We start from the raw sequence: 56,204 nt of genomic DNA, 5'->3' as shown, positions 1-56,204 counted from the left end.
GGACAGGGCCGCGTCGACCTTGTCCGGCCGGTAGACGTTCCCGTGGGCCATACGGCGGCGCAGGGCCTCCGGGGACATGTCGACCAGCTCGATCTGGTCGGCGCGCCGCACCACCTCGTCGGGGACGGTCTCGCGCTGCCGCACCCCCGTGATCGACTCGACCACGTCGCCCAGCGACTCCAGGTGCTGGATGTTCACGGTGGAGACCACGTCGACGCCTGCGGCGAGCAGCTCCTCCACGTCCTGCCAGCGCTTGGTGTTGCGGGAGCCGGGCACGTTGGTGTGGGCGAGCTCGTCGACCAGGGCGACGGCGGGGGAGCGCCGCAGGACGGCGTCCACGTCCATCTCGGTGAAGGTGGCGCCCCGGTACTCGATCTCCTTGCGCGGGATCTGCTCCAGGCCGTGCAGCATCACCTCGGTGCGCGGCCGGTGGTGGTGCTCCACGAAGGCGGCCACGCAGTCGGTGCCCCGTTCGACCCGGCGGTGCGCCTCCGACAGCATCGCGTACGTCTTGCCGACGCCGGGTGCCGCACCGAGGAAGATCCTGAGCCTGCCGCGTGCCATGTCATCCCTCGAAGCGGTAGCCCATGCCGGGCTCGGTGATCAGATAGCGGGGGTGGGAGGGGTCCGTCTCCAGTTTGCGGCGCAACTGGGCCATGTAGACCCGCAGATAGTTGGTCTTCTTGCTCTGCGGGAAGCCCCAGACCTCCTTCAGGAGGTGCTGCTGCGTGATCAGCCGGCCCGGATTGGTCACCAGGATCTCCAGCAGATGCCACTCGGTCGGGGTCAGCCGCACGTCCCGGCCGTCCCGGACGACCTTCTTGGCCAGCAGGTCGACGCTGAAGCCCTCCGTCTCCACCAGCGCCGTCTCGGAGGTGACCGGTGTGTCCTCGCTCCGGCGGACGGCGGCGCGCAGCCGGGCCAGCAACTCGTCCATGCTGAAGGGCTTGGTGACGTAGTCGTCGGCGCCGGCGTCGAGCGCGGCCACCTTCTCGTTGGACGCCTGGCGGGCCGACAGGACCAGGATCGGCACGCGGCTCCAGCCCCGCAGGCCCCGGACGACGTCGACGCCGTCCATGTCGGGCAGGCCGAGGTCGAGCAGGACCACGTCGGGCTGACGCGCGGCGGCGAGCCGCAGGGCCGTGGCCCCGTCGGGGGCGGCGTCCACGTCGTAGTGACGTGCCTGCAAGTTGATGACGAGGGCCCGAACGAGCTGCGGGTCGTCCTCCACCACGAGCACCCGGGTCATAGGTGTGTGTCTCTCCTGTCTCACGTCGGGCCGTGCGGGCCGGATGCGGGGCGACCGGCTCCATGACGGCGGGAGCCGGCGGTGCCGGGATGACTCCCGAGCCGCCGGCTCCCGTGGGGTGTGAAGCCGTCACGGCTTCGCCGCTACGAGGTTCTTGAGCGCGATGTTGAGTTCCAGGACGTTCACCCGGGGCTCGCCCAAGAAGCCCAGGGTACGGCCCTCGGTGTGGTCCTCGACCAGCCGCTCCACCCGGGCGGCGGACAGGCCGTTCCTCGCGGCGACGCGGTGGACCTGGAGGTCGGCGTAGGCCGGGGAGATGTCCGGGTCCAGGCCGGAACCGGAGGACGTCACCGCGTCGGCGGGAACGTCGGACGGCTCGACCGTCCAGCCGGGGACGGAGTTGTCCCTGACGACGGCGGCCTGGGCGGCCTCGACCTGCCGGACCAGATCCTGGTTGCCGGCGGACAGGTTGGTGGCGCCGGACAGCAGCAGGTCGTACCGCGTGTTGACGCTGTTGGCGCCGAGGCCGTTCGCCGGGCGGCCCTGGAACCACCTCAGGTCCGCGTCCGGTGTCCGCTGCCCCTTCTCCAGCGGCAGGTTGTACGACTGCCCGATCAGGGAGGAGCCGACGACCCTGCCGTCCGCCACGATCTCGGAGCCGTTCGCCTTGTCGTGGAACAGCCCCTGGGCGATGCCGGTGACGGCCAGTGGGTAGAGGACACCGGTCACCAGGGTCAGCACGAGGAGGGCGCGCAGGCCCGCCCCGAGCAGCCGGGCGGTGTTCATGACCGAGTTGTTCATGGTGATCAGCCGATCCCGGGGACGAGGGAGACGAACAGGTCGATGATCTTGATGCCGGCGAAGGGCGCGATCAGCCCGCCCAGGCCGTAGACGGTCAGATTGCGCCGCAGCATCCGGTCGGCACTGACCGGCCGGTACCGCACGCCCCTCAGGGACAGCGGCACCAATGCGACGATGACCAGCGCGTTGAAGACGACGGCCGACAGGATGGCGGAGTCCGGCGAGGACAGCCCCATGATGTCGAGCCTGTCCAGGCCCGGGTGGACGGCCGCGAACAGCGCCGGGATGATCGCGAAGTACTTCGCGACGTCGTTGGCTATGGAGAACGTCGTCAGCGCACCGCGCGTGATCAGCAACTGCTTGCCGATCTCCACGATCTCGATCAGTTTCGTCGGATCGGAGTCGAGGTCGACCATGTTGCCGGCCTCCTTGGCGGCCGACGTCCCCGTGTTCATCGCCACACCGACGTCCGCCTGGGCCAGCGCGGGCGCGTCGTTCGTGCCGTCCCCGGTCATCGCGACCAGCTTGCCGCCCGCCTGCTCACGCTTGATCAGCGCCATCTTGTCCTCGGGGGTGGCCTCCGCGAGGAAGTCGTCGACGCCGGCCTCCTCGGCGATCGCCCTGGCCGTCAGCGGGTTGTCGCCCGTGATCATGACGGTCTTGATGCCCATGCGGCGCAGCTCCTCGAACCGCTCGCGCATGCCCTCCTTGACGACGTCCTTCAGGTGGACGACCCCCAGGACGCGCGCGCCCCGCTCGTCGTCCACCGCGACCAGCAGCGGAGTACCACCCGCCTCGGAGATCCGGCGGGCGGTCCGGTCCGCGTCCTCGGCGACGTCGCCGCCCCGCTCCTCCACCCAGGCGATGACGGAGGCGGTGGCGCCCTTGCGGACCTTGCGCCCGTCGACGTCCACGCCCGACATCCGGGTCTGGGCGGTGAACTCGATCCACTCGGCGTGCGCGAGCTCTCCCTGGTGGCGCTCGCGCAGCCCGTACCGCTCCTTCGCCAGGACGACGACGGAGCGGCCCTCGGGCGTCTCGTCGGCCAGCGAGGAGAGCTGGGCCGCGTCCGCGAGCTCCGCCTCCGTCGTGCCGCGCACCGGTACGAACTCTGCGGCCCGGCGGTTGCCGAGGGTGATCGTGCCGGTCTTGTCGAGCAGCAGGGTCGACACGTCGCCCGCCGCTTCTACGGCCCTGCCGGACATGGCCAGGACGTTGCGCTGCACCAGACGGTCCATGCCCGCGATGCCGATCGCGGACAGCAGCGCGCCGATGGTGGTCGGGATCAGGCACACCAGCAGGGCGACCAGCACCACCATCGACAGGTGGGCACCGGCGTGCTCCGCGAAGGGCGGCAGCGTGGCGCACGCGAGCAGGAAGACGATGGTCAGCGACGCCAGCAGGATGTTCAGCGCGATCTCGTTCGGTGTCTTCTGCCGGGCCGCCCCCTCGACGAGGCTGATCATCCGGTCGATGAACGTCTCGCCGGGCTTCGTCGTGATCGTGACGACGATGCGGTCGGACAGCACCTTCGTGCCGCCGGTGACCGCCGAGCGGTCGCCTCCGGACTCACGGATGACCGGCGCCGACTCACCGGTGATCGCCGACTCGTCGACGGACGCGACGCCCTCGACGACGTCGCCGTCCCCGGGGATGACGTCCCCGGCCTCGCAGACCACCCGGTCGCCGATCCTCAGCTCGGTGCCGGGGACCCGCTCCTGCGAGCCGTCGCTGAGCAGCCGGCGGGCGACCGTGTCCGTCTTGGCCCGGCGCAGGGTGTCGGCCTGCGCCTTGCCGCGGCCCTCGGCGACCGCCTCCGCCAGATTGGCGAAGACGACGGTCAGCCACAGCCAGGCGCTGATCGTCCAGCCGAACCAGTCACCGGGGTTCCCGAAGGAGAAAAGGGTCGTCAGGACCGAGCCGACCCACACCACGAACATCACGGGTGACGTGACCATCACCCGCGGGTCGAGTTTGCGCACCGCCTCCGGCAGGGACCTGATCAGCTGCGCGGGGTCGAAGAGGCCCGCTCCGACGCGGCCCTCGGCGGGTGGCTGTTCGACGGTGACGTCGCCGTGCGGCGCCCGGGCGGGAGTGACTGTGGACATGGAGTCCTCTGGATTCTCGGTACGGGTGGCCATCACGCCAGCCCCTCGGCGAGCGGGCCCAGGGCGAGCGCCGGGAAGTAGGTCAGACCGGTGACGATCAGCACCGTGCCCACCAACAGGCCGGTGAACAGCGGCTTCTCGGTGCGCAGCGTGCCCGCGGTGACCGGGACCGGCCGCTGCTCGGCGAGCGAGCCGGCCAGCGCCAGGACGAACACCATCGGCAGGAAGCGGCCGAACAGCATCGCCAGCCCGGTCGTGGTGTTGTACCAGTCGGTGTTCGCGTTCAGACCGGCGAAGGCCGAGCCGTTGTTGTTGGACGCGGAGGCGAACGCGTACAGCACCTCCGAGAAGCCGTGCGCCCCGGGATTGAGCATCGAGCGCGGCGGGGTCGGCAGCGCCATGGAGGCCGCCGTGAAGACCAGCACCAGGGCCGGCGTGACCAGGAGGTAGCAGGCCGCCAGCTTCATCTCCCGCGCGCCGATCTTCCTGCCCAGGTACTCGGGCGTGCGCCCGACCATCAGGCCGGCGATGAACACCGCGATGACCGCCATGATCAGCATGCCGTAGAGGCCGGATCCGGTGCCGCCGGGCGCGATCTCGCCCAGCATCATGCCGAGCATGGTGATACCGCCGCCCAGGCCGGTGAAGGACGAGTGGAAGGAGTTCACCGCGCCGGTCGAGGTGAGCGTGGTCGACACCGCGAAGATCGACGAGGAGCCGATCCCGAAGCGGACCTCCTTGCCCTCCATGGCCCCGCCCGCCAGCTGGAGCGCCGGGCCGTGGTGGGCGAACTCGGTCCACATCATCAGGGCGACGAAGCCGGCCCAGAGGGTGGCCATCGTGGCGAGGATCGCGTACCCCTGCCGGACGGAACCGACCATCACACCGAAGGTGCGGGTCAGCGAGAACGGGATCACCAGGATCAGGAAGATCTCGAAGAGGTTCGTGAAGGGCGTCGGGTTCTCGAACGGGTGAGCGCTGTTGGCGTTGAAGTAGCCGCCACCGTTGGTGCCCAGCTCCTTGATGGCCTCCTGCGAGGCGACCGCACCACCGTTCCACTGCTGCGAGCCGCCCATGAACTGCCCGACCTCGTGGATGCCGGAGAAGTTCTGCAGCGCACCACAGGCCACCAGCACGACGGCGGCGATCGCCGCGCCCGGCACCAGGATCCGCAGGGTGCCGCGCACCAGGTCGGACCAGAAATTGCCGAGTTCACCGGTGCGTGATCGTGCGAAGCCGCGTACCAGTGCCACGGCGACGGCCATGCCGACGGCCGCGGAGACGAAGTTCTGCACGGCCAGACCGGCGGTCTGCACGACGTGCCCCATGGTCTGCTCGCCGTAGTAGGACTGCCAGTTGGTGTTGGTCACGAAGGACACGGCCGTGTTGAACGACTGCGCCGGTCCGACCGAGGAGAAGCCGAGTGAGCCGGGCAGCACGCCCTGGAGCCGTTGCAGCAGGAAGAGGAAGAGGACACCGACGGCGGAGAAGGCGAGGACGCCGCGCAGATACGCGGGCCAGCGCATCTCGGCATCGGGGTCGGCACCGATGCCCTGGTAGATCCACCTCTCGACGCGCAGGTGCTTCTTCGAGGAGTAGACCCGGGCCATGTGGTTGCCGAGGGGAATGTGGACGAGCGCCAGCGCGCCCGTCAGGGCGAGCAACTGGAGCACGCCGGCGAGTACGGGACCCATGTCGGCTCTCAGAACCTCTCCGGGAAGATCAGAGCGAGGGCGAGATAGCCCAGCAGGGCGACGGCCACGACCAGGCCGACGGCGTTCTCGGCGGTCACAGCTTCGTCACCCCCTTGGCGGCAAGAGCCACCAGCGCGAAACCCGCGATGATGGTGACGACGAAAGCCAGATCGGCCATCGCGAACTCCTGGAGTGAGGTTCGGCGGAAACGGACGGTTAGAGGAGAACGCCTCCGCGGCCGGATCAGGACGCCCCTTGACGGATCTCTTACGGCGACGCCCGCGTCTTTGACGGGTCCCATACGGCACCTGATCCGGGCCGGCGCCGGCGAGTGGGCCCCGGGACGGCGGGGTGACCGGCCTCGCGGCAGTCCTCGGCACGGCGTTGCCGCCGCCCCCGGGCCAGACGGCGGAGAACGCGGACGGGGCGGCGTACGCCGACGCGGTGTCGGAGTACGCCGCCCTGGGCTGGGCTGGGCTGGGCTGGGCTGGGCTGGGACGGGCTGGGCTGGGACCGGCCGCAGGCCCCGAAGCCTCTGGCCGGCCCTTCTCCCGCTACCTCGGGTCGCGGTGGAACAGCGACTTGGACCAGAAGTAGCCGAGCGCGGCCAGCGCCAGGCACCAGAGGACGGCCAGCCATCCGTTGTGGCCGATCTCGGTGCCGAGGAGCAGCCCGCGCAGGGTCTCGATGGCGGGCGTGAAGGGCTGGTACTCGGCGATCGGCTGGAACCAGCCCGGCATCGCGTCGACCGGGACGAAGGTGCTGGAGATGAGCGGCAGGAAGATCAGCGGCATCGCGCTGTTGCCGGCGGCCTCGGCGTTCGGGCTGGACAGGCCCATGCCGACCGCGATCCAGGTGAGGGCCAGGGCGAACAGGGTGAGCAGTCCGAACGCCGCGACCCATTCCAGGGCGGTGGCGTCCGTGGACCGGAACCCGATGGCCACGGCGACGGCCCCGACGAGGACCACGCTCATCACGCACTGCAGCACGCTGCCGACGACATGCCCGATGAGCACCGACCCGCGGTGGATCGCCATCGTGCGGAAGCGGGCGATGATGCCCTCGGTCATGTCCGTGGCGACGGACACCGCGCTGCCGATCGTGGTGCTGCCGATCGTCATCAGTAACAGGCCCGGCACCAGGTAGGCGATGTAGTCGGAGCGGTCCGCGCCGCCGCCACCGATGCCGGCGCTCATCACGTCGCCGAAGACGTAGACGAAGAGCAGCAGCAGCATCACCGGGGTGAGCAGCAGGTTCAGGGTGAGGGACGGGTAGCGCCGCGCGTGCAGCAGGTTGCGGCGCAGCATCGTGTTCGAGTCGCGGACGGCGAGGGAGAGGGAGCTCATCGGACGTTCTCCTTGGGCTGGTCGGCGACGTCGGCCGGGCCGGTCAGGGCGAAGAACACGTCGTCGAGGTCGGGGGTGTGCACGGTCAGTTCGTCCGCCTCGACGCCGGCGGAGTCCAGCCGGTCGAGGAGGGAGCGCAGTTCGCGCTGGCTGCCGTCGCTGGGGATGTGCAGGGACAGCGCTTCGTCGTCCCGGGCGACCTCGCGCAGGGTGGAGGCGGCGCTCCGGTAGGCGGCCGGGTCGGTGAAGCGGAGCCGGACGTGGCCGCCGGGGATCAGCCGTTTCAGCTCGTCGGCGGTGCCCTCGGCGGCGATCCTGCCGTCGTTGAGCACCGCGATGCGGTCGGCGAGTTCGTCTGCCTCGTCCAGGTACTGGGTGGTGAGGAAGACGGTGACGCCGCCGGTGACCAGCTCGCGGATGATCTGCCACATGGTGTGGCGGCTGCGCGGGTCGAGGCCGGTGGTGGGCTCGTCGAGGAAGATGATCCGCGGGCGGCCGACCAGGGTCATGGCGATGTCGAGGCGGCGCTTCATGCCGCCGGAGTAGCCGGCGGCGGGCTTCTTCGCGGCCTCGACCAGGTCGAACCGTTCAAGGAGTTCGGCGGTGACCCGCCGTCCCTCGCCGCGGGAGAGGTGCTGCAGGTCCGCCATGAGGAGCATGTTCTCCTCGCCGGTGATCAGGCCGTCGACGGCGGAGAACTGCCCGGTGACGCCGATCGCGGCCCGCACGGCCTGCGGGTCGGCGGCGAGGTCGTGGCCACCGACGTGCACGGTGCCGGCGTCGGCGGTGACGAGGGTGGAGAGGATCTTGACGGCGGTGGTCTTGCCGGCGCCGTTCGGGCCGAGCAGCGCGAACACGGATCCGGCCGGGATGCGCAGATCGATGCCGTCGAGGACGGTCTTGTCACCGAACGACTTGCGCAGACCGACGGCGGAGACGGCGGCCGGCGACGGGTGACCGTCACCCGACCTGGATGTGGGCATGACAGATGAAGGCATGGGGCCCTCCCGGGTCCGAAGGTTGGAGCGGCTGGGGGAGTGAGTGGTCGAGGCCGGTTCTTCCGGGCTCAGGCCTTGGCGCGGCGGACGTGGATGTTGCCGTGCCGGGTGCGGGCGCGTACCTCGACGGTGTCCTCGGTCTGCTCCGGGGTCTCGGACGCGGTGAGCGTGTTGCGCACCTGTCCGGAGCCAGAGCGGACGTCGAGCCAGGCGGCGGTGCCCTCGCGGACGCCGACCTCGATGGCGCCGTAGGAGGTCTCCAGCAGGACGGAGCCGCGGGCCACTTCGTCCACGCGCAGGGTGCCGTGGGCGGTGACGGCGGTGACCGAGTCCTCGGCGCGCCGGATCTCGATGTCGCCGTTTGCGCCGCGCACCCGCAGTTCGCCGGTCGCGGCGCCGACGGTCGTGGTGCCGTGCGAGTTCTTCAGGACGGCGGGGCCGTCGACGAGGCCGACGCGCAGGCTGCCGGAGCTGGTGGTGATCTCGGCCATGCCCTCGACCCGGTCCACGGTGATCGAGCCGTGCGACGCGGTCAGCTTCAGCGGGCCGGTCGTGTCGAGGCGGACGTCGCCGGACGAGGTCTTCACGCGGACCTCGCCGAGCCGGCCCTCGCCGAGCACCTGGGCCCAGGCGCCGGTCATGTCGATGTGCGAGCCCGTGGGCAGTTCGACCGTCACATCGACGGTGCCGGTGCGGCCGAACAGATGGGACTTGGGCGTCCTGACGGTCAGTGAGCCGCTGGCGTACGTGACCTCGGTCTGGTCGGCCGCCCGGAGGTCCTGCTCCCGCTTCGGGTCGCGGGGCCGCACCTCGACGACGGTGTCGAGGCGGTCGCCCGCGGTGAACTGGATGGAACCGGCCTCCACGTGCGCCGTGGCCGAGATCGGTCCGGGAGTGTCGAAAGAAGGCATGGCTGTCCCGTCCTCTTGGGTCTTCAGGACGTCCCCGCTGGTGGGACGTGGTGTGGGCGTAGTGGTGCGGGCGGGGGCGCGGCTAGCGCACCCAGCCCGTGAAGCTCTGTCCGATGGTCCGGGTCCTCTCCGCCGCGCGCGGCCGGGTGCCGTCGCCGGCCGCGGCCGACACGGCACGCACCAGCCACGCGTTGACCGACAGGCCCTCGCGGGTCGCGGCCTCCTCGGCGCGGGTCTTGAGGTGGGCCGGCAGGCGCAGGTTGACGCGGGCGGTGCCGCCCTCGTCGCCGTCGGCCGGGGCCGGGGCCCTGAGCGGTTCGACCGGCGCGGCCTGCTCCCCGGGGGCGCCGCCGTCGGCGGGCGGCGGTGTCACCACGAAGTCGGGGTCGAGCCCGCGCAGCCGTATGTCCACCGAGCCGGGGGCGAGTTCGCGGGTGATCTCGTTCACCGCGGCGGAGAGCGCGTCGAGCAGGGTCAGCCGGGTCGCCGACTCCAGGGGAGCGGTGAGCCTCTCGGCCAGCTCGCGGGCGTCGTCCCCGCCTGCTTCGGCGGCCACCGCGAGCTCGCGGCGGAGGGCTTGGACATACGGAGTGAGGTCCATGACGCCATCATGGCGCCACAATGGCTCCATGCGCAAGCTGTCGGCGGGCATCTCTGGACGGTCGGCTGAAGTAGGCCATCTGACCTGCGCAGACGTGATGATTTCTGTCTGAAGGATGGCGGCACCATGCGTGCTCGTATGCCTTTGGGTGCGTGGGGTGATGCCGGGTGGCGCCATATGGCACCACGCCTGCGCCACTCGACGTCACGCAGCGACGCGCGATGTCGCACGAGGGGTCGGCCCTTTCCCTCACCTCACCGGGAGGAATCGACCGTGTCACGGCCCCCGGCCAGCCGCAGTGCCGCAAGGGACACCAGCCCCGCCACGAGGCCGAAGGTGAGCGCGGCCGGGACGTGGTCGCCGAGCTTCGAGAACAGGTGCACAGGTCCCCACACGGTGACGGTGTCGTCCACCGCCATGTGCAGCACCTGGCTCGCCAGCAGTCCCAGCACGGTCGCGCAGACCGCGCCCACCGCCATCGCCGGCACCGTGGTTCGGGTGAGCAGGCCGGGCAGCAGCCGCAGCGCCCACCACACCACGGCCAGCATGAGCACGTCGGCGGCTCGATACAGCAGCCAGTCGCCGAGCGGCGCGCTCGCCGGTCCCGTCCAACTGCCGAGCAGCAGCCACTCGCGGAGCAGGTCGCCGGGCTCGGACAGCAGCCCTGCGCCGGTGAACGACGTCTGGATCCAGGCCGCCACCGATGTGTACGAAAGGATCACCAGCGACACCGCGATCACCGCGGTTCCGGCGCTCGCGGCCAGACGGGCAGCGCGCGGCGGCACACCACGCAAGGGCACCGGATCCGCGCCCTCGGCGGTGACGCGTGCCACGAGCACCGTGAGCAGGGCGGTCAACAGCGCCGTCGCCACCATCACCGGGCCGCTCGACGCGATCAGTCCGGCCAGTCGCGGCAGGAACCGGTAGCTGCCGTGTCCCCCGGCTGCGATCAGCCACGGCGCGGAGACCGTCACGGCCAGCGTTCCGGCCACCGGGCCCCAGGCCCACAGCGCGAGCAGCGTGGGCGGCGTACGGCCCCGCGTCGGCGGAATCCTGCGTATCAGGAGCAGTGCGCCGGCCAGGAAGAACGCGAAGACCGCCACGAACCTGATCTGCATCGCGGTGCCGTACAGATCGGAGTATCGGGTGCCTCCGGTCAAGGCCGCGTCCCCGCCCGCAGGCCCGGCGTCGTACGACCAGGGCGCGAGCCATCGCCGGAGTTCGCTCGCGGACTCGACGTCGAACACGCTGGTGCTGCCGCGCAGTTGGAGTGCCTGCGCGCTCGCCCCCGCCCACCACAGCAACAGCGTCATCAACAGGCTTCCGGCCAGTGCCGGTATCACCGCGCGCCGATATGTCATGTGCTTTCCCCCGCCGTTGCCCTGAAGCCGTCGATGTTTTGATCAGCCGTAGAGTAGGGGGTCGTGATCGCGGGCGGCAGAAACATCGGATGCGAAGTCTTGTTTCGCGCCATTCCGGATGATGATTCCTACGCCGTCCAGGGCGCGGACATGTCCGTCGAGGGCGGACCCTTCCCCGGCCGCGCCCTGCGCGGCATCGGCCTCACCGCCGTACGGCACGCCCTGCGGGGCTGATTCCCACCCGCCGGCGGAAGTCGGATGCGCGGGCCCGCCGCGGGCGCCTGTCGTGCGGACACCACGCTCCTCCGCACAGGTGAACCTACGGGCAAGCCCGCCTGCGCGGTACCGGGTGACCAGTATGTGTGGTGCCGTGATCAAACACCTGATGTGTACCGGGGCCGTCGCCGCCCTGGCTCTCCTTCCCTTGGCCGTTCCGGCCTCCGCCTCCAGTGCGGCCGGCGCGGTGCGGGCCGCGATCGACTGCCCGTCCGGCTACGTGTGCATCTACCCGGAGATCCACTTCGGCGGGCAGCCGTGGGTGTGGCGGGCCGTGGACGGCAGTGTGAAAGACCTTCCGCCCGCGATCCGTGACCGGGGCAGCTCGATCCGCAACAACTCCGACCGCACCGCCCGCGTCTACGAGAAGCGCAACCACGACGGCCGTTGGGTGTGCATCACCCGTAGCGGCGGCTCCCTCCACGACCTGCGTGGCTACAACCTCAACGACCAGACCCGCTCCCTGAAGATCAACCGCAACGACTGCGGCTGACCACCCCCACCACACGTGCCGGGACGGCGAGCCGGCCAGCCGGTCCCGGCACGTCCGAGGGCGCGGGGCGCTGGTGGGCGGCCTGCGGGCGGTGGACGGACCGCCGCCCTGAGCATGGTCGTCGGCGGCGACCACGCCGACTCGAGCCGGAGGCCCAGCGACTGATCTCGGGGCGTGCTGGTCTGGGGGTTCGGCGAGCTGGTGGTTCAGCAATCGTTGGTCGGCCCGTTACTCGTACCGGTACTTCAGCGAATCCGCCTCCGCCTGCTCGATGTCAGCGATCGTCAGCTCCGGCATCCGCAGCTGGGCCAGCGTCACCTCGGCCGAGGTCGGCTGGGCGTCCGCCGGCAGCCACTGCTCCGGCTTCCAGGCCCCGCTGCGCAGCAGCGACTTGGGGCAGTGCGGGTACACCTCCTCGATCCCCACCACCAGCGCACTGGCCGGCGGCTTGCCCACGGCGGTCAGCTGCGACAGCAGCTCAGGGCGGGTGGAGACGCAGGCCCGGCCATTCACCCTGAGTGTCGTGGTGCGCCCCGGGATGACAAACAGCAGCCCGGCCCGTCCGGTGGCAACGACGTTCTGCAGGGTGTCCAGACGCTTGTTGCCGGTCGCGTCCGGTATCGCCACCGTCCGTGTGTCCAGGACGGCGACGAACCCGGCGGGACCGCCGCGCGGGGAAACGTCACAGTTGCCCTCGGCGTCCGCGCTGGCGACCAGGACCAGCGATGAGCATCCGATCAACCGCTGGGTCTGTTCGGTGAGTTCGGTCATCTGCTTGCGCACGGCCGCGTCGCCGGGGAGTTCGTAGGCCCGGCGCAGCGCCTCCTGGTCGGGCACGGCGTCGATGCGGAGCGAGTCGAAGGCGCTGCTGGCAAAGGGTGTCATGCCCCGACCTTAATGGGCCGACCCGCAATTTGATCTTGGTCGGTGAGTGCGGGGGCATGGAGACACCCGCGCGAGTTGTCCGGCGTGTGAAGCCTGCTGAACCACGACCCACGACCCAGTCGAACGCGCAGGCGAACACGCCCCAGGATCAATCGCGGGTCAGCCCGTTGGGGCGAAGTGCGATCCGGGTCACCTTGCCGCCTCTTGTGCGTGCTGAAGACGGTGGAGAGGTGGTTGTCGTCGAGGGGGAGGGCGAGAAGGCGTGGATGTGTACGAAGCTGTGGACCGTCGCTGCGCCGTGCGGGCGTTCAGCGACGAGCCGGTACCCGAAGAGGTGCTCGTACGCGTGCCGGCTGCGGCGACGCGGGCTCCGTCGAGTGGGAACCTCCAGCCGCGGCCCCGGACCGCGGCGGCCCCCGGCCGCATCGCGGGGCGCGGGCACGGTCAGGTGCCGACCGCGCCGCCGATCAGTGCGTGGAGCTGTGCGGCGGCGCGGTCGAGGGGCTCGGTGCTGCGTTTGGCGCGGCACATGGCCACGGTGCCCTCCACGGCGGCGACGGTGAGCGTGGCCAGTTGGGCGGCCTGCTCGGTCGGCACTCCGTGCTGGCGCAGCGAGGTGGCCAGGAGGCGTTCCCAGGACTCGAAGGCCCCGGCTGCGGCGGCCACGGCCGGAGGGAGCTCGTCGGTGGGAGGTTCCTCGACGGCGACGGCAAGGACGGGGCAGCCGGCCCGGAAGCCGGTCTTGACGACGATCGTGCGCCACAGGCCGAGGAACGCCGCGAGGCCCGCGACCGGTCCGGCCTCCAACTCCTCGCGGAGTGTGCGGGCGATCGTGTCGCCGGCGTACCGGACGGCCTCGGCGGCCAGCTGCTGCTTGCCCTCGGGGAAGTAGCGACGACGTGTTTTCGGCCTACCTCCCCCTTCGTTCAAGTCAGGCGGTTGATTCAAGTGGGCGGGCTGGGCTTCAGTGGGCGGGCGACCGATCGGAGGGGACGGCATGCGTCGGACACGCCCGGCACAGCCTCAGGACCACGTGGCCCGCACCGGACAGCAGGCGGTGCCCGGCATGCCGCCGAGCCGCCTTCCCGGCCTGGAGCCGGCCACCGATGCCACGGAACCGCGGCGCCGGAAGGGCATGCCGGCCACCCCGCGAGAGGTGCCGACGACATGGTGAACGACACCGCCGACCGAACGGAGCGCGGACCCGGACGCGGAGCCGGGACACGAGAGGCGATCATGGCGGCGGCCGAGCGGCTGTACGCCGAGCACGGCCTGTCCACCGTCTCCAACCGGCAGATCGGCGAGGCGGCCGGGCAGGGCAACACCACCGTCGTCAGCTACCACTTCGGCAGCAAGACGGCGCTGGTGCACACCATCATGACCAGGCACGGCACGGCGGTCGACGCCCTCCGCCGACGGCACGTGGAAGCCGTCGGCGAGAGCGACGACGTCAGGGACTGGGTGCGGTGCCTGGTACGTCCGGTGACCGAGCATCTGGACACGCTCGGTGTGCCGTCCTGGCAGGCGCGGTTCACCGTGCAGGCACTGACCGATCCCCTGATGCGGGCCGTGGTCACCGACGAGTCCCTCACCCGGGAGAGCCTGTGGCACACGCTGCGGGAGCTGGGGAGGTGTCTGGGGCCGGCCGTCCCCGCCGATGTGCGCCGTGAGCGCGCTGACATGGCCCGCCACCTGATCCTCCACACGTGCGCCGAGCACGAGCGGGCCCTGGCCGCGGGAACGGCCCAACCCGGTGCCTCATGGCAGCGCACCGCCCGCGCCCTGGAGGACGCGCTGGTGGGACTGCTGACCGCGCCCGTCACCCACCGCTGAGACCCCGGATCGCACCGCCCCGCCCGACCGGAAGAAACCACGGAGATCACCGTCGACGGACAGAAGCGCCGCACGCGCGGTCACCGCGCGGAAACCTCATGAGGCGCTGACCCGGCCGGCCCGGGACCGGCTCCCGGCCATGCCACACCCCGATGTCCCCCCACCACCGAAGGACGAGGAGAACCGTGAAGATCACCGTCGAGGAGGACAAGTGCTGCGGCGCCGGCCAGTGCGTGCTGATCGCCCCGGAGGTCTTCGACCAGCGCGATGACGACGGCGTCGTCGTCCTGCTCGACGCCACGCCCTCGCAGGACCGGCACGAGCAGGCCCGCGAGGCCGCCGCCGTCTGCCCCGCCGCATGCATCCACCTGGAAGACATCCACCTGGAAGACATCCACCTGGAAGACGACGCATGAGCGCCGTGACGAGCGTGCTGATCGTCGGAGCCTCGGCCGGAGGCCTGGCGACGGCCGAAGCACTGCGCCGCAAGGGCTACACCGGATCCCTGACCCTGCTCGGCGCCGAGCGTGAACTTCCCTACGACCGGCCCCCGTTGTCGAAGCAGGTGCTGAGCGGGGCCTGGGAGCCGCGTCGTGCCGCGCTGCGCTCCGCCGAGGCACTGGCAGCCCTGGACGCCGAGTTCGTGCTCGGCGATCCCGCGATCGGCTTCGACGCCTGCCGACGCGAGGCCACCACCACGGCCGGGCGCACCCTCACAGCGGACGCGGTCGTCATCGCGACCGGCGTCACCGCCCGGATCCTGCCGGCCCAGCGCGGGATACGCGGCACTCACGTGGTCCGGAACCTCGAGGACGCCACCGCGCTGCGCGCCGGTCTGCTCTCCGCACGCCGCGTCGTGGTGATCGGCGACGGCGTGCTGGGGGCGGAGACGGCGGCCACCGCACGGCAGATGGGCCTGGACGTGACCCTGGCCGGCCCGCAGCCGGCCCCGATGACCGAGCAGCTCGGCCCGCTGGTCGCCGGGCGCCTCGCCGACCTGCACCGGCGCAACGGCGTGGTGGTGCGCGGCGGGGTGCTGCTGGACACCCTGCACACGCGCGGGGACGCGGTCACCGGGGTACGGCTCAGCGACGGCACCGACCTGGAAGCGGACGTCGTGATCACCGCGGTCGGCTGCACCCCGGCCACCGGCTGGCTGGGGAACAGCGGCCTGCGCCTGGACGACGGTGTCGTCTGCGACGCCTACTGCCGGGCCGCCGAGGGGGTCTGGGCGGTGGGGGACGTGGCGCGCTGGCACCACGAGGGACTGGGCCGTCTCCTGCGTCTGGAGAACAGGACCAACGCATCCGAGCAGGCCCTCGCCGTCGCTTCGGACATCCTCGGCAGCGGCCGGCCCTACATGCCCGTGCCGTACTACTGGACCGACCAGTTCGACGCCAGGCTTCAGGTCCACGGCATCGCCTCCGCCGGCGCTCGGGCCGAGATCGTCGAAGGCGATCCGCACGAGGGACGCTTCCTGGTCCGCTACGAAGGCCTCCGAGGCCCTGAGAGCGTTCTGGGATGGAACATGCCCAGGCAGACGCGCCTCCAGCGCGCGCATCTGGTCGACCACCACACGCGCCCTCAGCGGTCCGTCACCCCGTGAGACCGGACGGACAAGATCCCAGCAGCCTCGCGCACCGTCCGCGCCCCGCCGCCGGGCACGGCCTGCCGCCACCCACGCAGCCGTGTCCGGCCGTTGGCCCGGCCCCCACCCCCCGTCGGCCGGTCCGCCGGTCACGGTGAACACCGTCCGCCGCTTCCCCACACCAGGAGTTGCACGATGACTTCTCAGAGCGACACCGACGAGACCATTCCGGACTTCCCCCCATCACGCTCCGCCGCGTGCCCCTTCGATCCCTCGCCGGAGCTGCGGGCCCTCGCCGATCACGGACCGGTCACGAGGGTGCGTTCCTGGGGCGGGTCGACACCGTGGGCCGTGACCGGTCACGCCGAGCAGAAGGAGCTGCTGACCGACCCACGCCTCAGCGTCGACTTCGCCGCTCCCGACTTCCCCAGCCCGATCGACCCCCGGCACAGCCACGGCGGCGCCACCGACCTCAGCTTCGTCGGCATGGACGACCCCGAGCACGCCCGGCTGCGCCGTATGATCAGCGGCACGTTCACCATCAAGCGGGTCGAGGCGATGCGCCCCGCGGTGCACCGTATGACCGACGAGATCATCGACCGGATGCTGGCCGGCCCCAAGCCCGCCGACCTCGTCCAGGCGCTGGCACTGCCCCTGCCGTCCCTGGTGATCTCCGAGATGCTCGGCGTGCCGTACGACGACCACGCGTTCTTCCAGGCGAACAGCAAGGTACTGGTCTCCGCCACCGCCGGTCGAGCCGACCGCGGCTCGGCCCACACGGCGCTCACCGACTACCTGGACGCCCTGGTCTCCCAGAAGATCGCCGATCCGGGTGACGACCTGATCTCCACGCTGGGCGCGCGGGTGCGGGCCGGTGAACTCACGGCGCGCGAAGCCGCCACCATGGGCGTTCTGCTGCTGCTCGGCGGCCACGAGACCACCGCCAACATGATCAGCCTGGGCACGCTGGCCCTCCTGCAGCACCCCGAGCAGCTGGAGATGATCCGCGACGCCCAGGACCCGCAGATCGTCGTGAACGCGGTGGAGGAGCTCCTGCGATACCTGTCGATCGTGCACCTGGGCCGCCGGCGCACCGCGCTGGAGGACATCGACGTCGCCGGGCACACCATCCCGGCCGGTGACGGCGTCATCCTGCTGGGCGAGCTGGCCAACCGCGACCCGAAGGTGTTCGCCACCCCTGACCGGCTCGACATCACCCGCAACGCTCGCCGCCACCAGGCGTTCGGCGGCGGCACCCACCACTGCCTGGGCCAGCCACTGGCACGCCTGGAACTTCAGGTGGTCTACCCGACCCTGTTCCGCCGCATCCCCACACTCCGCGCGGCGATACCACTGCATGAAGTGAAGTTCAAGCACGACGCGGTGATCTACGGCCTGCACGAGCTGCCGGTCACCTGGTGACGGACGGCCGGACGACGGGCGTCGGCGTCAGGCGACCGCGGCATCACGCCGTCGCGGTGGGGCGGGCGACGGACCGAAGCGGATGGTCACACTGAGCCAAGGGGGCAGATGCCCCCGGCGGTGATCGACGCCCTGCCGGATCCGCTGCCCGCTGCCCGCTGCCCGCCGCCCCCGGCCGGCCGGCTTCCGGAGCCGGGGCCGGGGGCTGGTGGCCGGCGTCGGCCGGTCGCCCGTGGGGGCCTGGCGCCGGCCCTCATCGACATCGACGTCGGCGGGCTCGGCCGGCAGGCGCCGGGGACAGACGGGGGATCAGCGGCGGCCCGGGAGCGGCCAGCCGGTGTAGGCCTCGGCGAGGTAGGCGCGGCCGGCGTCCGACTCGACGACCGTGCGCAGTTCGCCGATCTGGCGCATCCGGTCGAAGTCGCTCGCCTCGGGCTGGAGGTGCAGCATGTTCGTCATCCACCAGGAGAAGTGCTGGGCCTTCCAGATGCGCTGCCGTGCGGTCTCGGGGAAGGCGTCGAGCAGGGTCTCGTCCCGGTCGTGCAGCAGGGCGCGCAGCGCCTCGGTGAGCAGGACGACGTCGGCGACGGCGAGGTTCATGCCCTTGGCGCCGGTGGGCGGCACGGTGTGTGCCGCGTCGCCGACGAGCACGACCCGGCCGCGGCGCATCTCATGGGCGACGAAGCTGCGGAAGCGCAGCACGTCCCGCTGGAAGATGCGGCCCTCGTTGAGGGTGGTGCCGGGGACGCGCGCCTGGAGGATCTCCCACAGCTGCTCCTCGGTGTACGCCTCGGTGTCGGTCTCCGGGTCGCACTGGAAGTACATGCGCTGCACGCCGGGGCTGCGCTGGCTGATGAGCGCGAACCCGTCCGGCGAGTTGCTGTAGATCAGCTCCTCGGCGCTGGGCGGCGCCTCGCACAGGATGCCGAACCAGGCGAACGGGTACTCCCGGAAGTAGCCGCCGTACGTGCCGGTGACGGCCTCGCGGGCGACGCTGCGCGAGCCGTCCGCGCCGACCACGACATCGGCCTCGATCTCGACCGCGTCGCCCTCGGCGTCCTTGGCGATGACGCGCGGCCGCTCCGACTCGGCGTCCTCCACGCGCTGGGCGGTCACGCCGAAGCGGATGTCCTGGCCGGCGGCGAGGCGCGCGGCGACGAGGTCCTTCAGCACCTCGTGCTGCGGATACAGCCACACCGCCCGGCCGACGGTGTCGGTGAAGTCGATCCGGTGGCCCTCGCCGCCGAAGCGCAGCTCGATGCCCTCGTGCTTCTGTCCGACCGTGAGGACCCGGTCCGACGCTCCCGTCTCGCTCAGGATCTCGACGGTGCCCTGTTCCAGGATGCCGGCCCGGATGGTGGTCTCGATCTGCTCGCGGGTGCGGGAGTCGAGGACGACCGACTCGATGCCGTGTCGGTCGAGCAGGTGGGACAGCAGCAGGCCGGCGGGGCCTGCGCCGATGATGGCGACGCGGGTGCGTTCGGGCATGTCGTCTCCTTCGACGGCTGGCGGGATGCAGGGAGTCTGACGCCGGTTGGGCCTCGCCGACGACGCTCATTGCCATTGAACGGGAATCGGGTTTTCTCCGGGACGCACCACCCGACCAGGGCAAAGGCGGTTGGCGGACACTTATGGGCGGTGTGCGCCGATTGCGGCAGAGATGCCCGATGCGGCGGCGCGCAGCTCCTCGGCCGCGGGGCGGGTCGGCGCGTCGCGGGGGAGTACGACCGACAACGCGGCGATCACCTGTCCGCGTCCCTCGCGTATCGGTACGGCGATGCCCGTGGACACCGCCTCGACCGACCCCGGCGCCACGACGAAGCCGTCGCGGCGGATGCCGGCGAGGACGCGGTGCAGCCGCGCCGGGTCGGTCAGGGTCTCCGGCGACACCGCTTCGAGCGGCCCGGCGAGGACGCGTTCCCGCAGATCCTGCGGGCCGTGGGCGAGCAGGACCAGCCCCGACGACGACGCGTGCAGGGGCAGCCGGCCCGCGATCCGGGTGATGTTCGCACCCGCGTGCGGATGGGACAGGCGCTCGATGAACAGCGTTTCGTCGTTCTCCAGCACCGCGAGCTGGGTGTGCTCCCGGATACGGGCCTGCACGCGCTCCATGAACGGCAGCGCCGCCTGCCGAAGGCGGAGCGCGCGGGAGCCGCGCAGGGCCAGCTCCCACAGCCGCATGCCCAGGTGCACGCGCTGCTCCTCGTCCCGTTCGAGCAGCCCGCACTCCACGAGTTCGGCCACCATCCGGTGCGCGGTGGACGACGGCAGCCTCGCGCGCCGCCCGATCTCAGCCGCCGTCTGCACCGTGCGGTCCGTGTCGAACGTTTCGAGGACGCGGACGATCCGCTCCGTGACCGACTCCCCGGACCGTGAGTTCGCCATGGTGCGTCCTTGCTCCTGTTCTGCGCTGAGGCACTGGTGACGTCGCCGGCAGGCGTCCCGCGGCGACCGCGCCGCGCGGACGACGCCCGGGGCGTTCACCGAGACCGGCCGGACGATCGCCGCGGCCCCGATGGACGGAGGCTGTGCCGGCCGACCGCCGTAAGGCGGGGATCCGCCGACCGTACCTGCGCGACCACCCCGGTCTTCCAGTATCGCGCGGCTCACGAGCGGACCCGCCGCGCCTTGCGCCGCCTGCGGCCGTGCGGGCCCAGGGCAGTCGGCGTGGCCGAGGCCGCCGCCTCGCCGGGCGGCTCAGGACAAGGGCGCTGACATCGGCGCCGGCACGCCCGCGGCGCGGCGACGGCCGAGGGCCGGCCGACCGGGCCTCGACCCCCGCCTCTGCCATCCACGGCCGTCTCCCCCGGAGAACGGACCCGGTCCCACCGGATGGACCGGCTTCGGGCCGGGAAGGCAGAAGCGGCAGAGCGCCCTACGACGGAGGGAAGACGGATGGGCACAGTGCTGCTGGTGGTGTCGGCCATCGGGGGCTTCGCGATCGTCGTCACCGGGCTGGTCCGTGCCGGGCGCCGTGAAGCACGTGCCGAGAAGGCGCGGCTCGCCGATGAGGCTCAGCGGCAGGCTCGTCTGTCGCTGGAAGCGGTGTGGGCGATGGACGACCGTGAGTTCGAGGAGTACGTCGCGCGGTTGTGCCGCCGGGACGGCTGCACCGACGTCGAGCGGGTCGGCGGCGCCGGCGATCTGGGGGCCGATGTGATCGGCCGGCTGCCCGACGGCAGGAAGTTCGTCATCCAGTGCAAGCGCTATGCCAAGCACCGCAGTGTCGGCAGCCGCGACATCCAGACATTCAACGGCACCGCCCGCGCCGAACACGGCGCAGACGTTCCCCTCTTCGTCGCGTCCTGCGTCTTCACCGCTCCAGCGCGCGAGTTCGCCGCCCGGCAGAACGTGTGCCTGATCGACATCAACCTGCTCGGCTTCTGGAACAGCGGCACCACGCTGCCCTCGTTCCTGGAGTTGGACATCGGTCGCTCCGGCACCAACCGCCGACTGCGCCCGGACCGTGACTGACGCGGCGCCGCCGTGCCGAGCACCAGCGACCGCACGCCGTGCGTCGAGGTGACTGTTCGGTTCAGCCGTTCGTGATCCGACGCGCGCCGGGTGGGTGTTGTGTGGGTGCTGTCTGCGCCGTGGAGGCGAGGAGGCGTAGTTTCTCCTCGCTCTCGCTACCTTGATCGGCGTAGTAGAGGACCAGGAGCAGATCGTCCACGGGGAGCTTGTCCCGGTGCAGGCGCAGCTCGCCGACGACGGGATGGTTCACCGTGGTGGTGCCGCCGTCGAGGCCGCGGACGTCGTGGCGCGCCCAGAGAGCCCTGAACCGCTCGCTCGACAGGGACAGCTCGCCCACCAGTTCCACGAAGCGCGGGTTGTCGATGTCGTCGCCGACGGACTTCCTGAAGGCAGCGACGAACCCTGCCGTGGAGCGCGCCCAGTCCTGCTGGAACGTCTGCTCCTCAGGATCGAGGAGCAGCGACCGGAGACGGTTGTACCCGGGCTGAAGGCGCGGAGAGAGCGCGACTGCGAGCCGGTTGGATGCGAGCACATCGAACGCGCGCCCTTCCACGAACGCGGGAACCTGCACGCTCGCCAGGAGCTGATGCAACCGCGCGGGGACGCGTTCGGGCTTCCGGCGCTGCCTCGGCCTCGGGCGCGAGGCGGCCAGACCGAGGAGGTATTCCTGTTCGAGCTCGTCAAGGTGCAGGACCCGCGCGAGTGATTCGAGGACCTGCGGTGAGGGGTTCTTGTCGCGGCCGCGCTCCAGCCGCAGGTAGTAGTCGGCGCTGATGCCCGCGAGCATCGCGACCTCTTCACGGCGAAGCCCGGGGACACGGCGATTGGCACCCGCCAAAAGCCCGACCTGCTCCGGAACGACCAGCGCCCGCCGGGCACGGAGGTAACTGCCGAGCAGGTTGGCGCGGTCGTCGTCGCTCATGTCCGGCATCGTAGGTCAGGGCCGCCTCGGCTGAGGGGGCCCTGCCAGGACCCCGGAAGACGGGGGCACTGCCCGCGGCCGGAGAACCGATCGACACTGAAGGAGTCCGACCGCCGCACGCGGACCCTCCGTCCCCGGCCTCGGCAGGGATCACGCGACCCTCCGTCCCCGGCCTCGGCAGGGATCACGCGACCCACCGTGCCCGGCCTCGGCAGGGAGCACGCGGTCCCCTCGGCTAGGCCGGGCGCACCCTCGCGCGCCAGCCCCGGCCGGCACCCCGAACCATCATCGACCGCGCCCGCCGGCTGATCGCTGTCGGCGCCCTGAACAGGAGCAACCAGTGGACATCAGCAGCCGTACCGTCTTCATCGCCGGCGCCACCTCGGGAATCGGTCTCGAACTCGCTCGCCGCTTCGCCGCGGCCGGCAGCGACGTCATCGTCGGCGGCCGGCGAACCGACCTGCTCGACCGGCTCGCGGCCGAGGGGTTCGCCACCGTTCCCATCGACGTGACCGACCAGGACAGCGTCGACCGTGCCCGCGACACGATCCTCGACAGCCACCCGGGCCTGGACACGGTCGTGACGATGTCCGGGGTCATGATCCCCGAGGACCTGCGCGATCCCGCACATTTCGGCGCCGCGCGGAAGACGATCGACACCAACCTCCTGGGCACCATCCGCGTCGTCGACGCATTCACCCCGCACCTGCTCGGGCGTGGCACCGGCACCGTCGTCACGGTCACCTCGGGCATCGGCTTCCTGCCGTTCCCGGTCATGCCGAGCTACGCCGCCTCGAAGGCCGGCGTGCACGCCTACTCCGAGGCGTTGCGCGCGCAACTGGACGGCACCGGCATCGAGGTCGCCGAACTCGTTCCCCCCGCTGTCGCCACCACGCCGGAGCTCGCACAGCGCAACCCCCGCGCGCTCGCACTGGCCGAGTTCGCCACCGAGGTGATGGGCCTGCTCCAGACCGACCCCACTCCGCACGAGATCCTCGTCAAGGGCGTGCTGATGCACCGGTGGGCCGAGCGCGACGGCACCTACGACGCGTTGGTCGCCCAGCGGTCGCAGGCCCTCGCGACGCTCCCGAGCCGTCAGTGAGCCGGACGGCCGCTCGGGGCGGCCGCTGGGGGCGCCGAGACGCGGCACCGATGGCCGGCCGAGGTGCGGGCCCGGCTGGTGCGCGGCGTCAGAGGCCGAACTCCTGGGGGGACAGGCCCAGCACCGAGCACGCCTCGCGCAGGATCTGCTCCTCGGCCGGCGCTACGTATCCGTCCGCACCCGCGACGACGAAGCCGGTCTGTACGACCGCCCTGGCCTCCGTCGGCTTCTTCGCCGCCTTGGCGATCTCCTGCAGGGCTTCGGCCTTGCCCTGCTGGAAGTTGAGCGCCAACTGGTCGACGTGCCGGTTGAAGCGCTGCCGCAGTTGATCGGGCGGGAAGTTCTGCAGGACGTCGTTGTGCAGCAGCAGCGACTCCACATGCTGCCGCTCGGCCGGGTCGACATGTCCGTCGGCCGCGGCGACCAGGGCACACATGGCCATGCTGGCGTCGCGGTAGGCGCCGCTCTTCAGCTCCGCCTTGAGGGAGGTGAGCTGCGACTTGAGCACGTTCACCAGCTGAGCCTTCGACCCCCCGGCGGACCCTGCCCCGGGCTGCCCGTGCCCCCCGGGCCGCCCATGCCCCGCGGAGCCCCGGGCCCCCTGCGCCTGCTGCTGGAGCCCCTTGGCCTGATCCTTGATCCGATCCCACATCGCCATCCGTGCCACCTCGGCTTCGCCCCGTGTCGTTCCGGTCGACCGCGGGTGATCCGCGGTCCTCCTGATCAACTCCCGCGGGCCCCTCGAAGTTCCGTCGCTGTCGTTGCGCGGTGCGTGGAACCGGCGTCGAGGCGCCGACGGATGGAGAACGCGCGCTGACGACACGCGTGCCGGGGCGCCCAGCGGGAGGCCGGGTCCTCAGGCCCGCCGCGGGTCACGAGTGGCGCGCGTCGTCCAGCGGGGTGTCGGCGAACTCCCACCAGGCGAGCGGCAGCCAGTCTCCGTGGACGAAGCCGTCGACGGAGCCGCCGGTGCCCCGTATGGCCACCTCGGTCCCCACCGGATAACTGGTGCCCGACAGACCGGACACCGGAACGAGCAACACGCCGAGACGTCGCTTCAAGGTTCTTGATCCTTCCGAATGGTGTGAAAGCAGGACTTCGCAGTCCCTGGATGCAAATCATCCCATCGTGCACCAGTCTGGACTATGAGGAAATCCACAGAAATACGGTCGAGCTGCCCGGATTCAGGTCCGTGGCCTCGGCTGACGCAGAGGCTCCCGGGAGCCGACGTTTCCGTGTGTGATCGAGCAGGCACGTTGAGTGGAGGTGCTCGACAATGAGGGCTGTCGTGTACAAGGGACCGTTCGAGGTGGCGGTCGAGCAAGTGGAAGATCCCCGGATCCAGCACCCGAACGATGTGATCGTACGCGTCACGTCGACCGCCATCTGCGGCTCCGACCTGCACATGTACGAGGGCCGCACCGCTGCCGAGCCGGGAATCGTCTTCGGCCACGAGAATCTGGGGGTCATCGAGGAGGCCGGTGAGGGGGTGACGATGCTCAGCCGTGGGGACCGGGTCGTCATGCCCTTCAATGTGGCCTGCGGTTTCTGCAAGAACTGCACGGCGGGTTTCACCGGATTCTGTCTGACCGTGAACCCCGGCTTCGCCGGCGGCGCCTACGGCTACGTGGCGATGGGGCCCTATGTGGGAGGCCAGGCGGAGTACGTGCGTGTGCCCTACGCCGACTTCAACTGCCTGAAGCTCCCCGAGGGCACCGAGAAGGAGACCGACTTCGTCCTGCTCGCCGACATCTTCCCCACCGGCTACCACGGCAACGAACTGGCCGACGTGCGCCCCGGCGAGAGCGTCGCCGTCTACGGTGGCGGCCCGGTCGGGCTGATGGCCGCCTACTCGGCGATGCTGCGCGGGGCGAGCAAGGTGTTCGTGGTCGACCGGGTGGCCGAGCGGTTGCAGAAGGCCGAGGAGATCGGCGCCGTACCGGTCGACTTCACCCAGGGCAACCCGGTGGAGCAGATCCGGGAGCAGACCGCGGGGCAGGGCACGGACAAGGGCATCGACGCCGTGGGCTACCAGGCCCAGGCGCGCGGCGAGGAACGCGAGGAGCCGGCGACCGTGCTGAACTCGCTGGTGGAGACGGTCAGGCCGACGGGCGCTCTGGGCGTGCCCGGTCTGTACGTTCCGCGCGACCCGGGCGGACCGGACGAGCAGGCCAAGCAAGGCATGCTGATGGTTGCCATCGGACGCCTGTTCGAAAAGGGGCTGCGCGTGGGGACCGGCCAGTGCAACGTCAAGCGGTACAACCGTCAACTGCGTGATCTGATCGCCGAGGGCCGCGCTCAGCCGAGCTTCGTGGTGTCCCACGAACTGCCCCTCGATCAGGCGCCGACGGCGTACGAGAAGTTCGACAAGCGGATCGAGGGCTACACCAAGGTCGTTCTCCATCCGCATGCGTGAGGAGGAAAACGGAAACCCCCGGGCCCGGTCCGGGGGTTTCGCGCGGAGGGGGTGGCTCGGTCCGTGCCGATGTGAGGTGGCTCGGTCCGTGCCGATGTGAGGTGGCTCGGTTCGTGCCCGCGTGAGGTGGCTCGGTTCGTGCCGATGTGAGGTGGCTCGGTTCGTGCCCGCGTGAGGTGGCTCGGTTCGGGCCGGCGCGAGCGGCGAGGGAGTGTCGGTGGGCGGCAGAAGGGACCGGTTGCCGGCATTGGTCGATCGGCGCCGGTGAGGCGTGAAAGTGGCTTGATTTCGACATTGCGACCATGTGTGGCCGAGCGCAGTCTGTGCGATGTGGGAGCGCTCCCAGGGTAACCGCACCCTCCACACCCGCACCCGCAGCTCCCACACCCTCGCACCCCACATCGAAAGAGGGAGACTGTGTTGCGCCGTACATATTGTCATGATCGCGACACGCATCGGCTCCGGTCCTGTCCGGCCCTTCTGCTGAGCGTGCTCGCCGCACTGCTGGTCAGCCTTGTCCCCGGGGGCGGCACCGCCGTGGCCCACGGCTCGGTCGTCGACCCGGCGTCCCGCAACTACGGCTGCTGGCTGCGCTGGGGCAGCGACTTCCAGAACCCGGCCATGGCCCAGGAGGACCCCATGTGCTGGCAGGCATGGCAGGACAACCCCAACGCCATGTGGAACTGGAACGGCCTGTACCGCAACGGCTCCGCAGGCGACTTCCAGGCGGTCATCCCCGACGGCCAGCTGTGCAGCGGCGGCCAGACCGAGGGCGGCCGGTACAACTCCCTGGACGCCGTGGGCCCGTGGAAGACCACCGACCTGTCGAGCGACTTCACCGTCCAGTTGTACGACCAGGCGAGCCACGGCGCGGACTACTTCCTGGTGTACGTCACCCGCCAGGGCTACGACCCCACCACCCAGCCGCTGCAGTGGAGCGACCTGCAACTGGTCGCCCGCACGGGCAGCTACGCGCCCAGCCAGAACTACTCGATCGACGTGAGCACATCGGGCCTGAGCGGCCGGCACGTCGTCTACACCATCTGGCAGGCGTCGCACATGGACCAGACGTACTTCCTGTGCAGTGACGTGAACTTCACCTGAACCACCGCTGCCACCGGACACCTCGCCGAGGCGTCGCGCCCGGTGGCAGCGGGCACCCCCCGCCGGTCGTGTCCCGGGCCGCCGGCAGCAGACGTTCCCCCAACGGGATCGCGGATCAGCGCGGCCAGGCGGCTGTCCCGGGGGAAGCGGCCGGTGGCGCGGCGCAGGTCGGAGACGACGGCGGCGTCGGTGGCGTCGGTGGCGTCGCTGTCCGCCTCGGCCACCGGCCACAGCGCGAGGTGGGCGGGGCCGGCATCCACCGGGAACCTGTCGCGGGCGAAGTTGCGCAGCCGCGGCGGCGAGGCGGAGGGGTCGCCCAGCAAGGCGGCCCACCCAGGTGATCGTCGCCCTCGCCACCGAAGAGCCCGGCGCCGGCACCGGATGCTTCGTCTCCCGCCATGGCGAGATCGCCTGGTCCTGAAACCGGGACCGCCGCGACGCGTGCCCGGGTGAATCCCGGCCACCCGGCGGTGCGCCACGACGGGAAAGTCACCGTTCGTCACACATGGTGACTGTATGTCATCGAGTCATGGCGCAGGGCGGCCTGAGAGCCGACACTACGTGAGCCGGGGGGTGCACGTCCGGATCGTCGAGAGGGAAGACGGCGGCGTCGATCTCCGGCTGGACGGCATGCCCGTCCACGTCACGTACATGGACGGCGAGTACCACAGTCAGCTCGCCAACATGTTCACCGGATTCCCCACCGTCGACGACCTCGTGGAGTCCCTCCTGCAGACGCAGGGCAGGACGTGGGTCCTGCGTGGCGGACACGGCGGTGGCGGCCATGGCGGGCACGGCGGTGGCGGGCACGGTGGTGGAGGTCACCACCACGACCACGATCACCAACACGGCGGTGGAGGCGGCGTCCGGTGAACATCCGCAAGAACATCTACCGCCTGACCCCGCAGGAGCTCGCCGACTTCCAGGACGCGCTCGACGCGGTCAAGGCCGATGGAAGCTACGACGACTTCATCGCGCGCCACCACCACGCCATGATGGACGCGACCCCGATGCCGGACGAGGAGGCGGACACCAATGTCCGCAACGCCGCCCACCGCGGCCCGGCGTTCCTGCCCTGGCACCGGTACCTCTGCCGGGAGCTGGAACTGCTGCTCCAGTCCAAGAAGAAGAACGTCACCCTGCCCTACTGGGACTGGTCGGCCGACGCGGCCGCGCCCCTGGCGGCGCCGCTGTGGAACACCGACCCGGCCGCCGGCCCGGTGTACGTGGGCGGCGACGGCGACGGCCCGAACGGCGAGGTGACCACCGGGCCGTTCCGGCACTGGACCGCCCTGATCGAGGATCTGGAGACCGGCGGTCTCGTCCCCCGGCCGGGCATCGTCCGGGCGCTCGGCACAGTGATCGGCCCACCCGACCGGAACGTGCCCGTCTTCCCCACGGCAGCCCAGGTGGAGGACATGGTCCTCAACTGGGACACATACGACGAGGAGCCCTGGGCGCGGCCGAGCCGACGCAGCTTCCGCAACCGGCTGGAGGGCTGGCGGCGGACCGACACGGAAGCCGGCTCCCAGTTGCACAACCGCGTCCACATCTGGGTCGGCGGCGACATGGGACCCGGCACCTCCCCCAACGACCCGGTCTTCTTCCTGCACCACTGCAACGTCGACCGCCTGTGGGCCCGCTGGCAGCACTCGCACCCGAACGCGCCGTACCTCCCGGCGAGCGGTGGTCCCGTCGGACACAACCTCCACGACGACATGGCCCACCTCGTCACGACCGACGCGACACCCGCCCGCTCCCTCGACTACCGCCGGACCCTCGGCTTCGTCTACGACACCGACCCGCCGCTGGTGGAGCTGGCGACGCCCACCGTGAACTTCCGCAACATCCCCTCGGCGACGACCCGTTGGCGGCCCGCGGAGTTCCGGGTCCGTGCCGCCGCCCCCGTCCACCTGGAGATCGTGCCCGACAGCGGACCGGTCGCGCCGTACGGACTCACCACCCTCGGCGGGACGGTCACCCACGCCCCGGTCACCGACAACGCCCCGTTCGACGTGGTGCGGTTCTGGTTCGCCTTCACGGGCGAGGCGGCGGCGGGGCCCGCGGCCCGCGGCCCGGTGAAGATCCGCTGCGTGGAGACCGGCCAGGTCTTCGACGTGCTCCTCACGGCCAACACCGTCGCGCGGCAGACCACCGCAGTGGTGTTCGCGCTGGACAAGTCGCTCAGCATGGCCCGGCCCGTGGGCACCGGCGACAGCCGGATGCGGTTGCTGCGCGAGGCGGTCGCCCAGGGCGTCGAACTCGTCCGCGACGGGAGCGGCGCCGGGGTGGTGGCGTTCGACGAGGACGCGCACTCCGAGGTGAAGCCGGCGGCCTTCACCCCGGACGTGAGCCAGCGCGGCGACGTCCTGGCGGCGGTCGCCGCCCTGGAGTCGGGCGGCGACACCTCTGTCGGAGACGGCCTGGTCGCCGCCCAGCAGGCCGTCGTTCCGGTACTCCGCGACTTCGCGGACCACGCGCTGGTCGTCGTCACCGACGGTCTGGAGAACCAGCCCGAGTTCCTGGACGAGGTCGCCGGGACCATCGGCCTGCGGACCTTTGCCGTCGGCCTGGGCCGCGCCCAGCCGGTCAGCGCCCCCGCGCTGACCAGGCTGACCCAGGTGACCGAAGGAAGCCTGCTGATCGCCGACGTCCTCGGCGCCGACGCGGACGACCGCTTCCGCCTCTCCTCGTACGTCCTGCAAGCCCTCGCCCTGGCCGCGGACGACGACGTGGTGAGCACCGTGACGGGCGTCGTGGCTCCCGCGGCGGAGGTCCGCATCCCGTTCCGGCTCACGGAGGCGGACATCGAGACCACGGTGATCCTGCTGAGCGACGTGGCGTCAGTGCGCCTGACGCTGGAGACTCCGGCGGGGCAGCTGCTGACGGAGTCGGACCTCGCCGCGCTGGGCGCACCCGTCCAACCCGGCCCCGCCATGGCGTACTGCCGCTTCCGCCTGCCGCTGGACGCCGGCCCCGGGGCGCATGCCGGCACCTGGCACGTGCGCCTCACGGCCGACGAGGACGCGGTGCGCGAGGAGACCGGCCGGCTCAGGACCGAGGCGAAGGGCAACCCGGCACGGCTGGTGGACGTGGACGGGCTGGAGGCGCACGGCCCGCGCTACGGCCTCCTCGTCCATGCCTGGAGCAACCTGCGCTTCCATGCCCGGCTCACCCAGCCGAGCCTGGAACCGGGAGCGACCCTCAGGATCGACGCCTCCCTCACCGAGTTCGGTCGGCGGATCGAGGGCGGGGCCGAGGTGGCGGCGGAGGTGACGCGTCCCGACGGCGTCCTGGTGCGCGTGCCGCTCGACGAGGAGCTGCCGGGGGCCTTCCGCGGCGGGTTCGAGGCGGGCATGGCGGGAGTGTGGCGGATCCGGGTCACCGCCACGGGCCATACGCATGGACGGACGCCGTTCACCAGGGAACAGTGCTTCACCGCCGCCGTGCTGGCGGGCGGGGACGGCCCGCCGGTCCACGTCGTCGCCTCGGACGAAGACGGTGAGCCGGTGACGGGCTGAAACCGCCCGACCACTCCGATCGGCGACGTCGTCGTCGCGGACGTCGGCAGGAGGCCGTCCGTTCACCGCCGTCCGTTCACTGCGGACGGCACAAGGAAAGGCAAGGGGGTCGCCCACTCCTTGCCATGCTCAACGTATAGCGGACAAGGGGGCTTGCGGCAAGGCCCGGGGCGTGCCGCAGAATCTCCGGCCGAGGCCGTTACCGGCGGACAGGGGAGTTGCGAAGTGCGGGTGTTGTTGTCGACGTACGGGTCGCGCGGGGACGTCGAACCACTGGTGGGACTCGCGGTGCGGTTGCGGGCGCTCGGCGCGGAGGTGCGGGTGTGCGCCCCGCCGGACGAGAGCTTCGCTCAGCTGTCGGCCCGCGTCGGAGTGGAGTTGGTGCCGGTCGGGCTGCCGATGGGGACGATGGCGCCGCCGTCGACGGAATCGGCGGCCTCCCGGCGTGTGACCGAGCTGGCCGCGCAGTTCGGCACGGTCGCCGCGGCGGCTGAGGGGTGTGACGTCCTTCTGGCGACCGGGCTCGCGCACTTCGCCTCGCGGTCGGTGGCCGAGAAGCTCGGCGTCCCCTACGTGTACGCGACCTTCTGCCCGTTCCTGCTGCGGTCGCCGCACCAGGCGCCCCCCGCGCTGCTGCCGGGCCAGTCGTACCCACCGGACGTGACCGACAACCGGGTGCTGTGGGACCTGAACGCCCGGACCTTCGACGCGCTGCACGGCGAGGCGCTCAACGCCCACCGGGCCTCGGTCGGTCTGCCCGCGGTGGACGACGTGTACAGCTTCGTCTTCACCGACCGGCCGTGGCTGGCGTCGGACCCGGTCCTGGGGCCGTGGCGGGAGACCTCGGAGCTCGACGTCGTGCACACCGGGGCGTGGATCCTGCCGGACGAGCGCCCGTTGGCGGACGACCTGCTGGCGTTCCTGGACGCGGGCGCACCCCCGGTGTTCGTCGGCTACGGCAGCATGCGCGGCGTCTCGGCGGACATCGCCCGGGTGTCCATCGAGGCGATCCGTGCGCAGGGCCGCCGCGCGCTCGTCTCCCGCGGCTGGGCCGATCTGGCGCTGATCGACGACCAGGACGACTGCTTCGTCGTCGGCGAGGTCAATCAGCAGGCGCTGTTCGGCCGGGTGTCCGCGGTCGTGCACCACGGCGGCGCGGGCACCACGACGACGGCCGCCCTGGCCGGCGCGCCCCAGGTGGTGGTACCCCAGGCAGCGGACCAGCCGTACTGGTCCGGCCGGGTGGCCGACCTGGGCATCGGCGCGGCACACGACGGCTCGGCTCCGACCACGAAGTCCCTGTCCGCCGCGCTCAGTACGGCGCTGAGCCCCGAGACCCGCGCACGAGCGAGGGCCGTGGCCGGCACAGTCCGCACCGACGGGGCGACCGTGGCCGCGAAGCTGCTGCTCGACACCGTCAGCCGAGCAAGGCTGCCGATGTCCGCGTGAGTCACACGGCGCGTGAGTCACACGGCGCGTGAACCACACGGCGCGTGAACCACACGGCGCGTGAGTCACACGGCGCGTGAACCACACGGCGCGTGAAGCACACGGCACGTCCATTGCACGGGATCAACGAGCAGGGGCAAACGCCCGTTCTGTGCCGGGCCGCACCGCCGACTCGGCGTGCGCGACCGTGCCCTGCTCGGCACGCGGTCAAGCTGCGGTCCGCCCGCGGCCCCGTCCCGCCGCCGCGGTCACGGCGGAGACGACGGAGGTCGCGGCGAGGCTTCCCAGCATGACCAGCCCCGCACCGACGGCGAAAAGGCCGCTGGCGTCGTCCGACCAGTCGTAGAAGGCGGCCGCGGTGAGGCCGGCGGTGGTGCCGAGCACGGCCCCCGCGACGTGGCGCCGGGATGCCGCCCAGCACACCGGTGCCAGCAGGGTCAGCACCAGCCCGATCACCTGCCACGCCTCGTACGGGCCGGTCGTCGAACCGTCGGGGTGCACGTCACGATGCTGGTCCCAGCCCAGCCAGGCCGCCCACGCCGCTGACGCCACCGCAGCCGGCACGAGGATCGACAGGAGGCGGGAACCGGGTCTCTGCAGTCCTTTGTTCATGACCCCAGCCTCGCGGCCGGCGCCGGCGCCGCACAGAGCGCAGATACTCAGGTGCGGGGGAGTACATGAGGCAGCGACAGGGGCGGCCGGCCGGCACTCGGGTCCACCGGGGATCGGCCTGCCGATGAGAGCGACCGGGACGAACAAGCAGAAGTGGCCGATCGCCATGGTGAGCGTCCAGACCGCAACTCGCGCGCGGCCTGGTCGATCTCGCCGGCAGGCTGCCCGGCCTGACGGTCCTGGAGCGTACCGTCAACGGGCAGCCCGGCCTGGTCGCCCAGCAGGACGGCGTCATCGTGACCGTGTACGCGTGCGACATCGCGGGCGACCGGATCACGCACATCTGGGCCGTACGCAACCCCGAGAAGCTCCGGCCGTGGACGGTGAGACACAGCACCGGAACCGATCCAGCCGCACAGCGCGCTGATGGTCGGGCCGTGTGTCGACAGACCGGGGCACCCCGGGATGGGGTGGGCACCGACCCGGCGGGCGTCGTCCGGGCCCCGCTCCGGCACCATTCCGGCCAGGATCGCGCCGGGTTGGTGCCGGGGTCCAAGAAGTGGACGGGTCTTGGTGTGGCGCTGCGGCTGCTGTAGAAATGGGCCCCATGATTCAGAAGCCCTTGGTGCGACGCCTGGTCATCGACCTGTGCCGACGCCCGGCTTCGTGTTGTCGCTGACGTCGCGTCCCTGACGTCCCCCCGGCCGGTGGTGTCGCCCGAGCCGGTGCGGTTCGGCCATCGCGCCTCTCCAGTGGCTGATGTCTCCGCCCCGGACCAGTGCTGTCCCGGGCTGTTCGACCCTTCGGCCCCGTCGGCTGCTCCGGTCGTCCCGACCGCTGTCGACCCGTCCCGGCCTCTCCCGACCTTCTTCGACCTGACTCGGTCCCCCTTGATCGATCTTGGTTGATCGTCGCCTGGCACGCCTGTCCGTCCGTGCTCGTCCGTCCGTGCTCGTCCGTCCGTGCTCGTCCGTCCGTGCTCGTCCGTCCGTGCTCCGCCGATCGTGCTTCAGCGCTGGCTGGGCCCCCTGGAGGCCGCCCCATGTCCTTGGCAACACGTCCCCAAGACACCGATGCCGTGTCTGGCGAGAAGCCGGTACGGCGGCGGCGCCGGCTTCCGGCCCGGGTGCGTCATGTCGCTCTGCCGTTCGGCTCGCTCCTGCTGTTCCTGGTGCTGTGGCAGGGGCTCGCCGCGAGCGGGGCGTGGAGCGAGACGCTGGTTCCGCCGCCCGCCAAGGTGTGGGACGCGTTCGTCGCGGTGTCCACGACGAACGACGGGGTACGCGGCTACAACGGCACCTACCTCGTCGAACACCTCGGCATCAGTCTGCGGCGCATCGCGCTCGGGGCCGGGGCCGGCATCGCCGCCGGGGTGGTGTTCGGGCTGCTGATGGGCACCGTCGGCTGGCTGCGGTCGCTGTTCGAGCCGTGGATCACCTTCCTGCGCACGCTGCCGCCGCTGGCGTACTTCTCCCTGCTCATCATCTGGCTGGGCATCAACGAGGAGCCGAAGGTCACGCTGCTGGCCGTGGCCGCGTTCCCGCCGGTGGCGGTGTCCACCACGACCGCCGTGGCCGCCGTGCCGAAGAGCCTGGTCGAGGCGGCCCGCGCGCTCGGCGCGTCCCGCTGGGACGTCGTCCGCGACGTCGTCGTCCCGTCCGCCCTGCCGGAGACGCTCACCGGCGTCCGGCTGGCCGTCGGCGTGGCCTACTCGTCGCTGGTCGCGGCCGAGCTGGTCAACGGCCTGCCCGGGATCGGCGGCATGGTCAAGGACGCCGCGAACTACAACAACACGCCGGTCGTGCTCGTCGGCATCATCGCCATCGGCGTCTCCGGTCTGGTCATCGACGGCCTGCTGCTGCGGCTGGAACGTGCCGTCGTGCCCTGGCGCGGTCGCGTGTGACCGCGCCGCTCACCGTCCCTCCCCCGCACAGAAACGGCACCGCCATGTCCCGAACCCCGCACCGCCCGTCGCGCCGACTGCTGCTCGCCGGTGCCCTCGCCGCCGTTTCCGCGGCCGTCACCGGCTGCTCCTCGGACAGCGAGGCGTCGTCGTCCGGCGGGTCCAAGACGCTGCGCATCGGCTACTTCGCCTTCCCCACCGGCGACCTGATCGTGAAGAACAGGAAGCTCCTGGAGAAGGCCCTGCCGGACCACGACATCAGATGGATCAAGTTCGACTCCGGCGCCGGCGTCAACCAGGCCTTCATCGGCAAGTCCCTCGACATAGCCGCCCTGGGGTCGAGTCCGTTCGCCCGGGGGGTGTCCGGGGCCTCGCCGATCCCGTACAAGGTGGCGTGGATCCTCGACGTGGCGGGCGAGAACGAGGCGCTCGTGGCGCGCAAGGCGACCGGTGTGTCGGACGTGGCCGGGCTCAAGGGGAGGACCGTCGCCACGCCGTTCGCCTCCACCTCGCACTACAGCCTGCTGGCGGCGCTGGAGGAGGCCGGGCTGAAGGCCTCCGACGTCAAGCTCGTCGACCTCCAGCCGCAGGCGATCCTCGCCGCCTGGCAGCGGGGGGACATCGACGCCGCGTACGTGTGGCTGCCCACCCTGGACGAACTGCGCACGACCGGGACCCAGCTCACCAGCAGCAAGGAGATCGGCGCCGCCGGCAAGCCGACCCTGGACCTGGCCGTCGTCTCGGACGAACTGATCGCCCGGAACCCGCAGGCGATCGCCGCCTGGCGGAAGGTGCAGGCCGAGGCGCTGCGGGTGCTCGCATCCGACCGCGACGGCTCGGTGAAGGCCGTCGCGGCGGAGCTCGGTATCAGCGCGGCCGACGCCGAGGCGCAGCTCGCGCAGGGGGTGTTCCTCACCCCGGAGCAGGTGACGTCCGCCGACTGGCTGGGCACCGAGAGCGGTCCGGGCGAACTGCTGACGTACGTCACCGACACCGGACGGTTCCTGGCCGACCAGAAGCAGATCGACGCCGCGCCGTCCGAGGACGCCGTCCGCAAGGCCTTCTACCTCGAGGGGCTGTCCGATGTCCGCGGGTGAGACCACGAAGTCCGGCCGGAGCGCCCCCACCGGACAGGCCGGCTCCGTCCGGCTCGACCAGGTCGTCCACCGGTACGCGTGGGGCGGGGAGGCCGTCACCGCCGTGGGGCCGGTCGATCTGACCGTTCCCGCCGGGGAGTTCCTGGTGCTGGTCGGCGCCTCCGGCTGCGGCAAGAGCACGCTGCTGCGGCTGATCGCCGGGTTCGAGCGGCCCACCCACGGCTCGGTGCGGGTGTCCGGAGCCGAGCCGCGGCCCGGTGAGGCAGCCGGTGTGGTCTTCCAGACGCCGCGGCTGTTCCCGTGGCGGACGGTGCGCGGCAACATCGACCTGGCGCTGCGGTACGCGGGCGTCGAGCGCGGCCGTCGGCCCGAGCGGCGGGCGGAACTGCTGGCGCGGGTCGGGCTGGAGGGCACCGAGGAGCGGCGCGTCTGGGAGATCTCCGGCGGCCAGCAGCAGCGTGTCGCCATCGCGCGGGCCCTGGCCGCGGAGAATCCCCTGTTCCTGCTGGACGAGCCGTTCGCGGCACTGGACGCGCTGACCCGGGAGCGGCTCCAGGAGGACGTCCGCCGGGTGACCGCGCAGACCGGGCGGACGACGGTGTTCGTGACGCACTCGGCCGACGAGGCGGTGTTCCTCGGCTCGCGCATCGTCGTGCTGACCAAGGGGCCGGGCACCGTGGCCCTGGACCTGCCGATCCCGCTGCCGCGCGGTGACGTCGACGCCGAAAAGCTGCGCGAGTCACGGGAGTTCACCGAGCTGCGGGCACGGGTCGCCCACGCCGTGAAGGCCGCCGCGGCGGCCTGACCACCCGAACGCCGGGGCCTGGAGCCCACCGGCCCCGGCGACGAAACCAAGGAAGGGACACACATCACGTGAGCATCCTCAGCGTCCGGCCCGCGGTGGCGCGGCTGCCGATCACCGAACTCGGCCCGCACTTCGGCGCCGAGCTCCACGGCGTCGACCTCGGGCGCCTCGACGACGACCAGGTCCTCGCGCTCCGCGAGGCGCTCGTGCGGTACAAGGTGCTCTTCGTCCGCGGACAGGACGGCCTCGACGACGCCGCCCAGATCGAGTTCGGCCGGCGCCTGGGCGAGGTCACCACCGGGCACCCGGTGCACGACTCCGGGGACGTGGCCCCCGAGGTGTACTCCCTGGACAGCGCGGACAACGGCTTCGCCGACGTGTGGCACACGGACGTGACGTTCGTGCGGCGGCCGCCCGCGATCTCCGTGCTGCGGGCCGTGGTGCTGCCGCCCCACGGTGGCGACACCAACTGGGCCGACAGCCAGCTCGCCTACGAGTCGCTGTCGCCGGGCCTGCGGGCCTACGTCGACACGCTCACCGCCGTCCACGACGGCACCCGCGAGTTCGGCTACTACCTCGCCCAGCACCGGCAGGGGAAGGGCAACGTGTGGGAGGGGAAGGTGTTCACCGACCTGACGCCGGTCGAGCACCCGGTGGTGCGGGTGCACCCCGAGAGCGGCCGCAAGGGCCTCTTCGTGAACCCGGGCTTCACCTCGCACATCGTCGGCGTCTCCGAGTACGAGAGCCGGGGCGTCCTCGACATCCTCTACGCCCACCTCACCAAGCCCGAGCACGTCGTGCGCCACCGCTGGCAGCCGGGTGACGTCGCCCTGTGGGACAACCGCAGCACGGCCCACTACGCCAACCGCGACTACGGCGACCAGCACCGCGTCATGCACCGCATCACCCTGCGCGGCGACCTGCCCGTGGGCCCGTCCACCCCCCGCCCCGAGGGGGGTGACGGTCGGGCGTAGGCGTCCCGAGAGGGCGGGGCCCGCCCGTCACGGCGGGCGGGGGACCGTCCCGGCGATGCGCCGTCCCGCCGTCCCGCCGTCCCGCCGTCCCGCCGTCCCGCCGATACGCCGATGCGGTGAGGATGCGCTGCCCGTCGCCCGTCGCCCGTCGCCCGTCGCCCGACGCCCGCGCCCGCGCCGGCGTCCCCCGCACACCGTCGAACGCCAGGAGGCGCCGCCCGAGGTGCCGCCCCCACCCTCGACGAGCGTCCGGTCACGGTGTCCTCGCCGCGGCCCCGCTCGAAGAGCCCGGCCCCCGCCTGAGCAGCTCCGCTTATCGGTCGGAAACCAACCGGACTTGGACGCGGGGAAAACACCATGGATCAATCGGTGCATGCGAACTCTTCGTGGAATCCCGGTCCCCGACAGAGCCACGGAAGGCGCGGGGGCAGGGTACGGCATGGTGCTCGTGTCGGTTCTGACCGCCACCTTCATCGGCGGCTTCGACTCCAGCGTCATGCTGCTCGCGGCCCCCACGCTGCAGACCGCGCTCGGAGCGTCGTTCGTCCAGACCCAGTTGGTCGTCGTCGGCTACACCACGGCCTACGCGGTCGCCCTGATGACCGGGGGCAGGCTGGGTGACGTCTTCGGCCGCAGGCGGGTCTTCCTGTGGGGAGCGGCGGGCTTCACGCTCACCTCGGCGGCCTGCGCCCTCGCCGGCACACCGGACGTCCTCGTCGTGGCACGTGTCCTCCAGGGACTGACCGCCGCACTGATGCTCCCTCAGGTGCTGGCGATCATCCGCGCCTCCCTGCCCCCTCGGCTCCGGCGCCGCGCGGTCGGGTTCTACGGTGCCACCATCGGGCTGGCCTGGGTCGCCGGACCGGTGTTCGGCGGGGCCCTCATGGCGTGGGATCCGTACGGCCTCGGATGGCGGGGGCTGTTCCTGGTCAACCTCCCCATCGGCGTGCTGATCGTCGCCGGCGCCTGGAAGGCGGTGCCCGAGAGCCACGGACCGCGCAAACGGCTCGACGTGACGGGCGCGGTGATACTCGGCGCGGCGCTCTGCCTGCTGCTGTCCGTGCTGGGGAGGTCACTCGACCTCACAGCGACGCAGGTGGTGATGGCGCTGGGTGCCGTGGGGGCCCTGCTGGCGCTGTTCTGGGTCCGTGAGCTCCGCTTGGAGGCGCGTTCACTGGCTCCCATCGTCTCCCCCGGCCTCTTCCGGCAGCGCCGCTTCGCCCGAGGTCTGCTCGCGGTCCTGGTCTTCTACGCCGGGAACCAGGGATTCTTCGCCCTGCTCGCCTATTACGTCCAGGACGGCCTGGAGCGGAGCCCTCTCGTCACGAGCTTCCTCTTCTCGCCCCTGTCCGCCGGTTTCGCACTGGCGAGTGCCGTCGGCGGACGCATACCGGCGTACCGGGAGCGCAGGACCGTGCTCGGGGGCGTCTGCCTGATGGCCGCCGGTCTGCTGATCTTCGCGGCCGTGGTCTGCTGGGCGTCCGTCTCCCTGCAACTGTCCGTGCTGCCGGGGGCGTTGGGCATGCTGGGTCTGGGGCAGGGACTGGTGGCGGGCCCGTTGATCTCGCTCGTGCTGAGCACGGCCCCGCTGGAGGAGAGCGGAGCGGCCAGCGCCGTCCTCCTGACGGTCACCCAGCTCGCCCATGCCTGCTCGGTGGCGGCCATCGGCTCCGTCTTCAGCGTGGTACTCGGCGCAGCACCCGGCGAGGGCACCCATGGGCCGGCGGCCCATGCGCGGGCCGCCTCCTCCACCGCACTGGTCGTGCTGGCGGTGTGCCTCCTGGCGGGGTTCCTTCTCCGGCGGCTCTTCCCCGGTGCCCCGCGGCGGACCGGCCCCGTCGTGCGGTGACCGAGGCGGCGTCCGGCTTCTCTCCCCGCGCGCCGGACCGTCCATATGCGGACGAGGGCGCCCGGACCGCGGTCCACCGGACAGCCGGGGTCTATAGAATCCGTGATCGTGGAGTTACGGCACCTTCAGTACTTCGTTGCGGTGGCGGAAGAGCTGCACTTCGGGCGTGCGGCGGACCGCCTGGGCATCGCGCAGCCCGGTCTGAGTCAGCAGATCAAGGCACTCGAGCGGCGTCTGTGTGCCGAACTCTTCCTCCGCGACCGTCGCCGGGTCGAGTTGACCGAAGCGGGAAGAGCGCTGCTGCCCTTGGCGCGCGACGTGCTGAGCAGGTGCAGGAACCTTCAGGAGGTCATCCGCACCTACGGAACCGGTCACGTCGGCCGGCTCCGCATCGGCATCGCGCGGTCCGCCGCGGGGGGTGTCACGGATGTCCTGGTGGAGGCCTTCATGACCGCGTTCCCCCAGGTGGAGGTGCGGCTCTCCAGCGGGCACACGGCCGCTCACGAGGAGGAGTTGAGCGCGGGCGCGATCGACGTCGCGTTCGTGCGCCTTCCCCTCGAGAACACCGGTGAGCTGGTCAGCCGCAAGGTCGCCCAGGAGGCGCTGGTGGTCGCCCTGCCCGAGCGGCACCGGCTGGCCGCACAGGGCGTCGTCGGCGTGCGGGACCTGGTCGGCGAACCCCTCGTCTGGTGGCCCCGCGAGAACGGGCCGGGGATGTGGGACCACATCCTGGACCAGGTCTTCGGCCCCGGAAACCGCCCCGAGGTCTCCCGGTGGGAGCCGGAGGAGGAGCGCATGCTGCACGCCGTCGCCCGGGGACACGGGATCACCGTGCTGTGCGAGGGCCGGGCGGGGCGGCTGACGGTGCCGGGCGTCGTCATCAAGTCCTTCGCGCATCCGGTCCCGACCTGTGCGCTGGGTCTCGCCTGGCGGTCCGACAGCACGCTTCCCACACTGCACCGCTTCCTGAACCACGCGGACACCCTGATCGACGCCTCCGCCTGACCTCGCCGTTCCGGCCGTCCTCGGGCGCCGTCGTCCAGTGGTCGTCACGTTCCCGGAGATCAGCTGTCGTCGCGCTCACGGAGATCAGCTGTCGTTGTGCCCGCGGACGGCGGGGGAGTCCGAGGTGAGCACCGCCCTGAAATTGCGCACCACGGGGCTCGTCTCCCCCCGTCGCCACACGAGTTGCAGGGGCAACGGCTCGGGTTTGGGGGTGAGCTGCCGGAACTCCACGCCCGGTTGCCGCAACGCCGCCATGGTGCGCGGGACGATGGAGACGCCCACCTCGGCCGCGACCAGCCCGATGATGGTCTGCATGTGGCCCGCTTCCTGCGACACCTGGATCTCGAACCCGGCGGCCCGGGTCAGACTCGTGATCCGGTCGTGCAGCGCCGGTCCCATGCGACGGGGGAACATGATGAACGGTTCACTGGCCAGCTTGGCCGTGGGCAGGAGGACGGTGGGTGCCAGAGGATGCCGGCGGGGCAGCGCCGCGACCAGGACGTCACGGAAGATCTCCTGGCTCGCCAGGCCCTCCGATATCTCGCTCTCGCCCCAGGCGTGCAGGATGCCCACATCGATGCGCCCGGCGAGCAGTTCCTCGATCTGGCGGGCGCTGGGCAGCTCCCGCACCTGTAGTTCGACGCCCGGATACACCCGTCGGAACCGGCGCAGCAGACGGGGGATCAGCTCGGGGACGGCCGATCCGACGAAACCCAGGGAGAGTTCGCCGACATCACCGCGCCCTGTCTGCCGGGCGGCCAGCTGGGCTCTCTCGACGTGGTGCAGGGCGCGGCGGGCTTCGGCCACGAAGCTCTCGCCTGCCGCGGTGATGCTGACCTCCCGGGTGGTCCTCTCGAACAGGGAGACGCCTAACTCGTCCTCCAGCTTGCGCACCTGCTGGCTCAGCGTCGGCTGTTGCAGACCGAGACGCCGGGCCGTGCGGCCGAAGTGGAGCTCCTCCGCCAGTACCACGATGTAGCGCATCTGTTCAAGATTCATACCTCCATGCAATCACAGAGGCCGAATCTGATGAACAATCAAAGGTGGGGGTGGCGCGGGCGATCACACTGTGGAGCATGCGACCTCGATCCTCCGCTTCCGTTCTGGCCACGACCGTTGCCGCAGTCGTTCTCGCCCTGGCGCCCGCCGGCCCGGCGGCCGCCCATCACGGCTGGGAGCACTACGACACGACCGCGCCCTATTACGCATCCGGCACCGTGACCGGCGTGAGGTGGGGCAACCCGCACCCCGAGGTGACACTGCGCGTCGAGGACAAGCAGGTGCCTCAGGGCTGGGCCGACCGTGACATCCCCTCGGACCTCGAGGACATCGGCGGCCGGCAGGTCATGGAGGCGACTCGCTCCTACTCCGGTTCGAGCGACGAGCTGACCCTGATCCTCGCCCCCATCGAGCGGCTGTCCGCCTGGGGGATGGAAGGCCGGGTGGAGGAGGGGGAGAAGCTGGAGGTCGTCGGGTACCTGGACCGTGACCACGACGACGAGCTGCGCCCCGAGATGATCGTCCTCGAGGACGGGCAGACGGTGCGCCAGCGGTCCGTCCCCCTGCCGGTCGCCCCCGAGCCCGCGCCCGAGGAGGGCGGGGCGGAGCCGACGGGTTCCGGGGCCGACGGCCAGGCCGCGGAACAGGAGCGCAGTGCCGCGCCCGCCGCCGACGACTCCTCCGACGCGACCGTCTGGCTGGTGACCGGCGGTGCCGTCCTGCTCCTCTTCGTGGGGGGCGGGTACTACGTGGTGCGTCGCGCCAACAAGGCCTGAACCATGAACGAGTTCTTCTCCTGGCTCGAACGGTCCAGCCTGGGCGACGCCGTCCGGACGACACCCCTGGTGTACTCGTCGCTGGAGAGCGTGCACATCCTCGGTATCGCGCTGCTCGTCGGACCCGCCATGGCGTTCGACCTCCGGCTCCTCGGGGTCGGCCGCCGGATGCTGCCCGTCACGGCGGCCGCCCGGCATCTGCTGCCGCTGGCCCGCCTCGGATTCGCGATCGCGGTCACCAGCGGTCTGGTGATGTTCGTCTCCGGTGCCGTAGCGGTCGGCAACAGCGGTGCGGCTCCCTGGAAGCTGGGCCTGCTGATCGTGGCGGGCGTCAACATCGCCGTCTTCCACTGGGGGGCCTACCGCCGGGTGGACGGCTGGGACATCGAGGTCCCGACGCCGGCGAGAGCGAAGACGGCGGCCACCGTGTCGATCCTCGTGTGGAGCTCAGTGATCGCGGCCGGCCGCCTGCTCGCCTACACCTGAGGAGCTCCCGCTCCGTATCGACGCACGCGGAAGCCCTCCCCGTCCGGGGAGGGCTTCCGCTGTGCGTGCGCGGACGCGAGCGGCCCAAAATCTCACAGTGTGAGAATTTGTACTTCTTAGTGACGGTATTGTTAATTCCGTTTTACGTGTTCAATCATTACATGGTCAAGCGTAAATAAAGGCCGGGATTAATTTCTCTTTACCTGTTGATGCGTTGACTCCGGGGGGCCTAGTGTGGCTAGCAAGTGCCGGGATGTGAACGGAAAACGGAGGAGCTTTGTTAGTCAACAGTCAAGACCGGCTCCAGGAGCTTCTGGAAGCGCAGGCGGAAGCGAAACACCATCTTGACAGAGTGCCGACCGAAGCGTTCTACGAGGATAAGCTGCGTCGCGTATGGGAAAGAGCGTCCAAGGCTCCGGCGTACGGCACGCTCGGACCCTTCTCCATGGACGAATTCCGTAAGCTCCAGGTCACTTCCAAGGACGAGCTGAAGGCGCGGCCGCTGGAATTCTGCGCCGTCACCCCGGACGGCGCCGACAAGTACTACGAGACGACGGGCACCACCGGTCGTGCGACGCCGACCCCGCGCCTGGCCGCGGACGTCATCCGCAACGCGGTCTCCGTCGCCGAGGCGTGGCGCCCCCTGCTCTCCCCCGAGGACCGGGTGCTCAGCCTGCTGCCCTCCGACGTCGTTCCGGTCGGCGACCTCATCGCGCAGGTGTGCGAGTACCTCGGTCTCGTCCACACCCGGGCCTACCCCTTCGCGACGGGCATCTGCGACTGGGACCGGCTGACGGGCATCTGGCGTACGCTGCGCCCCACCACGGTGTTCGTCGCGCCGGGCGTCGCCCAGCAGCTGACCCGCCTGCTCAAGCGCCGCGGCGAACTCGACACGCTCAGCGCGGACGTCGCCCGGATCATGCTGCTGGGGGAGGTGAACACCGAACCCTTCCGCGTCCGCCTCGGATCCTGGTGGGGCGCCTCCGTCTACGACGCCAGCTACGGCAGCACCGAGACCGGGACCCTCTCCACCTCCTGCCGGAACGGCCGGCACCACCTTCTGCCGGCCGCCCACTACTTCGAGCTGGCCACCGACACCGGCGTCGTCCCACCGCTCGGCGGGGCCCGCGGACGTCTTGTCGTCACCCCGCTCAACCTGCACGCCCGGCCGCTGCTGAGGCTGGACACCGGCGACGAGGTCACCGTCACCGACGGCTGCGCCTGCGGCTCGCCGGCGCCGTCGGTCGTCGTGCACGGGCGCAGCAGCGACGCCCTGGTGCTCGGCGGCGCCAAGATCACCGTTCGGGACCTGGAAGAGGTCGTCTACGGCGTGACCGGCGCCACCGGATACCTCATGGAAATAGACCCCGAAGGCACGCCGCTGCGTCTGCTGCTGGAACGCGACAGTGATTCCGACCGGAATCTCGAAAACGACATGGCGGAAGCGGTGCGCACCGCTTCGCGGGATTCTCTCCAGCTCACCTGGGACACCGTAGCCTTTGTCAACACATTGCCGTCCACGACGAAAAGCGGCGGCTCGCAGAAAAGCTGGAAACGCACCAACATCCGAGTCGTGGAAAAGGCGTCGTGATGGTCCCCGAAGACCTCGTGCTCGATTCCTCGGCCATCGGAACGCCGAGCGGTCAACCCGATCTGTGGTGCACATACGCCGCGATTCGCACCATCGCCTGGCTCGGCCGGCCCGAGGGGCTCGTGAAAGCGGAGGAGACGGCGCGCTACCTGTCGTCGCGCCGCAACGGCGACGGCGGATACGCCTGGAGCCGCGGCATGGCCTCCGACGCCTGGGCCACGTACTACTGCACGCAGGGACTGACCGACCTGCTGCGCTTCGGTGTCGCCGACGCCGAGCTGAGCGGTGTCGCACGGACCACGGCGTGGCTGCGCACCACATGGTCGGACGACGCCTTCGCCATGATGCCGGGACAGACCCCGGACGCCTGGGCGACCTTCTTCTCCACCCGCACGGCCGTCGAGATCTGCTCCGACAGCGAGGCGATCGACACCGAGCGGCTGCTGAAGTGGCTCTCGGCGCTCCAGACGGCCGACGGCGGCCTCGCCTGGAGCCCGGAGCACGCCGCACTCGGCGGGGCCGATGCCCGTGCCTGCTTCTACGGGGTACTGGCCTGGCGTGCCCTCACCCGGGTCGGCGCCCACCCGGCTCCCTGGGACGTCGACCGGCTCGTGGCGTGGCTCCGGGCGCAGCAGACACCGGAGGGCGGATTCCGGTTCTCGCCCGAGGCCGAAGTGCCCTGCATGTGGGCCACCTACCGGGCGACGGTCGCCCTGGACGCGCTCGGCAGCGCCCCCACCGCCCCCCGGGCCTGCGTGTCCTGGATCGAGCGCATGCGCGGGGAGACCGGCGCGTTCGTGCGCTGGGAGGGCTACCCCGTCGAGGACGTGTGGGCGTCGTTCTGCGCCATCGGCTCGCTCCGCGCCCTGCGCGCGCCGACCGAGGCGTACGCGGACGCCGTGGTGGCCCGGATGCGGCAACTGGCCTGCGCGGACGGCGGCTACACCTATCGCGAACCGGACCTCGCGGCCGACGCCCTGTCCACCTCGGCGAGCATCCTGTCCGACCGGGCGCGCGGCGTGACGCAGGCGAGCCCCGACATCGAGGCCCGGCGCCGCTGGCTGCGCGGATGCCTGCTGCCCAACGAGGGCGGCGTGATGTACATGCCCGCCCGCGGCAGCGAAGTGCGCTGCACCCTGTGGGCGTTGGAGGCCGGCGCGCTGCACGGCGATCCCCGCCCGGCCGGGCGGATAGGCCCCTGGCTCCGGGGCCTGCAGAACCCCGACGGCGGCTTCGGCTACTGGGAGGGCCGCGGCTCCGACGTGGTCTCCAGCGTGTCGGCCGCCGAGATCCGGCGGATCCTCGGCGACGGCCGGATCCCCGGCGACGGCCGGATCCCCGGCGACGGCCGGATCCCCGACGACGGCCACGACGACGTGCTGGACCCCTCGGCACTGCTGCGGTTCCTCCGGTCCTGCCGCACACCCGGCACCCCCGAGACGGAGTGGCGTGCCGGCAACGTTCCGGGCGGTGAGCCGACCCTGCGGTCCACCCTCCAGGCCCTGCGCGCCCGGCAGCTGCTCGGGGACACCGACCGGCAGGCCGTGGCCCAGGCCCTGCAACGGCACCGGGTGCCGGGCGGCGGCTACGCCCACACCGGCAACCGCATCCCCGACCTGCTCAGCACCTACGAGGCGGTGCTCACCGCCGGCCGCCACGGCATCCCCCTCGACCGCGCGCACATCGGCGCGTTCTGCGGACGTGTCACCCAGGAGCGGGGAACGGCCTGGACGCCCCTGGCGCCCGCGGACGGCCGAGACCTCCTCGCCGGCTCCGTCGGCGACCTGCTGCGGCAGTGGGTGAGCGGTGACACCGCGCCACTGCCCGCCCTGACCATCTCGTGAGGTCCGACACCCCATGCCCACGATCACCATCACCACGCCCGAGCTGCCCGCGCCCACCCGCAGGGCCATCGCGGTCCGGCTCACCCGCTGGCTGACCGCACACGACGTGATCCCGTCGCACGTCGTGGTCCGGTTCGTCGCGGAGCGGCCCGGCAGCCTCTACGCCGGTGCCCTGCCGGTGGAAGCCCTGCCCGCCGCCGAGGACGACGACGCGATCCACCACGCCGGCGTCGTCTGCCAGCTCGGCGTGGAACGGGACGAGTCCTTCCGCGACGCCCTGGCCGCCGAGATCGGTGCCGCCCTGCGGGTCGGAGCCGGCACGGCGTTCTTCCACCTCGACATGCAGCCGGCCGCCCGCAGCCACGTCTACGTGGCCTTCGACGGCCTGCTGCGCCGCGCCGACCGTCTCGCCGGCGCGCCCGAACAGACCAAGGAGCCCGCAGCATGAGCACTTCCAGCGTGATTCCGGACAGAGCCCAGATCCTCACCCGACTGCGGGCCGCGCTGGCCGTCCCGCTCGGTGACGCGGTCGAGGGCGTCGACGACCACGCCGACCTCGCCGAGGCGCTCGGCGAACGCTACGACAGCCTCGCCGCCATGGAGTGCATCACCACCGTCGAGACCCACTTCGGCGTCGAGGTCGACTTCGTCTCCGACGACGTACGCCACATCTTCGCCACGCTCTCCCGCATCGCCGAGTTCGTGCAGGACCGGCTGGAGGACCATGCGGCCATCGGAGCGGTTCCCGATGCCTGACACGGCCACGACGGACCGCGCCCGATCCGTCCGCCACCGGGAGACCGAGTTCCGCACGTCCGGCCACACCGGCACCCCCGTGTCGTGGTGGCGGGGCGAGGACCAACTGGCGCACGAGGCCGCCCTGGTGGCCGACCTCCTGGTCGGCGAGGTCGACCACGTCATCAACTTCGCCCCCACCAAACACCTCTTCGGGCACCTCTTCGGCGAGGTGCTGCCCCGCGCGCGCGGCGTCGACGTGCACCAGGCATGGCGGCACCCGGTGACCGCCGTACCGCCACTGCGGCCGGAAGCCCGCACGCTCCTGGTGTGCCTGCCCTCGGCCTGGCCGCTGCTGCGCCGGCTGCTGCCCGCGCTCGGCGCCATGCCCCGCGTGGTCGCCCTGCACAGCACGGCCGCGGCCCCCGACACCGCCAAGGACGTCGTACGCGCCCTGCACGGCACCGGATTCACCGCCCATGCCCTGCTGGGCTCCACGGAGACCGGAGCCGTCGCACACCGCCCCATCGCGCCGGCCGGAACGGACGACGGCCGATGGCTGCTGCTGCCCGACGTCGCCCTGGTGCGCGATCCGAGCGATCCGAGCGATCCGCGCACTCCCGAGGCGCCCGGATCGCCCCAGCGGCTGCACGTCAGCAGCCCGCGCCTCGGCCGGCGGCACGACATGCCCGCACCCCCGCCGTCGTGGCGGACCACGGACCTCATCCGCCGGCTCGGGCCACGGGAATTCGCCTACCTGGGCCGTTCGTCCAGGCTCGTGAAGGCCAACGGCCTGCGCGTCTGGCTGGACGAGGTGGAGACCGCGGTGGCCACCGCCCTCCCCGGTCTGGACGTGGTGTGCCTGCCCGTACCCGACCGGGTGAGGGGCGAACACTACGAGATCTACTGCGCTCCCGGACGGCGGGGGCGCACCGCCCCCGTGGACGCCCCCCAGGTCCGCGGTGCGCTGGCCCGGGTCCTGCCCGCGGTTCCCGGCCCCAGGGCCGTACATCTGGTCGACCGCATTCCCCGCTCGACGCTGGGCAAGGTGCGGATTCCCGAGTTGCGCTCGCCGGAGCGCACGACGCCCGTCTGACCACCCTGTTGAGGAGTCATGTCCAACACCCGTTTGCTCATACCGTCACGCGCTGCCCAACAGCCCGACTGGACGCGCTGGGACGATCTGGACCGTGTGCTCGGAGAGCTGTCCGGACGGCCGGCCCCGGTGAGTGAGGAGACCACCGCCGCCCTGCGGGAGGAACTCGCCTTCGTGGCGCGCGGCACCGCCTTCGTCGTCCAGGCGGGAGACTGCGCCGAACTGTTCTCGGACAGCACGCCGGAGCGGATCCGGGCCAAGGCGACGGCACTGCACACCCTCGGTGACCTCTTCGAGTCGCTCACCAAGATCCCCGTCGTCCGCATCGGCCGCTTCGCCGGCCAGTACGCCAAGCCCCGCTCCAACCCCTGGGAACAACTGCCGGACGGCAGCCGGATCCCCGTCTACCGGGGCGACGCGGTCAACGGCGCCGAGCCGACCGACTCCGCCCGGCGGCCCGACCCGCACCGGCTGCTGCGCGCCTACGACCTGACGCAGCAGGCGCTCGCCGAACTGCGCACCGCGCGGCCGGCCGCCAAGAGCGTGTCCGCCGTCCTCGCCCCCACGTACATCAGCCACGAGGCGCTGCTGCTCGAATACGAGCACGCCCTGCTGCGCACCGACGCGCGAGGCGGCCGGTACGCGTCGTCCGCCCCGTTCCTGTGGATCGGCGAACGCACCCGCCAGCCCGACCACGCCCACATCGACCTGGCCGCCACCGTCTCCAACCCCGTCGGGGTCAAGGTGGGGCCCGGCGCGTCGGCCGCCGATGTGACCGCGCTGCTGGACAGGCTCAACCCCGCCCATCAGCCGGGCCGGCTCACCCTCATCGTGCGCATGGGCGCCGAGCGGATCGGCGAGGCCCTGCCGGCCCTGCTGGCCGGGCTCGGTCCGCGCGCCGCCGAGGCGATCTGGATGACGGACCCCATGCACGGCAACACCAGGACGACGGCGGCCGGACAGAAGTCCCGGGTGCTCACCGAGGTCCTCACCGAGGTCGAGACGTTCTTCACCGTCCTGCGCGCGCACGGCCTGCACGCGGGCGGCCTGCACCTGGAGTCGGCGCCGGACGACGTCACCGAATGCGTGGCGCGCGTCGAAGACCTCGCCGACGACACCCCGCTGCCCCGGTACGAGTCGGCCTGCGACCCCCGGCTGAACCCGGCCCAGGCCGAGGAAGTCGTCCGGCTCGCGGCCTCCCTGGCCGTCGGACCCGCCACGTGATGCTCCCGCTCCCGCCCGCCCCGGCGCACGAGAGGCCGACCAGCATGTCCGTCACCCCGGTGACCGCAAGGGAAGAGCCCCGGCTCGACCGCCGCCGCCTGCTCGGGGCCGGACTCGGCGTCGCGGCCGCTGTCTCCGTCCCCCTCGCCGCTCCCGGACCGGCCGTCGCGGTCACGGCAAGCGGCGGGAACCCGCCGGCCCTGCCCGTGCCCCACGTCACGGAGACCGCCCGCATGGGCCCGATCGGATGCGAGGGCATCGTCTTCGACCGCTCCGGCCGGCTGTTCATGTCGGACACCCTCGGCACCGGCATCCTGGAGATCGGCCGGGACGGATCGACGAGGGTGTGGTCGCGGGGACTCACCGGTGCCCCCAACGGGCACAAGGTGCTGCCGGACGGCACCCACCTGGTGGCCCAGATGGGCCCCCCGGGCGCCGTCCTGTGGCTCGACGCCGACGGGAACGTCCTGCGCACGATCACCGAGGACAGCCGGGGCCGCCCCCTGCGAGCCCCCAACGACGTGACCGTGAACCCGCGCACCGGCGCCTGCTACATCTCCGACCCGGGCCGGTTCGGCACGGGTGAGCCGGGCCGCGTCCACTACCTGGAAAGCCCCCGGGGGCAGCTGACGACCGTGGTGGACGAAGGAGTCCTCCAGTTCCCCAACGGCCTCGCGCTCACCCCCGACCGCCGGTCCCTGATGGTCTCCGAGGGCGGCCGCAACCGGGTGATGCGCTTCTCCGTGCGCCGGGACGGCAGCCTGGGCGAGCGCGGGCTCTTCGCCGAGCTGCCCTCCCAGCCCAACACCTGGACCGGCGGAGAAGCACAACCGGACGGCCTCGCCTTCGACGCCGAGGGCCGGCTGTACATCGCGCACTTCGGCACCGGGCTCCTGCGCGTCCACGACGCCCGGGGACGCGACCTGGGCTCGCTGGACTGCCGGTGTCCCTGCATCACCAACCTCGTCTTCGGCGGGCCCGACCTGGACCAGCTCTTCGTCACCGGGCACCTCGGCACCTCGCTGAGCGACCCGGGCCCCGCCGTCGTCGTACGCCTGACACTGCCGGGGATCCGAGGGCTGTCACTGCTGACAGCGGACGCGGCGCACGAACGCCGCTGACCGGAACGGACCGACCCGCACCGGAACCCGGCACGACCGCCCGCGCGGCTCGCGCCGCCGCCGACCCCCACGGTGGCCGCGCGAGCCGCGCGGCCCGAAACGCACGAGGGAACGCATTGACCACGGTGAAGATCGACGGCCGGTCACTGACCCTGGACGACGTCCGGGCGGTGGCCCGGAACCAGGACGTCACGGTCGAGTGCGCGGCCGAGGCGACACAGGCCATGCGGGCCTCCCACGCGCTCAAGCTGCGCCTCATCGCCACCGGTGACCCGATCTACGGCGTCACCACGGGCTTCGGGGACAGCGCCACCCGGCAGATCTCCGCGGACAAGGCAGCCGCCCTCCAGCGGAACATGATCCTCTACCACCTCAACGGAACCGGCCCGCCCGCCCCCGACGAGGTGGTGCGGGCGACCCTGCTGATCCGCGCCAACTGCCTGGCCAGAGGCAACTCCGGCGTGCGCCCCGAGATCGCCGAGAGGCTCCTGGACCTGCTGCGGCACGACATCCTGCCGACGGTTCCGGAACGCGGATCGGTGGGAGCGAGCGGAGACCTGATCCCGCTCTGCTACGTCGCCGCCGCGCTCATCGGCGAGGCGGACGTGCGCCACCGGGGAGCGATCCGCCGGGCCGGCGACGTCCTCGACAGCCTCGGACTGGCCGCGCTCGACCTCGAGGCGAAGGACGGCCTCGCGCTCGTCAACGGCACGTCCTTCAGCGCCGCCTACGCGGTCCTCGCCGCGCGGGACGCGCGCCGCCTCGCCGCACTGGCCGACATCTGCACCGCCCTGGCGTCCGAGGCACTGCTCGGCAACCGAGGACACTACGCGGCGTTCATCCACGACCAGCGCCCGCACCCCGGCCAGCGGGCCAGCGCCCGCCTCATCAGCGACCTGCTGGAAGGCTCGCATCTCTCGCTGCCGCACAGCCAGATCGTCACGGCCGCCGGTTCCCTGGACGGCCAGGGGTACGCCGTGCTGCGCCGCAGCATCCAGGACCGCTACTCACTGCGCTGCGCCCCGCACGTGAACGGAGTCCTGCGGGACACGCTGGCATGGGTCGAGGACTGGCTGGAGACGGAGGTCAACGCCTCCACGGACAACCCCCTGTTCGACGCGGCGGACGGGTCGGTGCACAGCGGCGGGAACTTCTACGCCGGTCATGTCGCGCAGGCCATGGACGCGCTGAAGGTCGCCGTGGCCGGCATCGCCGATGTGCTGGACCGGCAACTGGAGCTGCTGGTCGACGAGAAGTTCAACAACGGACTCACCCCGAACCTGATTCCCCGCTTCGACGAGGACGACTGGGAGGCGGGCCTGCACCACGGCTTCAAGGGGATGCAGATCGCCGCGTCGGCCCTCACCGCGGAGGCGCTGAGCGCGAGTTCACCGTCGAGCGTCCACTCCCGGTCCACGGAGGCGCACAACCAGGACAAGGTCAGCCTGGCGCCGATCGCCGCGCGCGAAGCACGCTCCGTCGTCGCGCTGGCACACGAGGTGGCGGCCATCCATCTGCTGGCCGCCTGCCAGGCGCTGGATCTCCGCGGTCCGGAGCACATGAGCCCCCGCACCCGGGCCGTCCACCGGGCGGTCCGCGCGGTGGTGCCGTTCACGGACCGCGACCGGCGCCTGGACGACGCGATCGGGAAGGTGCTCGACCTCATCACGGCCGATGTGATCACCGACGCCGCGGGGACCACCGTCGCCACCCCCTGACCAGCACCCACCTCCGCACCACACGCACGGACCGGCGCACAGGGACGAACCAGTGAAAGGGATGCAATGCCAAGATTGATCACCGTCACGGGCGCGGGCTCGGGCATCGGCAAGGCGACCGCGGCACGCTTCGCGGCGAACGGTGACAGCGTGCTGCTCGTCGGCCGCAGATTCGACCGGCTGAACGCCACGGCGGACGAACTGAAGTCCGTCGCGGGGAGCGTCCCCGTCCACACCCTCCCGGCGGATCTGTCCGACGAGGCCGGTGCCCGGCGGCTCCGTGAGCACGTCGAGGCGCTCGGCCGGCCCGTGGACGGCGTGGTCTGCTGCGCGGGAGCGGCGGCCCCGTCCGGCGACGGCCGTCTCCCGTCGGTGGCCGCCGAGTGGCACGACGCGTACCTGAGCAATGTGATGACCGCGGTGCTCACCGTGGAGGCACTGGTCCCCCTGCTGGCCGATCACGCGAGCATCGTGCTGTACAGCTCCATCGCCGCCTACCGCGGGTCGGCCGGCACGGGGTCCTACGGCGCCGCGAAGGCCGCGCTGCACTCCTACACCCATCACCTGGCCACCCGCCTCGGGCCGCGGGGCGTCAGTGTCAACGCCATCGCCCCCGGCTACGTGGCCGGCACGGAGTTCTTCGGCGACCGGATGACACCGGCACGCGAGGCGACGCTGGTACGGCAGACCGCCATGCGACGGGCCGGCGCCCCGGACGACGTGGCCGGCCTGGCCCTCTTCCTCTGCTCACCGGAGGGCGCCTACATCACCTCACAGATCCTTCAGGTCAACGGTGGCTCGCAGCACGGTGTCTGACGGCCCGACCGGTACCGACACGGCATCACAGACAGGAGCGGTGACAGTGAGGACGGAAGTGCCGCAGGCGCGCGAGGGCGCACTCGTCGCCCGGATCCCCGGGTCGAAGAGCCTGACCAATCGCGCGTTGCTGCTGGCCGCCGCGGCACCGGGCACGAGCCGCGTGCGGGCACCGCTGGTGAGCGACGACACCGTGGCCTTCGGCGCGGCGCTGAGCGGACTGGGCGCGCGCGTCGACACCGGCGGACCGGAGGGACGGTGGGAGGTGACGGGGACGGGGGGCGGCCCGGTCGGACCGGCGCGGGTGTGGTGCGCGGACGCGGGCACCGCCGCCCGCTTCCTGCCGCCGTTCGCGGCGGCCGGCCGGGGCACGTTCGACTTCGACGGCTCCGACCAGCTGCGGGCGCGCCCCCAGGGAGGGCTGATCGACGCGCTGACCCGCCTCGGGGCCCGGATCCGGGCCGAGGACCGGGGGCGGCTGCCGTTCCGGCTGGAGGCGGCCGGACTCGACGGCGGCGAGATCGCCGTGGACGCGTCGATGAGCAGCCAGTACGTCTCCGGGCTGCTGATGGCGGCGCCGCTGACCCGCGACGGGCTGGTGCTGGACGTCCGGTCGCCGGTGAGCCGCCCCTACCTGGACATGACGCTGGGCCTGATGCGGCACTTCGGCGCACGGTTCCAGGTGGACACCACCGCCGACCGCGTCGAGGTGCGGCCGGGCGGCTACCGGGCGGCCGACGTGGTCGTCGAGCCGGACGCGTCCACGGCGTCGTACTTCTTCGCGGCCGCCGCGGCCACCGGACGGACGGTGACGGTGCCGGGCCTGGGGCAGGCGAGTTCGCAGGGCGACCTCGGCTTCGTCCGCGTCCTGGAGCGTTTCGGAGCGCGGGTGACCATCGGCGCACAGGCCACCACGGTCACCGGGGCCGGTGCGCTGCGGGGCGGGTTCGACGTGGACATGGGAGATGTCTCCGACACCTTCATGACCCTCGCGGCGATCGCTCCGCTCGCCGACGCCCCGGTGACCATCCGCGGCATCGGCCACGCCCGCCTGAAGGAGTCGGACCGCATCGCGGCGGTCGCGGCGAATCTGCGGGCCTGCGGCATACGGTCGGAAGAGGGCCGCGACTGGATCACCGTGCGCCCCGGGGCACCTCGCCCCGCGCGGATCGAGTGCCGGCGCGACCACCGGATCGCCATGTCGTTCGCCGTTCTCGCGCTCGCTTCTGGCGTCCCGCTGGAGCTGGACGATCCCGCCTGTGTGAGCAAGACGTTCCCGGGGTTCCACGCCGAACTGCACCGGCTGTTCCCCGCCTACGCGATTCCGGCGAGTACTGAGGAGCACCGTTGAGCAGGTTGCGCTGGCTGACCGCGGGGGAGTCCCACGGTCCCGCACTCGTGGCGACGCTGGAGGGCCTTCCGGCCGGCGTGCCGATCACCACGGACATGGTCGCGGACCATCTGGCGAGGCGCCGGCTCGGCTATGGGCGCGGTGCCCGGATGAAGTTCGAGCGGGACGAGGTCACCTTCCTGGGCGGTGTCCGCCACGGCCTCACTCTCGGCTCCCCGGTCGCCGTCATGGTGGGCAACACCGAGTGGCCGAAGTGGGAGCAGGTCATGGCGGCCGACCCGGTCGACCCGGAGGTCCTGGCCGGTTCCGCGCGCAACGCGCCGCTGACCCGCCCGCGCCCGGGCCACGCCGACCTGGCCGGCATGCAGAAGTACGGCTTCGACGAAGCCCGCCCGATCCTGGAGCGCGCCTCCGCGCGCGAGACGGCCGCCCGCGTCGCCCTCGGCGCCGTCGCCCGGTCGTACCTGAAGGAGACGGCCGGCATCGAGATCGTCTCCCACGTCGTCGAGCTGGCCGCGGCCAGGGCGCCGTACGGCGTCTACCCGACCCCCGCCGACGTCGAGCGGCTGGACGCGGACCCGGTGCGCTGCCTGGACGCGGACGCGTCGAAGGCGATGGTCGCGGAGATCGACCAGGCGCACAGGGACGGCGACACCCTCGGCGGCGTGGTCGAGGTGCTGGCGTACGGCGTGCCGGTGGGGCTGGGCTCGCACGTGCACTGGGACCGCAAGCTGGACGCCCGGCTGGCGGGTGCCCTGATGGGCATCCAGGCGATCAAGGGCGTGGAGATCGGCGACGGCTTCGAGCTGGCCCGGGTGCCGGGCTCGAAGGCGCACGACGAGATCGTGAACACGCCCGAGGGAATCCGCCGCGCCACCGGCCGTTCGGGTGGCACCGAGGGCGGTCTGACCACCGGTGAGCTGCTGCGGGTCCGTGCGGCGATGAAGCCGATCGCGACCGTGCCGCGCGCCCTGCAGACCGTCGACGTGGCCACCGGTGAGGCCACGCAGGCCCACCACCAGCGCTCGGACGTGTGTGCGGTGCCGGCGGCGGGCATCGTCGCCGAGGCCATGGTGGCGCTGGTCCTCGCGGACGCCGTCGCGGAGAAGTTCGGCGGCGACAGCGTCCCCGAGACCCGCCGCAACGTGCGCTCCTACCTCGACGGCGTGGTGATCAGGTGAACAGCACGCAGAACACGGTCGACCGCCGGGCCGCGGTGCTCGGTTCGCCGATCACCCACTCGCTCTCCCCGGTGCTGCACCGGGCCGCCTACGCCGAACTGGGGCTGACCGGCTGGAGATACGACCGCTTCGAGGTCGACGAGACGGGCCTGCCCGCCTTCTTCCGGGAACTGGGGCCGGAGTGGGCGGGCCTGTCACTGACGATGCCGCTGAAACGGGCGGTCATCCCCCTCGTCGACGAGATCAGCGACACGGCGGCGTCCGTGCAGGCGGTCAACACGGTCGTCTTCACGGCGAACGGCCACAGCTTCGGTGACAACACCGACGTCCCCGGCATGGTCGCGGCACTGGCCGAGCACGGCATCGAGCGGATCGACTCCGCGGCGGTCCTCGGCGCCGGCGCGACCGCCGCCTCGGCCCTGGCCGCCCTGGCCCGGGTCTGCACCGGAGAAGTCGTCGCCTACGCCCGAAGCGAGGCCCGCGCCGCCGACATGCTGCGGTGGGGCGAGCGGCTCGGCGTCGAGGTGCGCGTCGCGGACTGGACGACCGCGCCCGAGGCACTGAGCGCCCCGCTGGTGATCTCCACCACCCCGGCCGGTGCGACCGACTCCCTCGCCCACGCCGTACCGGAACGCCCGGCCACACTCTTCGACGTGCTCTACTCTCCCTGGCCGACCGCACTCGCGGACCGCTGGTCCGGGCGCGGCGGGGCCGTCATCAGCGGTCTCGATCTCCTCGTGCACCAGGCGGGGCTCCAGGTGGCGCGGATGACAGGGCGGGGCCCGGTCCCGCTCGACGTCCTGCGCGGAGCCGGGCGGACCGCACTGGGCCGAAGGGCCACGGGCACGGGTCCCGCCCTCGTCCTCGTCGGCCCGATGGGGGTGGGCAAGTCCACCGTCGGCCGCCTGCTCGCCGAACGGCTCGGCGTCGCCTACCGGGACACCGACGACGACGTCGTCGCCGCCGAGGGCCGGTCGATCGCCGACCTCTTCACCGAGCACGGCGAGCCGCACTTCCGCGCCGTCGAGAAGCGGGCCGTGCGCCGGGCCCTGGCCGAGCACGACGGCGTCCTGGCGCTCGGCGGCGGCTCGGTCCTGGACGCCGACACACGTGCCCTGCTGGCCGGCCACCCGGTGGTCTGTCTGTCGATGGACGCCGAGGAAGCGGCCCGGCGCGCCGGCCTGGACGCCGCCCGCCCACTGCTGGCGGCCGACCCGCGCGGGCGGTGGCGCGAGCTGATGGAGGCGCGGCGGCACCTGTACGAGGAGGTGGCCCACGCGGTCGTGGCCACCGACGGCCGCGCCCCCGCCGACGTCGCCCGAGCGGTCCTCGACGCACTGGAGTCGGTGCCGGTATGACGACACGCATCCACGTCGGCGGCAGCGCGGGCTCCGAACCGTACGAGGTGCTCATCGGCCGCCGGCTCCTCGGGGAGCTCGGCGCGATGATCGGGGACCGCGCGAGGCG

The 56,204-nt window shown here is 71.7% G+C and carries 54 protein-coding genes and 5 pseudogenes (1 of these 59 running past the window's edge); 37 read left to right on the top strand and 22 right to left on the bottom strand.

Translation table 11 applies throughout. The features are described 5' to 3' along the window. From ACFV9M_RS14540 to ACFV9M_RS14485, 12 genes are all read right to left on the bottom strand, one after another. Positions 1-564: the 5' end (the start) of an ATP-binding protein gene (locus ACFV9M_RS14540; protein ID WP_385065723.1), read on the bottom strand. 1,980 nt of this gene lie to the left of the window's left edge; only the first 564 of its 2,544 coding nucleotides appear in the window; it begins with the start codon at positions 562-564; its stop codon lies beyond the left edge, outside the window. Position 565: 1 nt separating this feature from the next. Beyond that, positions 566-1,249, bottom strand: coding sequence for a response regulator (locus ACFV9M_RS14535; protein WP_385065726.1), 684 nt, complete (start codon positions 1,247-1,249; stop codon positions 566-568). Between the two features lie 129 nt (positions 1,250-1,378). Next, positions 1,379-2,050, bottom strand: coding sequence for a potassium-transporting ATPase subunit C (locus ACFV9M_RS14530; RefSeq protein WP_385065728.1), 672 nt, complete (start codon positions 2,048-2,050; stop codon positions 1,379-1,381). Positions 2,051-2,055: 5 nt separating this feature from the next. Then, positions 2,056-4,158, bottom strand: coding sequence for a potassium-transporting ATPase subunit KdpB (kdpB, locus tag ACFV9M_RS14525; RefSeq protein WP_385065731.1), 2,103 nt, complete (start codon positions 4,156-4,158; stop codon positions 2,056-2,058). A gap of 32 nt (positions 4,159-4,190) precedes the next feature. Beyond that, a complete protein-coding gene (kdpA, locus tag ACFV9M_RS14520) occupies positions 4,191-5,852 on the bottom strand; it encodes a potassium-transporting ATPase subunit KdpA (RefSeq protein WP_385065734.1) in 1,662 nt (553 codons plus the stop codon). An 8-nt stretch (positions 5,853-5,860) separates the two neighbouring features. Then, complete coding sequence (gene kdpF, locus ACFV9M_RS14515) at positions 5,861-5,950, bottom strand: K(+)-transporting ATPase subunit F (RefSeq protein ID WP_385065737.1); 90 nt, start codon at positions 5,948-5,950, stop codon at positions 5,861-5,863. Continuing rightward, on the bottom strand, positions 5,947-6,153 hold the full coding sequence (locus tag ACFV9M_RS14510) for a hypothetical protein (RefSeq protein WP_385065740.1): 207 nt from the start codon (positions 6,151-6,153) through the stop codon (positions 5,947-5,949). Before ACFV9M_RS14510 ends, kdpF begins: the two co-directional genes overlap by 4 nt. Before the next feature lie 253 nt (positions 6,154-6,406). Then, positions 6,407-7,198 carry an ABC transporter permease gene (locus ACFV9M_RS14505; RefSeq protein ID WP_385065743.1) on the bottom strand — a complete coding sequence of 264 codons (792 nt, stop codon included), beginning with the start codon at positions 7,196-7,198 and terminating at the stop codon, positions 6,407-6,409. Beyond that, the gene (locus ACFV9M_RS14500; RefSeq protein ID WP_385065745.1) at positions 7,195-8,181 is read right to left on the bottom strand and encodes an ATP-binding cassette domain-containing protein; all 987 of its coding nucleotides are present in this window, start codon (positions 8,179-8,181) and stop codon (positions 7,195-7,197) included. Before ACFV9M_RS14500 ends, ACFV9M_RS14505 begins: the two co-directional genes overlap by 4 nt. Before the next feature lie 83 nt (positions 8,182-8,264). Continuing rightward, the gene (locus ACFV9M_RS14495) at positions 8,265-9,107 is read right to left on the bottom strand and encodes a DUF4097 domain-containing protein (RefSeq protein ID WP_385065748.1); all 843 of its coding nucleotides are present in this window, start codon (positions 9,105-9,107) and stop codon (positions 8,265-8,267) included. Between the two features lie 82 nt (positions 9,108-9,189). Next, complete coding sequence (locus ACFV9M_RS14490; protein WP_385065750.1) at positions 9,190-9,708, bottom strand: hypothetical protein; 519 nt, start codon at positions 9,706-9,708, stop codon at positions 9,190-9,192. A 254-nt stretch (positions 9,709-9,962) separates the two neighbouring features. Further along, positions 9,963-11,069, bottom strand: coding sequence for a hypothetical protein (locus ACFV9M_RS14485; protein ID WP_385065753.1), 1,107 nt, complete (start codon positions 11,067-11,069; stop codon positions 9,963-9,965). 99 nt (positions 11,070-11,168) lie between these two features. Here ACFV9M_RS14485 and ACFV9M_RS14480 point away from each other — a divergent pair, with 99 nt between their 5' ends. Further along, positions 11,169-11,303: a hypothetical protein gene (locus tag ACFV9M_RS14480; protein WP_385065756.1), complete on the top strand. Its 135-nt coding sequence runs from the start codon at positions 11,169-11,171 to the stop codon at positions 11,301-11,303. Positions 11,304-11,454: 151 nt separating this feature from the next. Beyond that, positions 11,455-11,838, top strand: coding sequence for a peptidase inhibitor family I36 protein (locus ACFV9M_RS14475; RefSeq protein ID WP_385065758.1), 384 nt, complete (start codon positions 11,455-11,457; stop codon positions 11,836-11,838). Between the two features lie 228 nt (positions 11,839-12,066). Here the strand turns inward: ACFV9M_RS14475 and ACFV9M_RS14470 are convergent, their stop codons facing one another. Next, on the bottom strand, positions 12,067-12,723 hold the full coding sequence (locus tag ACFV9M_RS14470; RefSeq protein ID WP_385065761.1) for an MSMEG_1061 family FMN-dependent PPOX-type flavoprotein: 657 nt from the start codon (positions 12,721-12,723) through the stop codon (positions 12,067-12,069). Between the two features lie 262 nt (positions 12,724-12,985). Between ACFV9M_RS14470 and ACFV9M_RS14465 the strand changes: the two are divergent. Beyond that, a pseudogene (locus ACFV9M_RS14465) lies at positions 12,986-13,117 on the top strand (nitroreductase family protein); the annotation flags it as partial. Positions 13,118-13,167: 50 nt separating this feature from the next. Here the strand turns inward: ACFV9M_RS14465 and ACFV9M_RS14460 are convergent. Continuing rightward, positions 13,168-13,653, bottom strand: coding sequence for a TetR family transcriptional regulator C-terminal domain-containing protein (locus ACFV9M_RS14460; RefSeq protein ID WP_385065764.1), 486 nt, complete (start codon positions 13,651-13,653; stop codon positions 13,168-13,170). A 237-nt stretch (positions 13,654-13,890) separates the two neighbouring features. Here ACFV9M_RS14460 and ACFV9M_RS14455 point away from each other — a divergent pair, with 237 nt between their 5' ends. From ACFV9M_RS14455 to ACFV9M_RS14440, 4 genes are all read left to right on the top strand, one after another. Beyond that, entirely contained in the window at positions 13,891-14,556 is a 666-nt protein-coding gene (locus tag ACFV9M_RS14455; RefSeq protein WP_385065765.1) for a TetR/AcrR family transcriptional regulator, read from the top strand. A gap of 185 nt (positions 14,557-14,741) precedes the next feature. Further along, positions 14,742-14,972: a ferredoxin gene (locus ACFV9M_RS14450; protein WP_385065768.1), complete on the top strand. Its 231-nt coding sequence runs from the start codon at positions 14,742-14,744 to the stop codon at positions 14,970-14,972. Further along, positions 14,969-16,162: an NAD(P)/FAD-dependent oxidoreductase gene (locus tag ACFV9M_RS14445; RefSeq protein WP_385065770.1), complete on the top strand. Its 1,194-nt coding sequence runs from the start codon at positions 14,969-14,971 to the stop codon at positions 16,160-16,162. The genes ACFV9M_RS14450 and ACFV9M_RS14445 overlap by 4 nt, the downstream gene beginning before the upstream one ends. Positions 16,163-16,339: 177 nt before the next feature. Beyond that, positions 16,340-17,566 (top strand): cytochrome P450, encoded by a 1,227-nt coding sequence (locus tag ACFV9M_RS14440; protein WP_385065773.1) that lies wholly within the window; start codon positions 16,340-16,342, stop codon positions 17,564-17,566. 309 nt (positions 17,567-17,875) lie between these two features. Here the strand turns inward: ACFV9M_RS14440 and ACFV9M_RS14435 are convergent, their stop codons facing one another. Continuing rightward, positions 17,876-19,054 carry a 4-hydroxybenzoate 3-monooxygenase gene (locus ACFV9M_RS14435; protein WP_385065776.1) on the bottom strand — a complete coding sequence of 393 codons (1,179 nt, stop codon included), beginning with the start codon at positions 19,052-19,054 and terminating at the stop codon, positions 17,876-17,878. Positions 19,055-19,195: 141 nt separating this feature from the next. Next, complete coding sequence (locus ACFV9M_RS14430) at positions 19,196-19,951, bottom strand: IclR family transcriptional regulator (RefSeq protein ID WP_385065779.1); 756 nt, start codon at positions 19,949-19,951, stop codon at positions 19,196-19,198. A gap of 510 nt (positions 19,952-20,461) precedes the next feature. Between ACFV9M_RS14430 and ACFV9M_RS14425 the strand changes: the two genes are divergently transcribed. Then, the gene (locus ACFV9M_RS14425) at positions 20,462-21,040 is read left to right on the top strand and encodes a restriction endonuclease (protein WP_385065781.1); all 579 of its coding nucleotides are present in this window, start codon (positions 20,462-20,464) and stop codon (positions 21,038-21,040) included. Positions 21,041-21,101: 61 nt separating this feature from the next. On the opposite strand, the gene ACFV9M_RS14420 is transcribed toward ACFV9M_RS14425, so the two are convergent. Beyond that, positions 21,102-21,962, bottom strand: a complete 861-nt coding sequence (locus tag ACFV9M_RS14420) for a helix-turn-helix domain-containing protein (RefSeq protein WP_385065783.1) — start codon at positions 21,960-21,962, stop codon at positions 21,102-21,104. Positions 21,963-22,302: 340 nt separating this feature from the next. Between ACFV9M_RS14420 and ACFV9M_RS14415 the strand changes: the two genes are divergently transcribed. After that, positions 22,303-23,064: an SDR family oxidoreductase gene (locus ACFV9M_RS14415; protein ID WP_385065786.1), complete on the top strand. Its 762-nt coding sequence runs from the start codon at positions 22,303-22,305 to the stop codon at positions 23,062-23,064. A gap of 88 nt (positions 23,065-23,152) precedes the next feature. Here ACFV9M_RS14415 and ACFV9M_RS14410 read toward each other — a convergent pair whose 3' ends face one another. Together ACFV9M_RS14410 and ACFV9M_RS14405 are read right to left on the bottom strand one after the other, a co-directional pair. Then, positions 23,153-23,722, bottom strand: a complete 570-nt coding sequence (locus ACFV9M_RS14410; protein ID WP_385065788.1) for a tellurite resistance TerB family protein — start codon at positions 23,720-23,722, stop codon at positions 23,153-23,155. A 214-nt stretch (positions 23,723-23,936) separates the two neighbouring features. After that, complete coding sequence (locus ACFV9M_RS14405; protein WP_385065791.1) at positions 23,937-24,125, bottom strand: hypothetical protein; 189 nt, start codon at positions 24,123-24,125, stop codon at positions 23,937-23,939. A 215-nt stretch (positions 24,126-24,340) separates the two neighbouring features. Between ACFV9M_RS14405 and ACFV9M_RS14400 the strand changes: the two genes are divergently transcribed. Together ACFV9M_RS14400 and ACFV9M_RS14395 are read left to right on the top strand one after the other, a co-directional pair. After that, positions 24,341-25,480 (top strand): glutathione-independent formaldehyde dehydrogenase, encoded by a 1,140-nt coding sequence (locus tag ACFV9M_RS14400; protein WP_385065793.1) that lies wholly within the window; start codon positions 24,341-24,343, stop codon positions 25,478-25,480. A gap of 489 nt (positions 25,481-25,969) precedes the next feature. Further along, entirely contained in the window at positions 25,970-26,584 is a 615-nt protein-coding gene (locus tag ACFV9M_RS14395) for a lytic polysaccharide monooxygenase (protein WP_385065796.1), read from the top strand. Here the strand turns inward: ACFV9M_RS14395 and ACFV9M_RS14390 are convergent. After that, positions 26,515-26,907 carry a hypothetical protein gene (locus ACFV9M_RS14390; protein ID WP_385065799.1) on the bottom strand — a complete coding sequence of 131 codons (393 nt, stop codon included), beginning with the start codon at positions 26,905-26,907 and terminating at the stop codon, positions 26,515-26,517. The genes ACFV9M_RS14395 and ACFV9M_RS14390 overlap by 70 nt on opposite strands. Before the next feature lie 238 nt (positions 26,908-27,145). Here ACFV9M_RS14390 and ACFV9M_RS14385 point away from each other — a divergent pair, with 238 nt between their 5' ends. From ACFV9M_RS14385 to ACFV9M_RS14375, 3 genes are all read left to right on the top strand, one after another. Next, positions 27,146-27,457: a hypothetical protein gene (locus tag ACFV9M_RS14385; RefSeq protein WP_385065802.1), complete on the top strand. Its 312-nt coding sequence runs from the start codon at positions 27,146-27,148 to the stop codon at positions 27,455-27,457. Then, positions 27,454-30,105 (top strand): tyrosinase family protein, encoded by a 2,652-nt coding sequence (locus ACFV9M_RS14380; protein WP_385065805.1) that lies wholly within the window; start codon positions 27,454-27,456, stop codon positions 30,103-30,105. The genes ACFV9M_RS14385 and ACFV9M_RS14380 overlap by 4 nt, the downstream gene beginning before the upstream one ends. Positions 30,106-30,330: 225 nt before the next feature. Next, entirely contained in the window at positions 30,331-31,554 is a 1,224-nt protein-coding gene (locus ACFV9M_RS14375; RefSeq protein ID WP_385065808.1) for a glycosyltransferase, read from the top strand. A gap of 207 nt (positions 31,555-31,761) precedes the next feature. Here the strand turns inward: ACFV9M_RS14375 and ACFV9M_RS14370 are convergent, their stop codons facing one another. After that, positions 31,762-32,166, bottom strand: coding sequence for a hypothetical protein (locus ACFV9M_RS14370; protein ID WP_385065809.1), 405 nt, complete (start codon positions 32,164-32,166; stop codon positions 31,762-31,764). Positions 32,167-32,354: 188 nt separating this feature from the next. On the opposite strand from ACFV9M_RS14370, the pseudogene ACFV9M_RS14365 reads away from it, so the two are divergent. The 7 genes and pseudogenes from ACFV9M_RS14365 to ACFV9M_RS14335 form a co-directional block, all read left to right on the top strand. Continuing rightward, positions 32,355-32,549: pseudogene (locus ACFV9M_RS14365) on the top strand (RNA polymerase subunit sigma-24); the annotation flags it as partial. A 659-nt stretch (positions 32,550-33,208) separates the two neighbouring features. Continuing rightward, on the top strand, positions 33,209-34,069 hold the full coding sequence (locus ACFV9M_RS14360; protein ID WP_385065810.1) for an ABC transporter permease: 861 nt from the start codon (positions 33,209-33,211) through the stop codon (positions 34,067-34,069). A gap of 44 nt (positions 34,070-34,113) precedes the next feature. Then, positions 34,114-35,166: an ABC transporter substrate-binding protein gene (locus tag ACFV9M_RS14355; protein WP_385065811.1), complete on the top strand. Its 1,053-nt coding sequence runs from the start codon at positions 34,114-34,116 to the stop codon at positions 35,164-35,166. Then, positions 35,153-35,971: an ABC transporter ATP-binding protein gene (locus ACFV9M_RS14350; RefSeq protein WP_385065812.1), complete on the top strand. Its 819-nt coding sequence runs from the start codon at positions 35,153-35,155 to the stop codon at positions 35,969-35,971. Before ACFV9M_RS14355 ends, ACFV9M_RS14350 begins: the two co-directional genes overlap by 14 nt. A gap of 68 nt (positions 35,972-36,039) precedes the next feature. Further along, entirely contained in the window at positions 36,040-36,945 is a 906-nt protein-coding gene (locus tag ACFV9M_RS14345; RefSeq protein ID WP_385065815.1) for a TauD/TfdA dioxygenase family protein, read from the top strand. A 439-nt stretch (positions 36,946-37,384) separates the two neighbouring features. Continuing rightward, the gene (locus ACFV9M_RS14340; protein WP_385065817.1) at positions 37,385-38,794 is read left to right on the top strand and encodes an MFS transporter; all 1,410 of its coding nucleotides are present in this window, start codon (positions 37,385-37,387) and stop codon (positions 38,792-38,794) included. 45 nt (positions 38,795-38,839) lie between these two features. Continuing rightward, on the top strand, positions 38,840-39,799 hold the full coding sequence (locus ACFV9M_RS14335; protein WP_385065819.1) for a LysR family transcriptional regulator: 960 nt from the start codon (positions 38,840-38,842) through the stop codon (positions 39,797-39,799). An 84-nt stretch (positions 39,800-39,883) separates the two neighbouring features. Here ACFV9M_RS14335 and ACFV9M_RS14330 read toward each other — a convergent pair whose 3' ends face one another. Continuing rightward, entirely contained in the window at positions 39,884-40,798 is a 915-nt protein-coding gene (locus ACFV9M_RS14330) for a LysR substrate-binding domain-containing protein (protein WP_385065820.1), read from the bottom strand. Between the two features lie 77 nt (positions 40,799-40,875). Here ACFV9M_RS14330 and ACFV9M_RS14325 point away from each other — a divergent pair, with 77 nt between their 5' ends. The 16 genes and pseudogenes from ACFV9M_RS14325 to ACFV9M_RS14250 all read left to right on the top strand — a co-directional run. After that, a complete protein-coding gene (locus tag ACFV9M_RS14325) occupies positions 40,876-41,574 on the top strand; it encodes a DUF6152 family protein (protein ID WP_385065822.1) in 699 nt (232 codons plus the stop codon). A gap of 3 nt (positions 41,575-41,577) precedes the next feature. Continuing rightward, complete coding sequence (locus tag ACFV9M_RS14320; RefSeq protein WP_385065825.1) at positions 41,578-42,060, top strand: DUF6644 family protein; 483 nt, start codon at positions 41,578-41,580, stop codon at positions 42,058-42,060. 445 nt (positions 42,061-42,505) lie between these two features. After that, entirely contained in the window at positions 42,506-43,651 is a 1,146-nt protein-coding gene (locus ACFV9M_RS14315; RefSeq protein WP_385065827.1) for a phenylacetate--CoA ligase family protein, read from the top strand. Further along, entirely contained in the window at positions 43,651-45,495 is a 1,845-nt protein-coding gene (locus ACFV9M_RS14310) for a prenyltransferase/squalene oxidase repeat-containing protein (protein ID WP_385065849.1), read from the top strand. The genes ACFV9M_RS14315 and ACFV9M_RS14310 overlap by 1 nt, the downstream gene beginning before the upstream one ends. 13 nt (positions 45,496-45,508) lie before the next feature. Further along, a complete protein-coding gene (locus tag ACFV9M_RS14305; protein WP_385065830.1) occupies positions 45,509-45,943 on the top strand; it encodes a hypothetical protein in 435 nt (144 codons plus the stop codon). Next, positions 45,940-46,251 carry an acyl carrier protein gene (locus tag ACFV9M_RS14300; RefSeq protein ID WP_385065832.1) on the top strand — a complete coding sequence of 104 codons (312 nt, stop codon included), beginning with the start codon at positions 45,940-45,942 and terminating at the stop codon, positions 46,249-46,251. The genes ACFV9M_RS14305 and ACFV9M_RS14300 overlap by 4 nt, the downstream gene beginning before the upstream one ends. Next, on the top strand, positions 46,244-47,326 hold the full coding sequence (locus ACFV9M_RS14295) for an acyl-CoA synthetase (RefSeq protein WP_385065835.1): 1,083 nt from the start codon (positions 46,244-46,246) through the stop codon (positions 47,324-47,326). Before ACFV9M_RS14300 ends, ACFV9M_RS14295 begins: the two co-directional genes overlap by 8 nt. A gap of 18 nt (positions 47,327-47,344) precedes the next feature. After that, a complete protein-coding gene (locus ACFV9M_RS14290; RefSeq protein ID WP_385065837.1) occupies positions 47,345-48,550 on the top strand; it encodes a 3-deoxy-7-phosphoheptulonate synthase in 1,206 nt (401 codons plus the stop codon). A 44-nt stretch (positions 48,551-48,594) separates the two neighbouring features. After that, on the top strand, positions 48,595-49,671 hold the full coding sequence (locus ACFV9M_RS14285; protein ID WP_385065840.1) for an SMP-30/gluconolactonase/LRE family protein: 1,077 nt from the start codon (positions 48,595-48,597) through the stop codon (positions 49,669-49,671). 125 nt (positions 49,672-49,796) lie between these two features. Then, positions 49,797-51,389: a histidine ammonia-lyase gene (hutH, locus tag ACFV9M_RS14280; protein WP_385065851.1), complete on the top strand. Its 1,593-nt coding sequence runs from the start codon at positions 49,797-49,799 to the stop codon at positions 51,387-51,389. A gap of 66 nt (positions 51,390-51,455) precedes the next feature. Then, a complete protein-coding gene (locus tag ACFV9M_RS14275) occupies positions 51,456-52,205 on the top strand; it encodes an SDR family NAD(P)-dependent oxidoreductase (RefSeq protein ID WP_385065841.1) in 750 nt (249 codons plus the stop codon). A 46-nt stretch (positions 52,206-52,251) separates the two neighbouring features. Beyond that, positions 52,252-53,556, top strand: a complete 1,305-nt coding sequence (aroA, locus tag ACFV9M_RS14270; protein ID WP_385065843.1) for a 3-phosphoshikimate 1-carboxyvinyltransferase — start codon at positions 52,252-52,254, stop codon at positions 53,554-53,556. After that, positions 53,553-54,737, top strand: a complete 1,185-nt coding sequence (aroC, locus tag ACFV9M_RS14265) for a chorismate synthase (protein ID WP_385102433.1) — start codon at positions 53,553-53,555, stop codon at positions 54,735-54,737. The genes aroA and aroC overlap by 4 nt, the downstream gene beginning before the upstream one ends. Beyond that, a pseudogene (locus ACFV9M_RS14260) lies at positions 54,734-55,573 on the top strand (shikimate dehydrogenase); the annotation flags it as partial. The gene aroC and the pseudogene ACFV9M_RS14260, both read left to right, overlap by 4 nt. A gap of 39 nt (positions 55,574-55,612) precedes the next feature. Continuing rightward, positions 55,613-56,017, top strand: a pseudogene (locus tag ACFV9M_RS14255) (shikimate kinase); the annotation flags it as partial. After that, positions 55,963-56,204: pseudogene (locus ACFV9M_RS14250) on the top strand (3-dehydroquinate synthase); the annotation flags it as partial. The pseudogenes ACFV9M_RS14255 and ACFV9M_RS14250, both read left to right, overlap by 55 nt.

The organism is Streptomyces sp. NPDC059895 (assembly GCF_042731035.1).
Taxonomy (GTDB): domain Bacteria; phylum Actinomycetota; class Actinomycetes; order Streptomycetales; family Streptomycetaceae; genus Streptomyces.
The sequence above is the reverse complement of the archived record's forward strand: the minus strand, read 5'-3'. Positions and strand labels throughout refer to the sequence as shown.

Bases quoted from the DNA above. Each gene is read 5' to 3' on its own strand.
- ACFV9M_RS14535 (WP_385065726.1), bottom strand. From the start codon at position 1,249: ATGACCCGGGTGCTCGTGGTGGAGGACGACCCGCAGCTCGTTCGGGCC.
- ACFV9M_RS14530 (WP_385065728.1), bottom strand. From the start codon at position 2,050: ATGAACAACTCGGTCATGAACACCGCCCGGCTGCTCGGGGCGGGCCTG.
- kdpB (WP_385065731.1), bottom strand. From the start codon at position 4,158: ATGTCCACAGTCACTCCCGCCCGGGCGCCGCACGGCGACGTCACCGTC.
- kdpA (WP_385065734.1), bottom strand. From the start codon at position 5,852: ATGGGTCCCGTACTCGCCGGCGTGCTCCAGTTGCTCGCCCTGACGGGC.
- ACFV9M_RS14510 (WP_385065740.1), bottom strand. From the start codon at position 6,153: ATGGGACCCGTCAAAGACGCGGGCGTCGCCGTAAGAGATCCGTCAAGG.
- ACFV9M_RS14505 (WP_385065743.1), bottom strand. From the start codon at position 7,198: ATGAGCTCCCTCTCCCTCGCCGTCCGCGACTCGAACACGATGCTGCGC.
- ACFV9M_RS14500 (WP_385065745.1), bottom strand. From the start codon at position 8,181: ATGCCCACATCCAGGTCGGGTGACGGTCACCCGTCGCCGGCCGCCGTC.
- ACFV9M_RS14495 (WP_385065748.1), bottom strand. From the start codon at position 9,107: ATGCCTTCTTTCGACACTCCCGGACCGATCTCGGCCACGGCGCACGTG.
- ACFV9M_RS14490 (WP_385065750.1), bottom strand. From the start codon at position 9,708: ATGGACCTCACTCCGTATGTCCAAGCCCTCCGCCGCGAGCTCGCGGTG.
- ACFV9M_RS14485 (WP_385065753.1), bottom strand. From the start codon at position 11,069: ATGACATATCGGCGCGCGGTGATACCGGCACTGGCCGGAAGCCTGTTG.
- ACFV9M_RS14475 (WP_385065758.1), top strand. From the start codon at position 11,455: ATGTGTACCGGGGCCGTCGCCGCCCTGGCTCTCCTTCCCTTGGCCGTT.
- ACFV9M_RS14470 (WP_385065761.1), bottom strand. From the start codon at position 12,723: ATGACACCCTTTGCCAGCAGCGCCTTCGACTCGCTCCGCATCGACGCC.
- ACFV9M_RS14455 (WP_385065765.1), top strand. From the start codon at position 13,891: ATGGTGAACGACACCGCCGACCGAACGGAGCGCGGACCCGGACGCGGA.
- ACFV9M_RS14445 (WP_385065770.1), top strand. From the start codon at position 14,969: ATGAGCGCCGTGACGAGCGTGCTGATCGTCGGAGCCTCGGCCGGAGGC.
- ACFV9M_RS14440 (WP_385065773.1), top strand. From the start codon at position 16,340: ATGACTTCTCAGAGCGACACCGACGAGACCATTCCGGACTTCCCCCCA.
- ACFV9M_RS14435 (WP_385065776.1), bottom strand. From the start codon at position 19,054: ATGCCCGAACGCACCCGCGTCGCCATCATCGGCGCAGGCCCCGCCGGC.
- ACFV9M_RS14430 (WP_385065779.1), bottom strand. From the start codon at position 19,951: ATGGCGAACTCACGGTCCGGGGAGTCGGTCACGGAGCGGATCGTCCGC.
- ACFV9M_RS14425 (WP_385065781.1), top strand. From the start codon at position 20,462: ATGGGCACAGTGCTGCTGGTGGTGTCGGCCATCGGGGGCTTCGCGATC.
- ACFV9M_RS14420 (WP_385065783.1), bottom strand. From the start codon at position 21,962: ATGAGCGACGACGACCGCGCCAACCTGCTCGGCAGTTACCTCCGTGCC.
- ACFV9M_RS14410 (WP_385065788.1), bottom strand. From the start codon at position 23,722: ATGGCGATGTGGGATCGGATCAAGGATCAGGCCAAGGGGCTCCAGCAG.
- ACFV9M_RS14400 (WP_385065793.1), top strand. From the start codon at position 24,341: ATGAGGGCTGTCGTGTACAAGGGACCGTTCGAGGTGGCGGTCGAGCAA.
- ACFV9M_RS14370 (WP_385065809.1), bottom strand. From the start codon at position 32,166: ATGAACAAAGGACTGCAGAGACCCGGTTCCCGCCTCCTGTCGATCCTC.
- ACFV9M_RS14360 (WP_385065810.1), top strand. From the start codon at position 33,209: ATGTCCTTGGCAACACGTCCCCAAGACACCGATGCCGTGTCTGGCGAG.
- ACFV9M_RS14355 (WP_385065811.1), top strand. From the start codon at position 34,114: ATGTCCCGAACCCCGCACCGCCCGTCGCGCCGACTGCTGCTCGCCGGT.
- ACFV9M_RS14350 (WP_385065812.1), top strand. From the start codon at position 35,153: ATGTCCGCGGGTGAGACCACGAAGTCCGGCCGGAGCGCCCCCACCGGA.
- ACFV9M_RS14340 (WP_385065817.1), top strand. From the start codon at position 37,385: ATGGTGCTCGTGTCGGTTCTGACCGCCACCTTCATCGGCGGCTTCGAC.
- ACFV9M_RS14335 (WP_385065819.1), top strand. From the start codon at position 38,840: ATGCGGACGAGGGCGCCCGGACCGCGGTCCACCGGACAGCCGGGGTCT.
- ACFV9M_RS14330 (WP_385065820.1), bottom strand. From the start codon at position 40,798: ATGAATCTTGAACAGATGCGCTACATCGTGGTACTGGCGGAGGAGCTC.
- ACFV9M_RS14325 (WP_385065822.1), top strand. From the start codon at position 40,876: ATGCGACCTCGATCCTCCGCTTCCGTTCTGGCCACGACCGTTGCCGCA.
- ACFV9M_RS14320 (WP_385065825.1), top strand. From the start codon at position 41,578: ATGAACGAGTTCTTCTCCTGGCTCGAACGGTCCAGCCTGGGCGACGCC.
- ACFV9M_RS14315 (WP_385065827.1), top strand. From the start codon at position 42,506: ATGGACGAATTCCGTAAGCTCCAGGTCACTTCCAAGGACGAGCTGAAG.
- ACFV9M_RS14310 (WP_385065849.1), top strand. From the start codon at position 43,651: ATGGTCCCCGAAGACCTCGTGCTCGATTCCTCGGCCATCGGAACGCCG.
- ACFV9M_RS14305 (WP_385065830.1), top strand. From the start codon at position 45,509: ATGCCCACGATCACCATCACCACGCCCGAGCTGCCCGCGCCCACCCGC.
- ACFV9M_RS14300 (WP_385065832.1), top strand. From the start codon at position 45,940: ATGAGCACTTCCAGCGTGATTCCGGACAGAGCCCAGATCCTCACCCGA.
- ACFV9M_RS14295 (WP_385065835.1), top strand. From the start codon at position 46,244: ATGCCTGACACGGCCACGACGGACCGCGCCCGATCCGTCCGCCACCGG.
- ACFV9M_RS14290 (WP_385065837.1), top strand. From the start codon at position 47,345: ATGTCCAACACCCGTTTGCTCATACCGTCACGCGCTGCCCAACAGCCC.
- ACFV9M_RS14285 (WP_385065840.1), top strand. From the start codon at position 48,595: ATGTCCGTCACCCCGGTGACCGCAAGGGAAGAGCCCCGGCTCGACCGC.
- ACFV9M_RS14275 (WP_385065841.1), top strand. From the start codon at position 51,456: ATGCCAAGATTGATCACCGTCACGGGCGCGGGCTCGGGCATCGGCAAG.